Origin of the sequence: Bradyrhizobium centrolobii (genome assembly GCF_001641635.1) — a bacterium.
Taxonomy (GTDB): Bacteria; Pseudomonadota; Alphaproteobacteria; order Rhizobiales; family Xanthobacteraceae; genus Bradyrhizobium; species Bradyrhizobium centrolobii.
The window spans coordinates 21,899-79,569 of record NZ_LUUB01000036.1 but is presented as its reverse complement, the minus strand read 5'-3'; the positions used below and the strand labels follow the sequence as shown (position 1 = coordinate 79,569).

General features: G+C 63.5%; 48 protein-coding genes and 1 pseudogene (1 of these 49 cut by a window edge). 28 read left to right on the top strand and 21 right to left on the bottom strand.

What is annotated here, in order from left to right; translation table 11 throughout:
* Positions 1-431: the 5' portion of an AraC family transcriptional regulator gene (locus AYJ54_RS08255; protein ID WP_063698187.1), read on the bottom strand. The gene continues 367 nt to the left of window position 1, outside the view; the window shows 431 of its 798 coding nt (coding positions 1-431); its start codon is at positions 429-431; the stop codon falls past the left edge of the window.
* Positions 432-492: 61 nt separating this feature from the next.
* Between AYJ54_RS08255 and AYJ54_RS08250 the strand changes: the two genes are divergently transcribed.
* Positions 493-1,665, top strand: coding sequence for an MFS transporter (locus AYJ54_RS08250; RefSeq protein ID WP_063698186.1), 1,173 nt, complete (start codon positions 493-495; stop codon positions 1,663-1,665).
* Positions 1,666-2,073: 408 nt separating this feature from the next.
* Positions 2,074-4,341, top strand: coding sequence for a cation:proton antiporter domain-containing protein (locus tag AYJ54_RS08245; RefSeq protein ID WP_063698185.1), 2,268 nt, complete (start codon positions 2,074-2,076; stop codon positions 4,339-4,341).
* Between the two features lie 218 nt (positions 4,342-4,559).
* Here AYJ54_RS08245 and AYJ54_RS08240 read toward each other — a convergent pair whose 3' ends face one another.
* A complete protein-coding gene (locus tag AYJ54_RS08240) occupies positions 4,560-7,721 on the bottom strand; it encodes an efflux RND transporter permease subunit (protein WP_063698184.1) in 3,162 nt (1,053 codons plus the stop codon).
* Positions 7,722-7,732: 11 nt separating this feature from the next.
* Positions 7,733-8,926, bottom strand: a complete 1,194-nt coding sequence (locus AYJ54_RS08235) for an efflux RND transporter periplasmic adaptor subunit (RefSeq protein WP_063698182.1) — start codon at positions 8,924-8,926, stop codon at positions 7,733-7,735.
* Positions 8,927-9,169: 243 nt separating this feature from the next.
* On the opposite strand from AYJ54_RS08235, the gene AYJ54_RS08230 reads away from it, so the two are divergent.
* The 3 genes from AYJ54_RS08230 to AYJ54_RS08220 all read left to right on the top strand — a co-directional run bounded on the left by AYJ54_RS08230 (position 9,170) and on the right by AYJ54_RS08220 (position 13,240).
* Positions 9,170-9,976, top strand: coding sequence for an ABC transporter substrate-binding protein (locus AYJ54_RS08230; protein ID WP_063698180.1), 807 nt, complete (start codon positions 9,170-9,172; stop codon positions 9,974-9,976).
* Positions 9,977-10,167: 191 nt separating this feature from the next.
* Entirely contained in the window at positions 10,168-11,883 is a 1,716-nt protein-coding gene (locus AYJ54_RS08225; RefSeq protein ID WP_063698178.1) for a phospholipase C, read from the top strand.
* 13 nt (positions 11,884-11,896) lie between these two features.
* Positions 11,897-13,240: a cytochrome-c peroxidase gene (locus AYJ54_RS08220; protein WP_063698176.1), complete on the top strand. Its 1,344-nt coding sequence runs from the start codon at positions 11,897-11,899 to the stop codon at positions 13,238-13,240.
* Here the strand turns inward: AYJ54_RS08220 and AYJ54_RS08215 are convergent.
* The 4 genes from AYJ54_RS08215 to AYJ54_RS08200 form a co-directional block, all read right to left on the bottom strand.
* The gene (locus AYJ54_RS08215) at positions 13,222-14,220 is read right to left on the bottom strand and encodes an NAD-dependent epimerase/dehydratase family protein (protein ID WP_063698175.1); all 999 of its coding nucleotides are present in this window, start codon (positions 14,218-14,220) and stop codon (positions 13,222-13,224) included. The two genes, AYJ54_RS08220 and AYJ54_RS08215, sit on opposite strands and share 19 nt — an antisense overlap.
* 103 nt (positions 14,221-14,323) lie before the next feature.
* Positions 14,324-15,397, bottom strand: a complete 1,074-nt coding sequence (locus AYJ54_RS08210) for a hypothetical protein (protein ID WP_063698173.1) — start codon at positions 15,395-15,397, stop codon at positions 14,324-14,326.
* Between the two features lie 101 nt (positions 15,398-15,498).
* On the bottom strand, positions 15,499-16,992 hold the full coding sequence (locus AYJ54_RS08205; protein ID WP_063698318.1) for a flavin-containing monooxygenase: 1,494 nt from the start codon (positions 16,990-16,992) through the stop codon (positions 15,499-15,501).
* Positions 16,993-17,098: 106 nt separating this feature from the next.
* The gene (locus AYJ54_RS08200; protein ID WP_063698171.1) at positions 17,099-17,548 is read right to left on the bottom strand and encodes a cupin domain-containing protein; all 450 of its coding nucleotides are present in this window, start codon (positions 17,546-17,548) and stop codon (positions 17,099-17,101) included.
* Between the two features lie 188 nt (positions 17,549-17,736).
* On the opposite strand from AYJ54_RS08200, the gene AYJ54_RS08195 reads away from it, so the two are divergent.
* Positions 17,737-18,762 carry an AraC family transcriptional regulator gene (locus AYJ54_RS08195; protein ID WP_063698169.1) on the top strand — a complete coding sequence of 342 codons (1,026 nt, stop codon included), beginning with the start codon at positions 17,737-17,739 and terminating at the stop codon, positions 18,760-18,762.
* A 140-nt stretch (positions 18,763-18,902) separates the two neighbouring features.
* Here the strand turns inward: AYJ54_RS08195 and AYJ54_RS50595 are convergent, their stop codons facing one another.
* Positions 18,903-19,067 (bottom strand): hypothetical protein, encoded by a 165-nt coding sequence (locus tag AYJ54_RS50595; RefSeq protein WP_161491825.1) that lies wholly within the window; start codon positions 19,065-19,067, stop codon positions 18,903-18,905.
* A 223-nt stretch (positions 19,068-19,290) separates the two neighbouring features.
* Here AYJ54_RS50595 and AYJ54_RS53920 point away from each other — a divergent pair, with 223 nt between their 5' ends.
* Positions 19,291-20,043: a phosphorylase family protein gene (locus tag AYJ54_RS53920; RefSeq protein ID WP_082905546.1), complete on the top strand. Its 753-nt coding sequence runs from the start codon at positions 19,291-19,293 to the stop codon at positions 20,041-20,043.
* A 151-nt stretch (positions 20,044-20,194) separates the two neighbouring features.
* Here AYJ54_RS53920 and AYJ54_RS08185 read toward each other — a convergent pair whose 3' ends face one another.
* The 8 genes and pseudogenes from AYJ54_RS08185 to AYJ54_RS08155 form a co-directional block, all read right to left on the bottom strand.
* Entirely contained in the window at positions 20,195-20,899 is a 705-nt protein-coding gene (locus tag AYJ54_RS08185) for a nucleoside deaminase (RefSeq protein WP_063698167.1), read from the bottom strand.
* An 857-nt stretch (positions 20,900-21,756) separates the two neighbouring features.
* Positions 21,757-21,918 (bottom strand): annotated as a pseudogene (locus tag AYJ54_RS46905) (helix-turn-helix domain-containing protein); the annotation flags it as partial.
* A 283-nt stretch (positions 21,919-22,201) separates the two neighbouring features.
* Complete coding sequence (locus AYJ54_RS08180) at positions 22,202-23,275, bottom strand: cytochrome P450 (RefSeq protein ID WP_161491824.1); 1,074 nt, start codon at positions 23,273-23,275, stop codon at positions 22,202-22,204.
* 275 nt (positions 23,276-23,550) lie between these two features.
* Positions 23,551-24,252: a class I SAM-dependent methyltransferase gene (locus AYJ54_RS08175; protein WP_245328935.1), complete on the bottom strand. Its 702-nt coding sequence runs from the start codon at positions 24,250-24,252 to the stop codon at positions 23,551-23,553.
* A complete protein-coding gene (locus tag AYJ54_RS08170) occupies positions 24,249-24,728 on the bottom strand; it encodes a hypothetical protein (RefSeq protein WP_136623535.1) in 480 nt (159 codons plus the stop codon). Before AYJ54_RS08170 ends, AYJ54_RS08175 begins: the two co-directional genes overlap by 4 nt.
* Before the next feature lie 43 nt (positions 24,729-24,771).
* Positions 24,772-27,903, bottom strand: a complete 3,132-nt coding sequence (locus AYJ54_RS08165; protein WP_082905543.1) for an adenylate/guanylate cyclase domain-containing protein — start codon at positions 27,901-27,903, stop codon at positions 24,772-24,774.
* 183 nt (positions 27,904-28,086) lie between these two features.
* Positions 28,087-29,967, bottom strand: a complete 1,881-nt coding sequence (locus AYJ54_RS08160; protein WP_063698165.1) for an ATP-binding protein — start codon at positions 29,965-29,967, stop codon at positions 28,087-28,089.
* A gap of 157 nt (positions 29,968-30,124) precedes the next feature.
* A complete protein-coding gene (locus tag AYJ54_RS08155) occupies positions 30,125-30,757 on the bottom strand; it encodes a cupin domain-containing protein (RefSeq protein ID WP_063698306.1) in 633 nt (210 codons plus the stop codon).
* A 223-nt stretch (positions 30,758-30,980) separates the two neighbouring features.
* Here AYJ54_RS08155 and AYJ54_RS08150 point away from each other — a divergent pair, with 223 nt between their 5' ends.
* From AYJ54_RS08150 to AYJ54_RS08100, 11 genes are all read left to right on the top strand, one after another.
* Complete coding sequence (locus AYJ54_RS08150; RefSeq protein ID WP_063698304.1) at positions 30,981-32,672, top strand: peptide ABC transporter substrate-binding protein; 1,692 nt, start codon at positions 30,981-30,983, stop codon at positions 32,670-32,672.
* Between the two features lie 27 nt (positions 32,673-32,699).
* Entirely contained in the window at positions 32,700-33,650 is a 951-nt protein-coding gene (locus AYJ54_RS08145) for an ABC transporter permease (protein ID WP_063698164.1), read from the top strand.
* Between the two features lie 2 nt (positions 33,651-33,652).
* The gene (locus tag AYJ54_RS08140) at positions 33,653-34,528 is read left to right on the top strand and encodes an ABC transporter permease (protein WP_063698163.1); all 876 of its coding nucleotides are present in this window, start codon (positions 33,653-33,655) and stop codon (positions 34,526-34,528) included.
* A 43-nt stretch (positions 34,529-34,571) separates the two neighbouring features.
* A complete protein-coding gene (locus AYJ54_RS08135) occupies positions 34,572-35,900 on the top strand; it encodes an NAD(P)/FAD-dependent oxidoreductase (RefSeq protein ID WP_063698162.1) in 1,329 nt (442 codons plus the stop codon).
* Positions 35,901-35,915: 15 nt separating this feature from the next.
* Positions 35,916-36,842 (top strand): 2-hydroxyacid dehydrogenase, encoded by a 927-nt coding sequence (locus AYJ54_RS08130; protein ID WP_063698161.1) that lies wholly within the window; start codon positions 35,916-35,918, stop codon positions 36,840-36,842.
* A gap of 221 nt (positions 36,843-37,063) precedes the next feature.
* Positions 37,064-38,950 carry an ABC transporter ATP-binding protein gene (locus AYJ54_RS08125; protein WP_136623534.1) on the top strand — a complete coding sequence of 629 codons (1,887 nt, stop codon included), beginning with the start codon at positions 37,064-37,066 and terminating at the stop codon, positions 38,948-38,950.
* Positions 38,951-39,274: 324 nt separating this feature from the next.
* Complete coding sequence (locus AYJ54_RS08120; RefSeq protein ID WP_063698160.1) at positions 39,275-39,511, top strand: hypothetical protein; 237 nt, start codon at positions 39,275-39,277, stop codon at positions 39,509-39,511.
* A 96-nt stretch (positions 39,512-39,607) separates the two neighbouring features.
* Positions 39,608-40,120: a DUF305 domain-containing protein gene (locus AYJ54_RS08115; protein WP_063698159.1), complete on the top strand. Its 513-nt coding sequence runs from the start codon at positions 39,608-39,610 to the stop codon at positions 40,118-40,120.
* 9 nt (positions 40,121-40,129) lie between these two features.
* Complete coding sequence (locus AYJ54_RS08110; RefSeq protein ID WP_063698158.1) at positions 40,130-41,584, top strand: YncE family protein; 1,455 nt, start codon at positions 40,130-40,132, stop codon at positions 41,582-41,584.
* 40 nt (positions 41,585-41,624) lie between these two features.
* Entirely contained in the window at positions 41,625-42,155 is a 531-nt protein-coding gene (locus AYJ54_RS08105; RefSeq protein ID WP_063698157.1) for an RNA polymerase sigma factor, read from the top strand.
* A complete protein-coding gene (locus AYJ54_RS08100) occupies positions 42,152-42,925 on the top strand; it encodes an anti-sigma factor family protein (RefSeq protein WP_063698156.1) in 774 nt (257 codons plus the stop codon). Before AYJ54_RS08105 ends, AYJ54_RS08100 begins: the two co-directional genes overlap by 4 nt.
* A gap of 3 nt (positions 42,926-42,928) precedes the next feature.
* Here AYJ54_RS08100 and AYJ54_RS08095 read toward each other — a convergent pair whose 3' ends face one another.
* Positions 42,929-44,152, bottom strand: a complete 1,224-nt coding sequence (locus AYJ54_RS08095) for a polyhydroxyalkanoate depolymerase (RefSeq protein WP_136623532.1) — start codon at positions 44,150-44,152, stop codon at positions 42,929-42,931.
* 165 nt (positions 44,153-44,317) lie between these two features.
* On the opposite strand from AYJ54_RS08095, the gene AYJ54_RS08090 reads away from it, so the two are divergent.
* A complete protein-coding gene (locus AYJ54_RS08090; protein WP_063698155.1) occupies positions 44,318-44,974 on the top strand; it encodes a glutathione S-transferase family protein in 657 nt (218 codons plus the stop codon).
* Positions 44,975-45,265: 291 nt separating this feature from the next.
* On the opposite strand, the gene AYJ54_RS08085 is transcribed toward AYJ54_RS08090, so the two are convergent.
* Positions 45,266-45,484: a hypothetical protein gene (locus AYJ54_RS08085; RefSeq protein WP_063698154.1), complete on the bottom strand. Its 219-nt coding sequence runs from the start codon at positions 45,482-45,484 to the stop codon at positions 45,266-45,268.
* 184 nt (positions 45,485-45,668) lie between these two features.
* On the opposite strand from AYJ54_RS08085, the gene AYJ54_RS08080 reads away from it, so the two are divergent.
* Positions 45,669-46,058, top strand: a complete 390-nt coding sequence (locus AYJ54_RS08080) for a hypothetical protein (RefSeq protein ID WP_063698153.1) — start codon at positions 45,669-45,671, stop codon at positions 46,056-46,058.
* A gap of 17 nt (positions 46,059-46,075) precedes the next feature.
* Here AYJ54_RS08080 and AYJ54_RS08075 read toward each other — a convergent pair whose 3' ends face one another.
* On the bottom strand, positions 46,076-47,179 hold the full coding sequence (locus tag AYJ54_RS08075; protein ID WP_063698152.1) for a mandelate racemase/muconate lactonizing enzyme family protein: 1,104 nt from the start codon (positions 47,177-47,179) through the stop codon (positions 46,076-46,078).
* 183 nt (positions 47,180-47,362) lie between these two features.
* On the opposite strand from AYJ54_RS08075, the gene AYJ54_RS08070 reads away from it, so the two are divergent.
* The 5 genes from AYJ54_RS08070 (at position 47,363) to AYJ54_RS08050 (ending at position 52,355) form a co-directional block, all read left to right on the top strand.
* Positions 47,363-48,208 (top strand): AraC family transcriptional regulator, encoded by an 846-nt coding sequence (locus AYJ54_RS08070; RefSeq protein ID WP_063698151.1) that lies wholly within the window; start codon positions 47,363-47,365, stop codon positions 48,206-48,208.
* 139 nt (positions 48,209-48,347) lie between these two features.
* Complete coding sequence (locus AYJ54_RS08065) at positions 48,348-49,274, top strand: SMP-30/gluconolactonase/LRE family protein (protein WP_063698150.1); 927 nt, start codon at positions 48,348-48,350, stop codon at positions 49,272-49,274.
* Between the two features lie 185 nt (positions 49,275-49,459).
* On the top strand, positions 49,460-50,053 hold the full coding sequence (locus AYJ54_RS08060; protein WP_063698149.1) for a GNAT family N-acetyltransferase: 594 nt from the start codon (positions 49,460-49,462) through the stop codon (positions 50,051-50,053).
* 246 nt (positions 50,054-50,299) lie between these two features.
* A complete protein-coding gene (locus AYJ54_RS08055) occupies positions 50,300-51,946 on the top strand; it encodes a GMC family oxidoreductase (RefSeq protein WP_063698148.1) in 1,647 nt (548 codons plus the stop codon).
* A 124-nt stretch (positions 51,947-52,070) separates the two neighbouring features.
* On the top strand, positions 52,071-52,355 hold the full coding sequence (locus tag AYJ54_RS08050; RefSeq protein WP_063698147.1) for a hypothetical protein: 285 nt from the start codon (positions 52,071-52,073) through the stop codon (positions 52,353-52,355).
* A 1,125-nt stretch (positions 52,356-53,480) separates the two neighbouring features.
* Here AYJ54_RS08050 and AYJ54_RS08045 read toward each other — a convergent pair.
* On the bottom strand, positions 53,481-54,323 hold the full coding sequence (locus tag AYJ54_RS08045) for an AAA family ATPase (RefSeq protein WP_063698146.1): 843 nt from the start codon (positions 54,321-54,323) through the stop codon (positions 53,481-53,483).
* Positions 54,324-54,419: 96 nt separating this feature from the next.
* Positions 54,420-54,665, bottom strand: a complete 246-nt coding sequence (locus tag AYJ54_RS08040) for a GlsB/YeaQ/YmgE family stress response membrane protein (RefSeq protein WP_063698145.1) — start codon at positions 54,663-54,665, stop codon at positions 54,420-54,422.
* A 285-nt stretch (positions 54,666-54,950) separates the two neighbouring features.
* Between AYJ54_RS08040 and AYJ54_RS08035 the strand changes: the two genes are divergently transcribed.
* The 3 genes from AYJ54_RS08035 to sseA form a co-directional block, all read left to right on the top strand.
* Complete coding sequence (locus AYJ54_RS08035) at positions 54,951-56,126, top strand: vWA domain-containing protein (RefSeq protein ID WP_063698144.1); 1,176 nt, start codon at positions 54,951-54,953, stop codon at positions 56,124-56,126.
* A gap of 220 nt (positions 56,127-56,346) precedes the next feature.
* On the top strand, positions 56,347-56,760 hold the full coding sequence (locus AYJ54_RS08030) for a rhodanese-like domain-containing protein (RefSeq protein ID WP_063698143.1): 414 nt from the start codon (positions 56,347-56,349) through the stop codon (positions 56,758-56,760).
* Between the two features lie 139 nt (positions 56,761-56,899).
* Positions 56,900-57,671: 3-mercaptopyruvate sulfurtransferase (gene sseA / locus AYJ54_RS08025; protein WP_063698298.1), on the top strand; the 772-nt coding region annotated here is incomplete at its 3' end.

Sequence of the window (57,671 nt, the reverse complement as noted above, 5' to 3'; positions counted from 1 at the left end):
AGCATCACCAGGCGAACCAGGAGCTCGGTGCGCGCGGGCGTGTTGCGGGAATCAAACAGCGCGAGGATCGCCTGGTGCAGCAGCGGCGACACCCGCACCACGAACTCCTTGGTCAGGCCCTGATAGCGCTGTTCGCGCTTCAGCCAGGGCAGGTCGAAATAAAGCGTGCGCATCTCGATGTCGGCGAGCAGGTCGATGGCGTGCTCGAGCCCCGCCGGAACCCAGACCGCGCGATCCGGCGGCACCAGCCAGCGCCCCTTCGGCGTCGTCACCTGCATCGTGCCCTTGGCGGCGTAGACGAGCTGGGCCTCGCGATGCATGTGCGGGTCGAGCCGCATCCCCTTGGGATAATCGCGCGCGACCAGGTGCACGCCCGCGGTCGAGCGGTGGTTGCCCCGGACTTCCCTGATTGGCGTTTCGACGACAGTCATTGGCCGCATCCCGTCATGCCCCCGACATATAACCGATTTCGGAGCAGGAGAGGATTCATCTATGAACAGCCCCGGCCGGGTCATCGGCTTTATCAACGCAGCTCATTTCATCGATCACTATTCAATGCTGATCTTCGCCGCCGCCGTGATCGTCATGGGGCCGGCGCTCGGCATGGCCTATTCGGAATTGCTTCCTTACGCGACGCCGGGCTTCGTCGCCTTCGGCGCGGGATCGTTGCTGACCGGCTGGCTCGGGGACCGCTGGAGCCGCCGCCACATGATGCTGATCTTCTTCATCGGCATCGGTTGGGCCATGATCTCGGTCGGTTTCGTGCACACGCCGGCGCAGCTCGGTGCGGCGCTGCTCGCGATCGGCATCTTCGCCTCGATCTACCATCCCGTCGGCACCGCGATGATCGTGTCCTACGCCGACAAGCTCGGCCGCGAGATGGGTCTGAACGGCGTCTGGGGCAATCTCGGCGTCGCGTCCTCGGCGCTGGTCACCGGCGTGATCGGCCAGTATCTCGGCTGGCGCTTTGCCTTCATCGTCCCGGGCGTGGTCACCGTCCTGATCGGCATCGTCTTCGCGATGACCGTCGTGCACGAGGACCGCAAGGGCACCAAGCAGGCGGCGGCGCAGGCGCGGGTGGCGAAGCAGGACATGTGGCGCGTGGTGCTGTCGCTGCTGATCGTCGTGATCGCGATCTCGACGACATTCAATGCCGTCACGGTCGCCCTGCCAAAGCTGTTCGCGGAGCGGCTTGCGGACCTCACCAAAAGCCCGGCGCTGCTCGGCGTCATCGCGGCCTGCGTCTACGTCTTCGGCGCGATGACGCAATACACGATCGGCCGGCTGCTCGACCACTATTCGCTGAAGACGGTGGCGCTGCCGCTGTCCTTCATGCTGGCGCCGTTCCTGTATCTCGCCGCGAGTCTGTCCAACCTGCCGCTGATCGTGGTCTCGATCGGCATCGTCATGGGCGCGTTCGGGCAGGTCACGGTCAATGACGCCATGGTCGGCAAGTACACCACGGAAGAGTGGCGCTCGCGCGCCTATGCGGTGCGCTACTTTGTTGGCTTCACCGCGGCCGGTGCCTCCGTCGGCCTGGTCGCCTGGCTCTACGAGCAGGGCGGTTTTGTCACGATGCTGCACGCCTTCGCCGCACTCTGTCTGCTGGCGATCGCGGCGGCGATCATCCTGCCGCGCGAGATCAGGACGCCGCAGCCGGCCTGAGGGCAGTCCGGGTTGTCTCCTGCTGGATCGACGGTTGTGAAGAGGCAGCCGGCTCGCGCCACATCGTCATTGCGAGCGCAGCGAAGCAATCCCGACTGCCGCCGCGGAAAGATCCCGGATTGCTTCGCTGCGCTCGCAATGACGGGGGATGTTGCGACGCATCGCGCAATTCCAGCGCCATGATGCAATTCTGCTGGTGTTTTGCCCGACGTGTCAAACGTGTTGTCGGCAGTCTGGGGACGCCGCGTGCGGCGTCGTTCTACTTTGCATGGGGTTGTTTTCGAGTTTTTTTTGTGAACCGCTCGTAGCCCTGGCGCGGAGGCGGGAACTCCCTTCGCCTCCCGCGGGTTCTACCCCCGGTCGCTGCCGGCACATTGCCGGGCGAGATGAACGGGGAACGACACCTGCATGCAGTGGAGCCTGCTCCGACCGGTCGGCCTCGTCCCTGCGGCGCTTGTCCTCACGACGATTGCGGCCAGTGCCGAGGGCGGCAAATCCGCCGGACCATCCGAATTCCTCCTGGTGGCGCAGATCGTGGTCCTGATCGCCGTGGGCCGCGGCCTTGGCGAAATCATGCAGCGCATCGGGCAGCCCTCAGTGATCGGTGAACTACTGGCCGGCATCCTGCTCGGGCCGTCGCTGTTCGGCTGGATCTGGCCGGAAGCGCAGCAGGCGATCTTCCCGAAAACGCCCGAGCAGAAGGCGATGATCGACGGCGTCGCCCAGTTCGGCATCCTGCTGCTGTTGCTGCTGACCGGCATGGAGACCGATCTCAAGCTGGTCAGGAAGATCGGCAAGGCGGCGATTGCGATCTCGATCGCCGGCATCGTCGTTCCTTTCGCCTGCGGCTTCGCGCTCGGCGAGTTCCTGCCCGATGCGCTCCTGCCCAATCCGCAAGCGCGAGTGGTGGCCTCGCTGTTCATGGGCACGGCGCTCTCGATCTCGTCGGTGAAGATCGTTGCGGTGGTCGTGCGCGAGATGAACTTCATGCGCCGCAATGTCGGCCAGATCATCGTCGCAACCGCCGTGATCGACGACACCATCGGCTGGATCATCATCGCCGTCATCTTCAGCCTGGCCTCGCAAGGCACCCTCGATGTGGGCTCGGTCGCCAGGGCCGTGCTGGGTACGCTGGCCTTCCTCGTCGTCAGCTTCACCATCGGCCGCCGCCTCGTGTTCCAGCTGATCCGCTGGGCAAACGACACCCTCGTCAGCACCGCGCCGGTCATTACGGTCATTCTGCTGCTGATGGGCACCATGGCGCTGATCACCCATCTGATCGGCGTGCACACCGTGCTCGGCGCCTTCGTGGCCGGCATCCTGGTCGGCGAGTCCCCGATCCTGACCCGGCAGATCGACGAGCGCCTGCGCGGCCTGATCTCGAGCTTCTTCATGCCGGTGTTCTTCGGCCTCGCCGGGCTGAGCGCCGATCTGTCGGTGCTCCGCGATCCCTATATGCTGATGCTCACTGGCCTTCTGGTCGTGATCGCCAGTGTCGGCAAGTTCGGCGGCGCCTTCGTCGGCGGCACCATCGGCGGTCTGAACTACCGGGAATCGCTGGCGCTCGCGAGCGGGATGAACGCGCGCGGCTCGACCGAGGTCATCATCGCGACCATCGGCCTCTCCATCGGCGTGCTCAGCCAGAATCTGTTCACGATGATCGTGACGATGGCGATCGTGACCACGATGGCGATGCCGCCGATGCTGCGCGCGGCATTGGCGCAGTTGCCGATGAACAAGGAGGAAAGGGAGCGGCTGGAGCGCGAGGAGTTCGAGAAGCGCGGCTTCATCGCCAATCTCGAACGGCCCCTGCTGGCGGTGGACGAGAGTGTCAACGCCACCTTTGCCGCGCACATTGCCGGCCTGATTGCCGGCATGCGCGGCCTGCCGATCACGGTGCTGCATATCGGCCGGCACGCGAAAGAGCAGGAGAAAGGGCGCGACGAGGAGCAGAGCCACGAAGCCGTGGTGAAGAAGGCGGCTGACGCGGTGTCGGACCATGGCAATGGTGACGTCGGCAGTGTCGATGTCATCACGCGCACCAGGCGCGCGGAGCTCGGCGAGACGATCGCCGACGAAGCGAGGAAGGGCTTTGATCTTCTGGTCGTCGGCGTCGACAAGGTCACCACGACCAAGGATCGCTTCGATCGGATGGTCGAGGATATCGCCGCCGAATTCGAGGGACCGCTTGCGATCGTCGCGGCCAGGGGCCGGCACCTGAAGCAGCCGATGCCCGATACGCTCAACATTCTCGTGCCGGTCTCGGGCAGCAGCGTCTCCAAGCGCGGCGCGGAGGTCGCGGTCGCGCTGGCACAGGCGGGATCAGGCTCGCTGCGCGTGATCTATGTGGCGACGACAAGGGACAAGGGCGCGCAGCGCGGCGCATCCCGCGGGCTGAGTCAGGAAGCGGGCATCCTGAAGGACACCAGCGACCTTGCCGCCCGCTACGAGGTCGACATCACCACGACGCTGCGCGTGAACAGGGCGCCCGAGGTCGCCATACTGCGTGAGATCGACACCACCGATGTCGACCTCGTGGTCATGGGCGTCGACCGGATCCAGGCCGATCACCTCTCCTTCGGCGGCGTCGCCGAGGCCGTACTGCGGCAGTCGAAGGCCTCGGTCCTGCTGGTGTCGAGCGGCGAGGCACCTCAGGTGCCCGCAGAGAAGGCCTAATGCGGGATGAGTTTTGGTTGAGTCGATGCGAGCACAAAAACTCGGACACCTCTCCCGGAGGGAGAGGTCGGATCGCATCGAAAGATGCGATCCGGGTGAGGGGTTACAGTCCCACTGAGCGCTGCGCCCCCTCACCCGGATTGCTTCGCAATCCGACCTCTCCCCGTTGGGGAGAGGTAATCCCGGACGGCCACAACCGAGCCAAATTTCACCATGCTCTAGGACTTCACCTCCGCGGCCGGCTGTGCCGCCGGCGCCGGCTTCTTGCGGGAGGCGCGCCAGTTCTCGAAGCGCTGCACCACCACGAAGAACGCCGGCACGAACAGCACCGCAAGGCAGGTCGAGGCCAGCATGCCAGAGAACACGGTGATGCCGATCGATTTGCGCGCGCTGGCGCCGGCGCCGGTCGCGAGCACCAAGGGCACCACGCCGAGGATGAAGGCGAACGAGGTCATCAGGATCGGGCGGAAGCGGGCGCGCGCCGCCTCGATCGCGGACTCCAAGATCGGCCTGCCGTCGCGCTTATGCAGCTCGAGGCCAACCTCGACGATCAGGATCGCATTCTTGGCCGACAGCGCGATCAGGAGGATCAGGCCGATCTGGCAATAGAGGTTGTTATCGATCTTCAGGCCGTTGAGGATCAGCATCGGTCCAATCAGCGACAGCGGCACCGCGAGGATCACCGAGATCGGCGCGTACCAGCTCTCGTACTGGCCGGCGAGCACGAGATAGACCAGCAGCATGGCGAGGCCGAACACCCAGTAGATCTGGTTGGAAACGGCCTTCTCCTGGTAGGACATCGCGGTCCATTCATAGCCGGTGCCCGGCGGCAGCGTCTTGTCCGCGATCTGCTCCATCAGTTGCAGCGACTCGCCCGACGAATAGCCTTGCGCCGGCAGGCCGACGATGGTCGACGACGGATAGAGATTGTAGAGGCTGATCAGCGACGGCCCCGTGGCCGGCGTGATCTTGGCAACCGTGCCGATCGGGATCATGTCGCCGTTCTGGTTGCGCACCTGCATGTTGGCGATGTCGCGCTCGGTGACGCGGAACGAAGGGTCGGCCTGCGTGTAGACCTGGAACACGCGGCCGAACTTGTTGAACTGATTGACGTAGGACGAGCCAAGATAGGTCGACAGCGCCGAGAACACCTGGTCCGTGGTCACGTGCAGGGTCTGGGTCTTCACGCGGTCGATCTCGACGTTGAATTGCGGCACCGACGCGCGGAACGAGGACGAGACGCGCTGCAGCGCGCTCTGGCTCTGGGCGTTGCCGACCATCGCACCGGTGATCGCCTGGAGCTTGGCGAAATCGCTGTTGCCGTCGCGCAGCTCGACCTGCATCGAGAAGCCGGCCGCGTTGCCGATGCCCTGGATCGGCGGCGGCGGCAGCACCAGCGTGCGCGCCTCCATGATGGTCGCGAGCTTGTCGTTCAGCCCGTACACCAGCGAGCGCAGATCCTCGCCTTTGCCGCGCGCCCCCCAGTCCTTCAGGATGATGTAGGCGACGCCGGCGTTCGCAAGGCTCGCGCTGTTGTCGAGCGCGGAGATGCCGGCAATGGTGATGACCTGCTGGACGCCCGGTGTCTCCCGGACGAGCTCGCTCGCTCTGTCGAGCACTGTCTGGGTCCGCTCGAGCGAGGCGCCGTCGGGCAGTTGCACGGCGGCGATCAGATAGCCCTGGTCCTCGATCGGAAGGAAGCCGGTCGGTACCCGCGACAGCCCGTAGCCGCCGATCCCGATCAGGATCAAAGCGATCGCGATCGAGACCGTAGCATGCCCGACCAGCGTGCCGATCAGCCGCGTGTAGCCCCGCTCGAGGCGGTTATAGACAGCGTTGAAGCCACGGTAAAAGAAGTTGCGCTGCTCCGGCGGCACCGCCGGCCGCAGCCAGAGCGCGCACTGGGTCGGCTTCAGCGTTGCCGCGTTGATAGCGCTGATCAGCGCGGTTGCGGCGATCACCAGCGCGAATTGCGAGTAGATGCGGCCGGTGAGACCGGCGAGGAATGATGCCGGCAGGAACACCGAGATCAGCACCAGGGTGATGCCGACGATCGGCGCGAACAGCTGGTCCATCGCCCGGATCGCGGCGTCGTGGCCGTTCATGCCCTGCTCGATGTTGTGGGCGGCGCCTTCGACCACGACGATCGCGTCGTCGACGACGATGCCGATCGCGAGCACGATCGCAAACAGCGTCGACATGTTGATGGTGAAGCCGAGCGCCGCCATCGCCGCGAACGCGCCGATGATGGTCACCGGCACGGTCGTTGCCGGGACCAGCATCGCGCGCCAGTCTTGCAGGAACACCAGGATCACCACCAGCACGAGCAGACCGGCCTCGATCAGCGTCATGTAGACCTCGTGCACCGAGGCCTGCACGAATTTGGTGGTGTCAAATGGCGTGTCGTATTTGATGCCTTCCGGGAAGCGCTTGGCGAGCTCTGCCATCTTCTTCTCGACGGCCTGTTCGACCTCGAGCGCGTTGGCGCCGGGCGCCTGGAACACGCCGATGCCGGTGGCGGGCTGCTTGTTGAGCGAGAAGATCTGGCTATAGGTCTGCGCCCCGAGCTCGACCCAGCCGACGTCGCGCACGCGCGTGACGTCACCGCTCGTGCCGGTCTTGACGATGATGTTCTCGAACTGGGTGGCGTCGTCGAGCCGGCCGTTGACGTTGAGCGTGTACTGGAATGCCTGCCCCGGCGGCGTCGGCGGCGCGCCGACCTGGCCGGCCGAGACCTGCTGGCTCTGCTGTTGGATCGCGTTGATGACGTCCTGCGGCACCAGTCCGAGTACCTGGAGCCTGTTGGGATCGAGCCACACCCGCATCGAATACTGGCCGGCGCCGAACACCGTGACGTTGCCGACGCCGGGGAGGCGCGAAAGCTCGTCGCGGATGTTGATGGTGGCGTAGTTGCTCAAGTACAGGCTGTCGAACCTGGAGTCCGGCGAGGTCAGTGTCACGAACAGCAGGATCGAGGTCGACCGCTTCTGCACGGTGACGCCCTGGTTCTGCACGGCCTGCGGCAATTGCGACAGCGCGCTGGAGACGCGGTTCTGCACCAGCACCTGCGCGAAGTTGAGGTCGGTGCCGATCTTGAAGGTCACGGTCAGTGTATAGGTGCCGTCGGAGCCGCTGTAGGACTGCATGTAGAGCATGTCCTCGACGCCGTTGACCTGCTGCTCGATCGGCAGCGCGACGGTGTCGATCACGGTCTTGGCGCTGGCGCCGGGATAACGCGTGGTGACCTGCACCGTCGGCGGCACCACGTCCGGATATTGCGCGATCGCGAGATTGAACAGCGCCACGCCGCCGATCAGGATCATCAAGAGCGCAATGACGTTCGAGAGAACCGGCCGCTCGATGAAGAATTTTGAGATCATGGCCGCGGCTCCTACTTGGCAGACGCCTGTGGCTGCTCGATCTTCGTCGCTTGCGGGTCGATCTTCTGGCCCGGGATCACTCGCAAGAGCCCTGCGATCACGACGCGGTCGTCCGGCTGCAAGCCGCTTTCGATCACGCGCAGGCCGTTGTCCACGGGCCCGATTTGCACCTTGCGCTGCTCGACCGTGTTGTCCTTGCCGACCACCAGGAGATAGCGGCCGCCCTGGTCGCTGCCGAGCGCAGTGTCGGGGACGAGGAGGGCTGTCTTGTCCTGGTCGAAAGGCACGCGGACGCGGGCGAAATAGCCGGGCAGCAACACCCGCTTGTCGTTGGGGACGAGGCCGCGCACCGCGAGCGTTCCGGTCGACTGATTGAGGGTCGGCGCGACATAGTCGAGGTGGCCTTCATGGGGATAGCCGGTCTCGGTCTGAAGGCCCACCTGGATCGGAAACTGCTTGAGATCGGCGGGGGTCAGGCCGCGACGGGCGGCTTCGGCGCGGATGCGCAGGACGTCCTGCTCGTTGACCGTGAAATTCACATAGATCGGGTCCATCGCGACGATGGTCGCGAGCTGGGTCGGGGAGGAGACGCCGACGAGCTCGCCGATCGAGACCATGTGGGCGCTGACGATGCCGTCGAACGGCGCGGTCACCCTGGTGTAGCCGTAGTTGACCTCGGCGAGCCTGGTGTTGACCTGGGCCTGCTGGAGATTGGCCTGGGCGTTATCGCGGGTGGATGTCGAGGTGTCGAGGGTCGATTGCGAGACCGCCTGGCGCTGCACGAGCTCGACCTGCCGCTTGAAATCGGCTTCCGCCTGCTTGAGCGTGGCCTGCGCGCCGATCTCGGCCGCCTGCGCCTGCTCGAGCTTCAGCTTGTAGGTTTCCGGCTCGATCGTGAAGAGCTGGGTGCCCTGCTTCACGAAGGTGCCGTCGGTGTAGTCGATCGATTGCAGGAAGCCCTGCACGCGCGCCACGAGGTCGACGCTCTTGATCGGCGCGGTGTTGCCGGTGGCTTCGACATAGCGCGTCACCGCCCGTTGCACCGGCGTGGCGACGTCGACCTTGGGCGGCGGCGGCGCCACGAAGGTGTTCTTGTCCTCGCAGCCGGCGAGTACAAGCACGGCTGCCGCAGCGACCAGCGTCCGCCCGATATGTCCCCGCTGTCCGTTGCGTCGAGCGGGACTGGCGAGATTCGCGCGCGTCATTCGGTGGCCCCTGATTGCTCTCTGTCGGTGCGGCAGGCTAGCAACAAATGACCGGCCGTGGAACACCATAGCCATGGCAGTCGCCGGCCTTGCGCTGCAACGAGCCGCGTGGACTCTGACAGTTTTGTCACGTGCCGTGACAAATCGCTTTTCACCGGGCGCATGATTGACCAGAATTGTGTCAAGGGCCGCGCGATGGAAGCGACGCGGGCAGAAAGAAGACGTGCTGAGGAGAATAATGCCATGCCAGCCTCACTCTGGTCGGCCTGCGCCGGTCTCGCTCTTGCGGCGGCGGTCGCCATGCCCGCATTAGCCGACGGCTTGAAGGACGAGATTGCGCCGACCGGCAAGCTGCGGGTCGCGATCGCGATCAGCCCGGCGGGCGGTGCGTTCTGGTCAACCAAGACCGAGTCAGGCTACGCCGGCGTCCCCGTCGACCTCGGCAAGGAGATGGCCGCCCGGCTCGGCGTGCCCGTCGAATATGTCGTGCATCAGAACTCCGGACAGATCACCGACGCCGCCGCGAAAGGCACTCTTGAAAAGGGGGCTTGGGACGTCACCTTCCTGCCCAAGGATCCCGAGCGCGAGACCGAGATGATGTTCGGGCCGATCTACGAGGTCGCGGACGCGACCTACATCGTCAAGCCCGGCTCGACCGTCACCAGTTTCGCCACCCTCGATCAGCCCGGCACCAAAGTCGCGGCCGTCAACAACACGACCACGATGCGGGGTGCGATTGCGCATCTGAAGAATGCGAAGGTCACGGGCTATCAGACCTATGACGAAATCTTCGATCTCTTAAAGAGCGGCGGGATCGACGCTTTCGCGCTGTCGCGCGACCAGCTCAACAAGATGGCGCAGAAGATTCCCGGCACGCGCGTCCTGGACGAGACCTTCAAGAAGACCGTCACCGCCGTCGCCGTGCCGCCCGGCCATGCGCAGGCGCTGGCGTTCGTCACCAAGTTCATGACGGAGGCGACGACCAACGGCACGCTGCGCAAGGCCTATGATAATAATGGCTTGAAGGACACGCCGATCCGCACGGAATAGTGCGGCGTGTCTTGATCGCGTCTTGATATTGTCATGCAATCTCATTGCGCGACGCCGTCGCGATTGCATTCGTGAAAAAATTTCTACGAAGCGCTGCGCAAAATGTCTCACGCGTCAAACTGACACAGGCCTGTCATTGCTCGTCGTTAACGTTCCCGACGTCGGCTTCATTCCTTCGGGGCAAAACAGCTATGAAATCCAGACTTCTTTCAACGGCTGCGATTTTCGCAGCCGCGACGACACTTGCGTGCAGCATTCCGGTCCTCGCGGACGATTTCGGTCAGGATCACGATCGCGGACACGATCAGGATCGCCACCGTCATCCGCATGACATTCATACGGAAACGCCGATCAAGCATCTCGTCGTCATTTTCAACGAGAATCGTTCGTTCGACCATTACTTCGCGACCTATCCGAATGCGGCCAATCCGTCGGGCTCGATTCCCTTCGTTGCGAAGCCGCATACGCCGAAGGTGAACAACCTCGCCAACGCCAACCTGTTGGTGAACAACCCGAACCTCAACGAGGCCAACGGCACCGGCGCGACGGACCCGTTCCGCCTCGATCGCACCCAGGCCAACACACGCTCGCAGAACCACTCCTACACGCCCGAGCAGCAGGCCGTCGACAACGGCAAGGAAGATCTGTTCCCGAAATTCACTGGTCGCGGCACCGCCGGTGGCGCCGGCGCGTTCGGCACCAACGGTCAGGTGATGGGCTATTTCGACGGCAATACCGTCACTGGCTTCTGGAACTACGCCCAGCACTTCGCCATGAGCGACAATGCCTGGACCGACACCTTTGGTCCGTCGACCCCGGGTGCGCTCGAGGTGATCGCCGGCCAGACCAACGGTGCGCAGAACATCATCGGCACCTCGTCCTCGATCGCCGACGGCCAGGGCGGCCTGACGCTGATCGGCGACACCGATCCGGCCTCCGATTCCTGCTCGAGCACAACCAGCACAGTATTGATGACGAGCAAGAACATCGGCGACCTGCTCAACGACGGGCACATCAGCTGGGGCAGCTTCATGGGCGGCTTCGACCTGACGCTCAAGAACGACAACGGCACCACCGGCTGCGGCCGCAGCACCTTCTCGAGCAATGTCAACGGCACCATCGTGGACTACATTCCGCATCACGCCTGGTTCCAGTACTACAAGTCGACCGCCAACCCGACCCATGCGCGGCCGAGCTCGGTGAATGCGATCGGCCACACCTATGCGATGGACGGCAAGACCGTTGACCCGGCCAATCACAGCTACGATCTCGAGGATTTCTACGCGGCGGTGAAGGCGGGCAATTTCCCGGCCGTCTCCTACATCAAGATGCCGGCCTTCCAGGACGGTCATCCCGGCAACTCCGATCCGCTCGACGAGCAGGTCGGCAACGCCGAGCTGATCAACTTCCTGCAGAAGCAGCCGGAATGGCGCGAGACAGCCGTCATCATCACCTATGACGACTCCGACGGCTGGTACGACCACCAGTATGTTGCGCCGAAGAGCGCCTCCTATGATGCGACCGCCGATCAGATCAACGGTCCGGGCCTCTGCGGCCTCGGCCCCGACAAGCAGCCTCAGCCGAAGGGTCTCAACGGTAAGCCGGTGAATGGCCGCTGCGGTCCGGGCACGCGCATTCCCTTCATCGTGGTCTCGCCCTACGCCAAGAACAACTACGTGAGCAGCACCTATATTTCGCAGGCTTCCGTGGTGCGGTTCATCGAGGACAACTGGCTGCACGGCGAGCGCATCGGTGGCGGCTCGTTCGATGCCAGCGCCGGATCGATCATGGACCTGTTCGACTTCGATCAGGACCATGGCCGCGACCTCCGGACGAATGTGCTGTTCCTCGACCCGACCTCCGGCACGGTGATCGTCAGCCCGCCGGACGAGCATCACCACCACTAGGACCATCGGTCATATGAACAGCCGCACTCTGTGGCTTCTCGGCGCCGGCCTGCTCGTTCTGGCCGGCGCCGTCTTTGCCGTCGAGACACAAGGACTTGCGGAGGCGAATTCGGCGGGTGCGAACCCGAACCCGGTTCATCTCAGGCGTCCGCCCGTTGCGCCGCTTTCGGCGATGGCGCAACTCGGCAAGGCGATTTTCTACGACGCGTCGCTCTCGTCGTCCGGTGCGTTGTCATGTGCATCGTGCCACAGCCCGGATCACGCCTATGGTCCGCCCAATGACGGCCCGGTCATGCTCGGCGGCGCCACCCTGTCGCGACAAGGCGCACGCGCGGTGCCGTCGCTGACCTATCTCGAGCGCCACCCGAATTTCAGCATCGGCCCCGACAAGGGCGATGATGACAACATCGTCGACCTCGCGCAGATGGCCGCGCTCGGCGCGCAGAGCGCGCGCGTGACGAAAACGGCGGGGGCTGCTGGATCGGCGGCGAATATCGTGCCGCAGGGCGGCCTGTTTTGGGACGGCCGCGCCGATACGTTGCAGGACCAGGCGCTGTTTCCGCTGCTCGACCCCAACGAGATGGATGGCGGCAGTGCCGAAGTGGTCGCAGGCAAGCTGCGACACGCGCCCTACGCCCAGCGCTTCGTCGAGTTGTTCGGTGCCCGCGTTCTCGACAATCAGCGGCTCCTGATTGCGGAGGCGATGTTCGCCGTCGCCCGCTATCAGGTGGAAGAGGTGAGCTTCCATCCCTACACCAGCAAGTATGACTACTGGCTCGAGGGCAGGGCGCGGCTAAGCGAGAGCGAGCTGCGCGGGCTGCAACTCTTCAACGATCCCGACAAGGCCAATTGCGCCGGCTGCCACACCTCGGCGCCGACCCGTGATGGCCTGCCGCCGCTCTTCACCGATCACCAGTACGAGGCACTCGGTGCGCCGCGCAATGCCGCGCTCGAGGGTAATCGCGATCCCGGTTATTTCGATCTTGGCGTCTGCGGTCCGCATCGCACCGACATCCCCGAGCAGACGCAATATTGCGGGATGTTCCTGACGCCGACGCTGCGCAACACGGCGACGCGCCGCGCGTTCTTCCACAACGGCGTCTTCCACAGCCTGAAGGACGTGCTCGATTTCTATAATTTCCGCGACACCAACCCGGAAAAGGTTTCTCCGCGCGCTGCCGACGGCACCGTGCAGAAATACGATGACCTGCCGGCGAAGTATCGCGCCAATGTCGATGTCAGCGATCCGCCCTTCGACCGTCATCCCGGCGACACGCCGGCGATGACTGAGCAGGACGAAGCCGACATCATCGCGTTCCTGAAGACGCTGACGGACGGCTACAAGCCGGAGAACTGAGCCGTCCTGTCTGCATGCCACGCGGCGAGTACGGCCTGCTCTTCGTCGCTGGTGAGGCCGATGATCGGGCCATTGCTGGTGCGAAGCCAATGAAGCGTGTCGCGCGCGGTGACGGCCGGCGGCCGCGAGGCCAATCCGGCATTGCGCGCCGGTGCAGTATCGCGCGTCATGAAGCCGGCGAAGTCGGGCAGGGGAAGCCACAGCGGCAGCGACCGTGGGCCGGCCCAACGCCGTACATCGTGTGCCTCCAGGAACGCGCGATCGACCCAGGTGAAAGTGCACGATGAGCCCAGCGCGGATCTGCACTCTGCCAGCAACTCGCCGCGCGTGCGTATCGGTCCAATTCCGTCATAGACACCGGTCAGGCCGACCTCTGCCGCGTGCACGATCCACTGCGCAAGGTCGCGCACGTCGATGAACTGGACGGCATCCTCCGGCGATCCCGGCGCGAGGACCTCGCCGCCGCGTGCGAGCCGCGCCGGCCAATAGGCGAACCGTCCCGTCGGATCCTCCGGCCCGGCGATGAGGCCGGCCCGGCAGATGAAGGCATCGTCGCCGACGACCTGCTCGCAGGCGACCTTGGCGGCACCATAGGCGGCCTCGGTGCTGTGCTCGACGTCAGGTGCGATAGGCTCGCGCAGCGGCGCCGTGTCCGCGCTCTGTCCCGGCGTACGGTTGTCCGCATACACGCTGACGGTCGAGACAAACGTCCAATGCGCCGTTGGCCGCTTCAACGCCGCGACGGCGCGGCGGACCTGGCCCGGATGTCGCGAGACATCGACCACGGCATCGAACGCCTCGCCGGTCAGCGGCGCAAGACCGTCGGCAACGTCGCGGTCGATGCGAACGAAGCGGGCGCCTTGCGCCATCGGTCCCGCGAGGCCGCGCGCCGCGCAGGTGACGTCATGACCGGCGGCGCAAGCATGGACGGCAACAGCCCGCCCCAGGAACTGGCTGCCGCCCAGAACTAGAACACGCATGAGATTGTCCGTGCCGCCGACAACATCGTGACGCTCCCTTTCCGACCGCGAAAGATGTAGGATCGATAGCCTACGACGTCCAGTAGCAGTTGCAACCGATCCTTCAGCGCGCCCTGATCTCCGCGTATTTCGCCATCGCGCGCTCGAACTTCCGGTTGAACAGCCACATCGCACCGAGGATGTCGCGGAAGCTTGCCGACGTTCTCGCTCTGTCGGCCTGTCCGAAGGCGAAGACGCTGTTGTTGCGCAGGTGTCTCATGATCGTGGGATCGGACACCCTGTAATTCAGCAGGTTGCCCGACCTGAGCGCGGACCTCGTCGGGGTCGGAATGATCTGGATGAGCTCGAACAGCTTCATCTGGTCGATCGGGTCGGGCAGCGTCTTCACGATCGCGGGGATCTCCGGGAAGAGGTCGGCATGCGCGTTCATCAGTCCGTCTCTCACCGCGGTCCAGTGATTGAAGCGGTGATCAGTGCCGCGGGCCCGCGCCTCTTCCCGGTCATCACGCGCACTCAGTTCGGGATCGGCCGCCGCGATCGCGCCCTTGATGGCCTCCCATTTCCTGCGGCCGTTACGGTCCTCGGACGGGCCCGTCTGCAGGCTGCCCATATAGGTGTTCGAGCGCCCGTTTCGAACGTTCTGCTTGCCGTTGGTCTCCGCAAAGAACAGCCCCAGGCTGATCCGGCCGGCCGCTTCGGCTTGCGGCGCTGAAAGGCCCTTGGCGCGCGCAATCGCAACGGCGAGATCGACGACGTCCTTGAACGGCGTCGCCGAGTTCTGCGCGCCGGCGGGCGGCGCCTCCATGATCTCGAACAGGTTTGCGTATTCGTCGACCAGCGGTTCGATGTCGGCATCGAAATAGGCCGGGGGGATTTCGAACTTGTTGGGCTTGCCGATTCTGGATGGAATAGCGTCCGTGAGATCCTTGTAGCTGCTGATCACCGCGACGCGCGCCAGGTAAAGCGCCTGTCCCGGCAGGTTCGGCAGCGGCTGCTTTGCCTCGATCTGGCGGCGCCGCTCGGCGAGGATCGCTTTGAAGCTGGCGAGCGCGCGATCATAGGCGGCAACCGCATCCGATTGGCGCGCGGTGAGCTCGGCCTGCTGTCCAACGGCGGGCGCCGTGACGAGGAAGGCAAGAGCCGCCAAGGCTGCGGCGGCAAGACATCTCGGTCTCATGGCGGGGTCCCCGGCCTGTCGATTCGGTGGCCAAGGGATCGTAAGCATCAGAGGCGGAGGCTGGCGAGATGCAAATCCCGCTCAGCCGGAATCCTTCGTCGTTACGCCGCCGCCCGGTAATCCGGCGCGGAAGCCAGGAACCTCGCATACGCGTCCGCATCCGGCGGCAGGAAGCGTTCGGCCAGCCCCCCGCGCTTGTGCTCCTTGGCGCCGATATCGGCAATGAGCTCGTCGAAATGACGGTAGTGATAGGGCGCGACGCAGAGACCGCCATAGACCCCCGCGGCCGGCCGCTCGACGCGCTTGAAGTGCAGCATCATCTCGATGTTGTCGCGCATCTGCTTGGCCGTCGGCTGGCGTGCGAGCTGCCCGTCGGCGTAGCGGACCAGCCAGTTGGCGGCGAGGTCGGCGCAGAGCACGGTGCAGAACGACGAGTTGAAGCCGACGAAGCCCATGTCCGGCAGGTCGGGATTGGCGATCAGCCGATAGAGCCGGTACTGCCCGTCCGCGTCGATCAGTTTCTCCTGATACGCCGCGGGCAGGAACGGCACGCCGAGCTTGTAGCCGATCGCGAGCACCGCGATATCGGCGGCTACGTGCTCGCCGCCGCTCATCAGGATGGTGTCGCCTTCATAATGATCGAAGCTGCCGAACACGGCCTTGATGCGGCCGTCGGCGACCATCGGATAGAAGTCCGGCGTCGCGATCGGGACCGAGCAGTTGACGCCGTCCTCGATGCGCTCCTTCGGCACCATTCCGCATGCCCTGAGCTTGAGCTGCGCCTTCAACAGGCTCTCCAGCCCGCGCCAGTTCGCCCAGACGAGGGGCGCCGCGACGCGGTGGGCGATGCGGGCCATCGCGCTCGCGCCCCAGCCCGGAAACATCTGCTCCTGGGCGCGGATGTAGAGGATGCGCTTGAAGTTCACGAGCCCGCCGATGAAATAGGGGATGCGCCAGACCGGCTCGCGCATCACGATGGTCACCTCGCGCGCGCCCGCCTTCACGGCGTTCACCGCGATATCGGTCGCCGACTTCGATCCGCCGAGCACGACGACACGGCGCCCTTTTGCCAGCGACGGGTCATTGTATTTTGAGGAATGCAGGATCTGGCCGCCCTTCGCGAGAAAGCCCTCTTCGCCCGGGCAGCTCAGCTCGCGCGGTTCGTTGAACTGTCCGGTGCAAACGGCAACGAAATCGAAATCCTCCGTGGTGGCCACGCCGCTTCCGTCCTTCAGCGTCAGAGTCCAGCCCGGCTTGCCGCCGGCGCGGCGCGCCATGCCGGCGACCGCAGTGTTGAGCCGCAGCATGCGGTCGACGCCAAAACTCCTGGCATAGTCGGTGAGATAGGCATGGACCTGCGGCCCGGTCGGCCATTCCGGGTAGTCTTGCGGCATCGCGCGGTCGGTGTAGCGGTAGAGCTCCTTCGGACTCTGGGTCTGCACCTCCGGATAGGAGCGCGCCGGCTCCCAGACGCCGCCGAGATCGGCACTGCGTTCGACGATGGTGACCCGATGGCCGCGGGCGAAGAACGCCTTCGCGGCGGCAAGGCCGGAGACGCCGGCGCCGATCACGCAGACATGCTTGGGGCTGACCATGGATTTGCTCGCAATCAGGATGTTTGGACGCAAGCGGTCACGTTCGGCCACAATGCGCGGCCGGCGGACCTGCAATCGGACGGATATGGACGAGGTCGCCGGCCGCCTAGTCGTTGGCCTCGGGCGGCAGGAAGTCGACCTCGTGCAGGGCGGAGATGCGCACGACCTCGGCGGGGTCGGTCAGATTGTGGAGCTGGTTGAACAGCGCCTCAAGCTTCTGCATCGGCGAGACCCAGAACAGCGCGCGGCACGGCTTGTCGGATTTGTTGAAATAGCCGTGCGGAATGCCGCGCGGCATGCGCACGAGATCGCCGGCCTTGGCCTTGACCCACTGGCCATCGAGCTTGAGGTCAAGCACCCCTTCCTGCACCAGAATGAACTCGTCCTGGGTCGGATGGATGTGCACCGGCACAAACTGGCCGGGCTCGCTGTTGGTCTCGAACGCGAAGGTGGAGTCGGTGATGGCCTTGGGGAAGTAGAGCTGGCCCAGAATATTCCAGCTCTTGCCGCCATAGCCCGTGCCGTTCGCGGTAATTCCCTTTTCGAGTGCAGTCATGGCTCGCCTCCGTCATGGTTTCCGGCGAGGGTGGAGCTTCGGCGAGGCGCGGGCCGCTGTCTATCCGCTAAACGAATCCAGAGATGGTTGTTGCCGTGCAGCACGACGATTTTGCGACACGGCTCTTTCCGGCGGTTGGGAACTATTATAGGCTTAAAACAATTCCGTGACGCGAAGCGTGGTCGACGATGTCCGCAGCCGTGCTGGAAATGAGCGCCCCTCCGTCCGATGTCGAAAGGCTTGCGGAGTTCGGCCGCGTCACCACGGAGGACGTCGACGAGGCGGCCGAGCAGGTCGGGCGCATTTTCTGCCCGCATGATCTCAGGCCGATGCAAGCGCGGGCGTCCGGCTTCTCGGCCCGGCATAATTGTGCGGCCTTCGACGGCTTTTCGATCAACTATGTCGCCTATGGCGGATCGGTCACCATCGATCCCGGCTGCCTCGAACGCTTCTTCCTGGTCCAGATCCCGCTGAAGGGAGCGGCCCAAATTCGCGCCGGGACCCGCGAGATCGCGACCGCGCCGGGACGGACGGCGTCACTTCTGTCGCCGACGATCCCGACCCGGATGACATGGATCGACTGCGCGCAAGCGATCCTCCTGCTCGACCGCCGCATGGTCGAGCAGCGCGCCGCGGCGCTCTCGGGCCGGGCGGCACGCGCCGTCGAATTCGACCCGGCGAACGATCTGGACGCGCCCGCCGCACCCGGCCTCCAGGCGAAGCTCGACGAGCTGATGATGCTTGCCGAACATCTCGGGCCATCTCGCAGGCTTTCAGCGGTCGCGATGGCAGACCGGCGCGAGGCGCTGCTCGATCATCTGCTCAACCGCCATCGGCACGACTTGTCCGACGCAATCAGGACATTCTCGGGACAGGCCGAACGCCTGCCGCGCGCGCTCCGCGACGCTCGGGACTATCTTGCGGCCAATGCCAATGAGCCGCTCGACCTCGCGCAGCTCGCCGGCGTCTCCGGCATCGGCATCCGCGCGCTCCAGCTCGGCTTCCGCCGGCATTTCGGCCTGTCGATCTCCGAGATGCTGCGCGACATCCGCCTCGCCCATCTCCACACCCGCCTCTCGCAGGCTATGCCCGATGCTTCCATCACCGACATCGCCTTCGATCTCGGCTTCACGCATTTGAGCCGCATGGCCGGCGCCTATCGCGCGAAATTCGGCGAGACGCCCTCAGTGACGCTGAGGCGAAGGATGAGCTAGGCCGTGTACCATAAACCGTCGGCGTGACGCGACGAAGGCCTCGTCCGCCTTGCCCCTATAGCAACCAAGTTCGTGCGGCAGCCAATATGTCGCGATGGGCCACAAACGGACTCATGCGCTGCAGCAAGGCGCACTCGAGATCACGATGGCAGCATGAAATTCGTCGAGCGGCAGCCCTTCGCCGATCTCGATGCCACCGCGCGCAGGATTGTCGAAATGGCGAACGGCAAGCCGTGGAGGATGGCCGTATCTTCGTCGAACGCGTCAATGAGCCATTTCTGACGGCTGGCGGCGGTGGCGAGCAATTCCGCACCTGTATCGAGCGCGCGTCGCTCTCGGCTGGCTGTGGCGGCACGAGAGCGGCACTTGCTCGAAAATCACCGAGAGGGCGGCGCTGTTTGCCTGATCCACGATTAGTGACCGCGAAAGCACACCTACATCGATTTCGAAGAAACGCACAGCCCGCAAGTTACCTTGTTTGGGATCGCAAGCTAAATGTAGAGACAGTTTCGTTTTAGAAGGCCTTCGATGACCCTGCTTGTGACCGTAAATGATTCAGAGGAGGATCAGACTGGCGCCCCCAACGCGAAGGCTGTGATCGCCGTCGTTGGACTGGCAATTGAGGCGAGAATAGCGGGGATGGCAGCGATGATCGCTGATGGTGACCGGACCGCGTCTAATTTGCGTGACGCCATCCGAAAAGGTGCGCGCGGGATTATAAGCTTTGGCGTATGCGGCGGGCTGGATCCGAAGCTCCGACCGGGTAAGGTTGTCATCGCTTCGTCGGTGTTTGCCGGGAAAGATGAAGCTTATCCAAGTGACGTTCCTTGGGCCCAGGAGCTCCTTCGGATGATCCCGGGCGCCGGCTACTCTCCGATTGCTGGAGTGGCTACCCCGATGACAAGTTTTGAGGAGAGACGGGACCTCCATGCCACCACCGGGGCTGTCGCAGCTGATATGGAGTCGCAAATCGTGGCCCGAATTGCCGCCGAATTCAGAATTCCCTTTGCCGCTTGTCGCGTTGTTCTAAACCCTGCCCATCGGATACTTCCGAGAGCGGCGCTCATAAAGATGGGACCCGCAGGTAAGCCTAGACTGCGCAAAATTGGAGGTTCAGTTGTTAGCGACCCACGGCAACTTCCTAGACTTAGCCGATTAGCCGTTGACGCTGTTATTGCGGTGAGGGCATTGCGCAGGGCCAAACAACGGCTTGGAACTCACCTCGGTTTCCCGCACTTTCAAGGCCGCTTACCGCGTCGACTGCTGCACTTCAAACAATAACACCAGTCCGATCCCGCCGTCAGTGCTGCTGCCCGCACGGCGTGACGCCGGCCAGGCAAGTGCGAATCCGAGCTGCCAAAAGGATAACTGGCCCGAGTCCCTGTGCGATCAGCGTTATTCCGATGGCGACAGCTACGTCGGCAGCGCGCTCTCACGAGTCGGACTGCGGGTCGAACTTTGGCATAGCTTTCGAACCCGCACGTGAGCGCAGGAAGGCCTTGCTCACCGCTAGGGCCGGCGCAGCCAAAAAGGCGGTCAAGGCGGCCCACGAAAGGATGGGACGCGGCGCGGCCGCATGGCGCTCAGGCAGATCCGCCGCCGATCCAAAGCAGCCTCTTCGTTTTATGAATCGCCAAGCGAGCGGGTTCCACTGGCTCCAGACCTGCTCGGCCTGCGCTGCCAGCAGGCCGGAGACGACCTCCGGCGGAGGTCCAAAAACCTCAGGTAGCTTGTTCGACAAATCGTCATCCTTCAGCACGTCCCATTTCGAATATCCGCCCATGACAGGAGACGAGAGGGCGAACACCACCCGACCAATCCGCGCCTCCCTTGAAGAAAACGAACACATCGGGCAAGGTTCAACGATCGAATACAAGGTGCAATCTTGCAGACGCTTTCGTTTGAGGACCTTTTGTGCCGCGGAAAGTGCCACGAGCTCCGCGTGGCGCGTCATATCGCTCTCCAATGAAACACGATTTGTCGCCTCGGCAATGACCTGTCCTCGAGAAACAATCAGGGCGCCGAACGGCAGCTCTCCTTTCTTCGCTCCAAGTCGAGCGACTTCAAGGCATCGCTCCATCAGTTGCAAATCTTGAAGGTGAGCTTCCGGCCTGCTCATGAGCATCAGCTGCTCCATCCAAGTTGACGAGCAGTCCCCCTTGGTTGCTGCGTTCCTGGGCCCGACCGAGCCTAGCTACTCCCCGGCGCGTCATGGTTCGCGACCAGGGCGACCTCCACTTCAATCCAGACGGGAGGTTAGGCGAAGCAACCCCTCCGCACTATGCGATTTCGGCTAAACGGGGCGCCACGTTCATCGGATAGCTATCGTGCGTCGGCGGGGCCGGGCCTTACGGCAGCGACCCTAGAAGCTCTGCGACACCGAAATCTGAGGTGGCTCGACCGGCTTTCTCAGGAGGTCCGACATTTCGAGCGAGGATCGCGGCAATCAGGAGGACGAACATCGCGACGGAAAGTCCATTCAGGATCGCAGACAGATATCGATTAAACCAATAGCGCATCATTACTGCACCCATGCGCATCGCCCGCTCGCTGCAACTTGCGTCGCTGCGTCGTAGGCGATTCGGTGGCACAGAGGCGGAATGGCTCCGAAATTGCGTGGCTTGCCGGCCGCGCCGATTTGCAGGCGTCGTTGGAGTGGCTCTCTAAGACCTCGGCCTGGGGGCTCTCCGATCACTTCGCCTGATTGCAACTGGCCACGTCGCCTACGGGTCATTTTCGACGGTTTCGGCGGGGATTATCGGTTGGTTGATGTCCGCTTCTGCCCGTACGCGCTGAACCAGGATCGGGCTAAGGAGCGTTGCGTTCGGCCAGATCCCGTAATTCAAACTCCCAAACTGGGGGCTCGAATCATGCGCTACGAACTCGCCGATTATGAATGGACTGCCATCAAGCCGATGCTCCCGAACAAGCCGCGTGGGAAGCCCGCCGCCATCTAACGAAGCGGTTGTAGCAAGTGGTGTATGGACCAAACGGATCCTTCAAGAATCGGCGGCGCCATTTGCCAACGGTGTGTTCATGGAGGCCGAGTTCGGCAGCCACGGACTTGCTTGGCAAGCCATCCGCACACCGCAGGATCGCGCGGCACCGCTCAGATAGCGACCGGGCAACACGATGACGGCGAACTTGCCTCTCCAACTACGTCCGCTCCTCCCGACTCAGCACCAACGGCGCGATCGGCCGGCCTCTCAAACCTGCATTCGCCACAAGCGCTCTCCTTCAAAAGGTCCCAGCGCTCTTTTATGTGACGAACTTGCATTCCAGATGACTAGTACGACCAGCCGGAACTGATCCGACGAATTGTCAACCGTCCGCACTCCGCGGCTGCCTGCGCTAGAGTGATCGCAATTGCGATGTCGGTGCACGCTCGCTCACGGGCCGCCTCGGCAAAAGTACGTTCTTCACCGCGAGTTACCCGCCGTCAGGTCCATCGCACCGGCAACGATGAGATGCCACTGATTACGGCGGATCGTGCTCGAGTCGGCGCGCCGGTCGATGAAATGCGTGGTAACTCCTGCATCATCGCCCCAAATAATGCTCTGAGCTCGAGTCTGGCGAGATGTACCCCAAGGCAAAAATGCGGTCCCGACCCAAATGCGAGATGTGGGTTCGGTTGCCGATCCACTTCGAACGCATTTGCCGACCTGAACACGGTCTCATCGCGGTTTGCCGACGCGAAGAACAATGCCACAGCCTCGCCGGCTCGTATCCGCTGGCCGCCAACCTCCGTTTCGGCCGTCGCAGTTCGCACGAGATGTCGGCCGGGGGAGGTCCATCGCAATATCTCCTCGACCGCCGTCCCGAGTAGCGTCGGATCGCGCACCAATTTAGCCATTTGATCCGGGTGACTAAGCAACGCATGCAGTCCTCCCGCTATACTGTAAGCGGTGTTTTCCTGGCCTGCGATGGCAAGCTGCATGAAATACGAAAGGCGCTCATAGTCCGGGATTGGCTGGCCGAAAATGCAAGCGTTGGCGATCGCGCTGCTGAGGTCCGCTCTCGGATGCGAGCGGCGGTCGGCCGTGACCCGGTTGAAGTATTTGCGAAATCCAATGCCGGCCAACCGGATGGACTCAGCCGGGCGGTCGGACAAGGCACGGCTCGGATCTTCCGCTCCCGTCAAGCCACGAGCTAACTTCAGGATCAAGGGATCATCCGCTTCTGGAAGACCAAGAATATGCATCATGATCCGCATGGGGAAAGGGACAGCGATCTCACTCGCGAAGTCGAAAGATTGGTCGCTCCGTGGCATGCGCCCGACAAATTGACGCGCACAATGCGTGACCAGCGCGTCGAGCTTTTCAATTTCGCTCTGAGAAAACCAGACGCGCGCAATCTCGCGGTAGGCGCGATGTTCAAGCTTGTCCATTTGGAAGAGACTGCGCAGCACATCGGGTTTGCCGGAAACCTGCCGTATGTTGGCCTCGCCTGCTTCGCTGGACAGCACGGATCTTGGTGCTGCGATGAAAGGCGCGCCCCTTGCTTCAACCGCCATTATGTCGGCGTGTCTAGAGACGAGCCAAAAGGGCCGCATACCGGGACATTCGACCCAATATACGGGCGCTTGCGACCGAAGAAGAGTAAACGCAGCGTGCAGCCCAGCTTCATCCAGCTGGCCATCCGGTGAAATGACCAAGAGCGCAGCTTCGCGTAGCCGGTCCACGCGATGAGAGGGCGAACGCCGCATGCTGGTCTTGGGCGCTATCGCTGTGCGACCCGTCTTGCGAACCGTGCCCCGCCCCATTTGTCGGTCCCCGCCAACCAGGCATTCTATGTTGTCGTATCCGAAACTGCGTTCGAAGTGCGGGCGAGGAGGGTAAATTCCTCCAGCCCGTAGTCGTCCAAAATCTCGATCGACCGACCAAGCTTTTGTTCGCAAAATCGCGCCCATTTCCCTGGGGTCGTACGGTAGAGCAGACCCGGTTGAGAGCGCCGTCCCGACTTTTTCAGGAAGTTGACGGCGAAACCAAATTTGCTCATTCGATGCATATCAAACAACATGGTGCTCACGAATCTTTCCCAAGTGAGTAGAGGAAAGCCAAGCATCACATTCATTATGCCGCTGGCGACCACGTAGTCAGACAGTTCTGATACGTTCCGCCCAACGACAAAACGTACGTTGGAATTACCAGGATGGCGGCGTCGGCCCCGACGCACCATCTCGGACGACAAATCAACTCCCAAATAATCAACATTGGCAACGCCCCGGTGTTTAATGAGAAACGTTGCCAGCGCGCCGTAACCGCAGCCCAGGTCGATCAACGAAAATGGTGCATTGGCCGGACAAAGCCGGAGAAGCTGAACAAAGCGTAGCCATTGCGTCGCCGTGCACGACCAATCCACCCCACGGGGGTTCGCTCCGTGGCTGGCAAGTTTGGCGGCGTAGTAGGCCCCCACTTGGGTGCAAACCAAGCCTAGTTCGGCACCCGTCAGGAGCTGCGTAGAGTTAGAACGCCGATCGGCCTGCTTCACTTCCTGCTTCGTTTCTTCTTTGCGGCGCGGGCCGCCTGCCCATCTTCTTTGGGTAAAGTCGGGATCGATATGACCAAATAGGACTGCTTTTCGTAGATGATGGGTTGCCCGCGCGTAACCTTTACACGGCGGTCCTTGCTCATCAAATGCGTGGTTGTGTAGACGGGAAGAGGCGCCTTACTGTCGAGATTGTCTTGATACGCACTTCGAATGCGATCGTGACCACTCACCCCTTTCTGATCAGAATCGTATTTTTTCAGGAGGTCGAGGAAGACGAACCACCGCCGCCGTTCTAGGAAATCCACCGGGACAATGTGCAGGACTCGGAAAGCCTGCTTGAGGGAATACTTGCTCGAAAATACTCTAAATTCCTTCTGGATGACGACCATCTCTTTAAGCGGGTGGCCAGGACCGAACCTCGTGTTAAGCTGGAAAAGCATGTCGGCAGTGGAAAAATCGCTTATTGCTATTCCCATTTTTCTCCCCTTTTATGATTTTAAAGCCCCGCGAGCATACACCTCAATTTTCAATTTGAACGCTCTTATTTGCGATCTTCACATCGCCGGGTCTAAGATCAGCTAATCTCGACGCGAAAATTGCCGCCCCTGTGACGTCCAGCAAAGCTTTCGCCCTCTGCAGGTGATCATCGCACAACTCCGGGTTGATTGCACCTCCGGCAAGCTCAAGGTCGGCTGCGACGATGTGCGCATGGAGTTCGGCAACCCGATCAGTTCGCCTCCGTGCCACCTCGATAGCCTCCCTTACGAGTTGTCCGGCGCGTGCCTTTTGACCCGCGCGCTTCACCACGTCCGCCAGATAGGCAAGCAGTCGCGCCTCGATCTCGAGACCCGTCTTTGATTTTCTCGCAGTTGCTAATGCCTCATGCAAATCGTCGGAAGCCGAGCCGAAATCTCCTTCGGCAGAACTCACGAGAGCGCGGCAGAGGCGGGCTGCGGTAAAAAGGTAGGTCATTCCGGATTGAGAGGCGTAGCCCTCCACCTCTTTCGCGTGCAATCCTGCCATCGCGATATTCCCTCGATGGAATGCCATCTCGACCGCGGCAAGATGCGCGTGGTACTGAACGACCGGAATAGCCTTTGACTGGTCAGCTCGAAAAGCCGTCGCCAGGCACCTCTCGGCGGCCTCGAACTGACCAAGGAGGACTAACGTTCTCGCGCGCAGGCAGAGTAGCCACTGCCCGACATCAAAGCCGAAGATCTGACTTGCGTTTAGCCCGAGAACAACGCCGTTGTCCGCCTGGCATCGCTCGTCATTCGCGGTCATTGCGGTGTCGTTAGCATCGAGACTTTCGCGAAGACAGCCGGCAAGCAGGTACGCCTGGCATAGCTGCGCATTGCATGCAACAAATACATCCGGATCTTTGCTGGCCTCAGCTGCCGCGACTCCCTGTCGGGCCAGACCAATGTAGTCGTCAGCTGCGCCGCTGGCTGCAAAAACACGTCCATACGCACCCAGCAGCAGCGCTTCGTGCTTTCGATCGCCAGCTTCGCGAGCATATTGCAAAGCTTCTTCGGCATAGGGCTTCGCATCTTCAGCCGATAAGCCTTCGCTCCAGGCAAAACCTAACACGCGACCACTGGCAAGAGCGCGAAGCTGGTCGACAGCGGTACTTCTAGGCTGATCCCGCAGCAGCCAACGCACTCTTTTCCATTCAGTGAGTGCCCGCGCCGAATTTTTCCTGCCCAGCCAGAGGGCGGCGCGGCGCAAATGCATCGCAGCTTCCAGCATTTGTCCAGCCGCCTCGCAATGATAGGCGAGCAAGCTGGCTGACTCGTCTGCGCTCCCCCACGGAGCTCCCTCGATCGCCCTTGCTACCGAGGAGTGCAGTTGGGCCCGGCGAGACCGAAGCTGCATTGCATAAGCTACCTCCTGGATCAAAGGATGCCGAAACGAGTAGCCCGGCCTGTCGATGTTACTGCTGGCAGTTATGAGATCCAGGTCGCAAAGACGTGCAAACAGTCCCTTGATCTCTTGCTCCGGAATTCCTGAAACCTCCATGGCTATCGTCAATGGAAATTCCTTGCCGATGACGGCGCCGATTTGTAACGCCGCTTTCTCGAGCGCAGGCAGCAGGTCAATACGGGCGCCAATCACCGCTTCTATGGTTGCTGGCAGCGTCGGGGTCAGCCAGTCGGACGATACGATCCGGTATTGGCCGCGTTCGCCGAGCAGCGTGCCGCTTTGTGCCAGGGCTCGTACCAGTTCCTCCGCGAAAAAAGGATTGCCATCGCTTTGCTGCGCGATGTCTGTAACCATGTTAGCCAGGTGCGGATCGTCTCCGATTTGATCTCGGACCAATTGTTGAATGTCGCTGCTGCCCAGTTCGGTAAGCCTAAGTTCAGTGAAATGTTCTATCGACCACGGAGGAGCCCATGTCGGCCGATAGTTTACGATCATGACGAGCTTGGTGCCCTCAATGGCCTCGGCGATAGCCGTTACGAAATCCTCACTGAGATCATCGAGCCAGTGTAAGTCCTCGAAAATGATAACCGAGGTTTGACGCCCGGCCGCTACTGCAATTCGCTTGATGAGGTTGCGCACCCGCAAGTGCCATGCCTTCGGATCGGCGCGTTGCGTATCCAATTCCGGTGCCGGAAGTCCAAGGAGATTCAGCAAATATGGCAGCTCGTCGACGAAGGTCGGATCGAGCGCAAGGAGGCGTTCCTCAATTTTTGCGCGCGCTATCTTGTGATCAAGTGTCGCCGTGATGCGGAAGAAGGCGCGCAGTAATTCCAAGACCGCGAGCAGCGGCATTGATTGCGACTTCCCAAATACTTGTGCGCGTCCCTCCAAGACCTTGAGGTTGCGTTGGCGGCACCACTCGCCGAGCTCATAGCATAACCGGCTTTTTCCCATGCCGGCGTGCGCGACTATCCCGATGACGCTTCCGGCGTTATTCTCGGCATCAAGCACAGCCTTTTTGAGAATTTCCAATTCAGCGTGTCGCCCCCGCAATGGAGAAAGGCCGATCGCGCGGAATCTATCGCTACCAACGCCAGGCTTCAGGCCGATCAGGCGAAATACCTTGATGGGCTCCGGAACGCCCCTCAGTGTGCGAACACCTGCCGGGGAGGTCTCGCAATAGTCCCTGACGAGGTCATTGCATTCCATACTCAACAGGATCCCGCCTGGCTCCGCCTCGTGTTCCAACCGGCTGGCAATATGCAAAACGAGGCCCTGCGCCTCGTGGCCGAAGGCGTCCCCTCTGGGAGATGCAACGACCTCTCCCGAGTGAATTCCTATTCTGATCTGAGTCGGAATCGGTAGTGCGGCGACCGCTTCCTGCATCGCTAAGGCCGCCTGGCAAGCAAGAAGAGCATGCGCGTCTTGCGCACGGGGCGCACCGAAAATAGCGTCCAGTCCATCGCCAAGCGTATGGAGGATCGTCCCCCCGAAGCGCTCCGCCGCCTGCATCATGGCTTCAACAGCAGGCTGGAGGCGCCGCCCGGCGGATTCCGCATCGAGGTTTGCGATCAGGCCCGTCGAGCCCACAATGTCTGCAAATAGTGCCGTGGCCTGCTTCCGCTCACGCTGTAGCTCCATGAGCGTCGAGACGTCCAGCTGAACTCCGCAGTTGGAGCAGAACTTGTTGTGGGGAGCGTTTTCATGTTGGCAGTTGCGGCACTGCATTTCAATCCCGCTAAGGTTGAACCTTAATTGGGCGCTATGTCGTCTCTCCGTGAGGCTAACACGCCTCCCAAGCTATCGAAACATGCAATCGACCGGCCTGGTATTCCAGTGATGAAATTTGGCTCCCTACTGAGACCGAAGCCGGCGGGGTAGAAACGTCCGCGCCCTAGTGGACGTCTACTTTCACGATCGCGTCGGACCGTCTTCGTCGGACGCCTGTTTCCGCAGGAAGCGATCGACCTCGGGTTGGACCGAGTAGGGCAGCGGGATCGGGTCGCCGACGGAATCGACGGCGGTGTCGAAGCAGCGGCGCAGCATGCGCGCGAGCTCGGCCTTGCGGTAGGGCTTTGTCAAAAGCGGCGCGCCGTGCCCGGCGCGGCCCTGCGCATGCAGCGAGTCGTAGGCGTATCCCGATGTGAACAGAACCCGCAATGACGGTCGCGCGGCCACCAACCGTTCGGCAAGCTCCCCTCCATTCATGCCGCCGGCCATCACGATGTCGGTGAACAAGAGGTCGAAGGGCGTGCCCTCCGCGGCGATGGCGATGGCCTCATTCGCGTTGGCCGCACCGATGACCCTGTAGCCGAGGCTCTCGAGCTGGACTGTCACGTATTTGCGGACATCGCCGTCGTCCTCGACGCAGAGAATGGTCTCGTGCCCGCCTACCATCCTGTGCTCGCTCTCACCCGAGCCGCGCCGCGCGCCCGTCTCCGCCTTCGGCAGATAGATCCTGAACGTCGTGCCCCGGCCCTCTTCGGAGGAGACCTTGATGCTGCCGCCGGACTGCTTGACGAAGCCGAACACCATGCTGAGCCCGAGGCCCGTGCCCTTTCCAACCTCTTTCGTTGAAAAGAACGGGTCGAAGATCCGGCCGAGATTGGATTGCGGAATGCCGGTGCCGGTGTCAGTGATGGCGATCTCGACGTAATCCCCGGCATAGCCGACGCCTGCCGCCGCGGCGTCGCGGACCCCGAACACGACATTGCTCGTCGTCATCGTGAGCTTGCCGCCGTCCGCCATCGCATCGCGGGCGTTGATGGCGAGGTTGAGCAGCGCCGAGCTCAATTGTCCCCGGTCGACGAGCGCCGGCCAGACCTCGCGATCGAGCCTGGTCGCGATCTCGATGTTCTTGTCGAAGGTCGCGAGCAGCAGCCTGGCAACCTCCTCGATCAGCTCGTTGACGTCGATCTCGGTCGGCAGCAGCGATTGCTTCCTGGCAAAGGAGAGCAGGCTCGAGGTCAGCATCGCGCCGCGGTCGGCCGCTTCGCTGATCAGTTTCGCGATGGGCGAAAGATGCGGATCGTCCTTCACGGCATCCGCGAGGATCTCGATCGTCCCGGTGATGACGGTGAGCATGTTGTTGAACTCGTGCGCGATGCCGCCGGTGAGCTGGCCGACCGCTTCCATCTTCTGGGCCTGGATCAGCTGCTCCTCGGTGACGCGCTTGCGGGTGACGTCCCGCGCGAAGGTGTTGATGAGGTGGCGCTCCCCGAGCCGGAAGCTCGTGCTGGAAGCCTCGATCAGGATCTCATCGCCGTTCCTGTGGACCATGACCGCTTCGAAGCGCATGCCGATCGGAGTTTCCGAGAGCTCGCTCAGGCGCCGCTGCATGCGCTGCCTGAAGGCGCTGCGGAGCGGTCCGGCCACGACGAGGTCGACCACGTCGCGGCCGATCGCCTCCGCGCGCGTCCAGCCCGACAGCGCCTCGGCCTGCGGGCTCCACGACACGACGATGCCGCCTTCATCGATTTGGACGAAGGCGTCGAGCGCGGTCCCGATCACCGCCTGCGTTTGCCGCTCGCTTTCCGCGAGCGCCCGGCGTGCCTCTGCTTCGCCGGCCATGTGCGCATCGGCGAGCTTCTTCTGCCGGCGCTCGATCCGATGCGCACAGAAGCGCGCGAGCAGGGCCGCGATGACGCCGCTTGCGAGCAGCGCCAGGATTTGCGCGGCACCGAACGCGCGCGGGCCGGCGGTGCCGGCGAAGACTTCGGATGCAAGCAGGACGGCAGCGGTTCCCACGGCCTGCAAGGCCATCGCGAGCGTCAGAAGCCCCCTGAGGTTCATGGTGCGACACCAAAGACGTCAGCCGCGGAATGGACCGTCATGCCCGGACGGGCGGGTCCAGCGCAGGTTCAGCTACAGGCTCAGCTTTACCCCGTCGATGGTCAATTTTCGATGCCGGGAAACTGCGGGCCGTCCCCAGAAACGAGCCCGATCCGCTTCAACCTGCGGGCGAATCGTCCTGGCGCAGCGTCGTCACCCAGATGACGCGAGCCACCTGCTGGGTCGGGTTGTCGAACATGTGGGGCACGATGCTGGGGAAGCGGAAGCTGTCGCCGGCCTCGAGCAAATGGGCCTGGTTGTCGAGCCACAGCCGCAGGCTGCCGGACAGGATGTAGCCCGCCTTCTCGCCGGTGTGCTGGAAGAAGTCGGTGCCCGACGAGCCGCCGGGGTTGAGCGTGAGCTCATAGAGCTCGAGCTGGCCTTTCCCGGCCGGCGTCAGCGCCTCCTTGACGACGCCGCTGGCGGTGAGCCGCAGCAGGCGCCGGCTGTTCTTGCGCACGATGTAACGCTGGGCTTCGCCGGGATCGCTGGTCTCGAAGAAGTAGGAGATCGGAACGTCGAGGGCGATGCTGAGCAGACGCAGCGTGCGCACCGACGGCATGGCGCGCGCGCGTTCGAGCTGGCTGATCATGCCGGTGGACAGGCCGGTGCGGTTGGCGACGTCCTGGATCGAGAGCCCGGCGCGCTGACGGAGCAGCCGCACGGTCTCGCCGAGACGCTGGTCGACCGCCTCGTCGCTCTCGATCGTCTGCGCGGTCTTCGGATCGCTCGTTTCGCCGCGACCATCCATGTCGCTCTCCCATGCATCGTCTCGCCGCCGGGCCGCGTTTGAAAGCGGCCGGTAGAGTTCAGTCGGGGTGAAAAGGTCGCGCATACTAGCAATGTGATTGACAGCTGTATTTAGCCATGATGAAATTTCCGTCGAAATATTTAAGAGCGCTAAAGCCCAATCCTGTTCCCTTTGCCGGGTTTCGGGGAGCGGGAAAAGGTGCCCATGCGCGGGGAGAATGGTCATGGCAGATGAAACTGGCCGATTCGGCGTTCTAGCGCTGCGCTTCGGCGCGCCGAGCCGCCGCCGATTCATTCAGCTCGGCGCGGGTGCCGCGGCGGGATTGAGCCTTTCAGGCTCAGCCTTTGCGCAAGTTGAGCGTCCGACCAATCCGCCGGACAAGCCACGCGGGCAGGTGATTGCGGCGCTGTCGCAGGAGCCGACCGTCTTTCATCCTCTGATGCCGGGCATCGAGGTCGATCAGGGCATCTGGTGGCAGGTGTTCTCGCCGCTCTGGTTCATCGATCCCGATGGCAAGTTCATCCCCGACCTCGCGCGCGAAGTCCCGACCGTCGAGAATGGCGGTCTGTCCGCCGACGGCCTCACCTGGAAGATCAAGCTGCGCAGCGACGTGAAGTGGCACGACGGCACGCCGTTCACGGCGGACGACGTGAAGTTCTCGCTCGAGCTGATCAACAATCCCGATTTCCGAGCGCGTAGTCGCGTCGGCCACAGCCTTGTGAAGGACATCAAGGTCGTCGCGCCCGACGAGATTCACTGGCGAATGGAAGCTCCCTATTCGCCTTACATGTCGATCCTGGGATCGCTGACCTTCATCGTGCCCAAGCATATCCTGGAGAAGGTGTCCGATCCGAACTCCTCGCCGTTCCACAACGCGCCGGTCGGGACCGGACCGTTCCGCTGGGGCGAGCGCGTGCCGGGCGACCACATCCTCCTGAATGCCCATGCCGGCTATCACGGCAAGGGACCTTACCTCGAGCGCGTGGTCTTCAAATACATCCCGGACCTCACCGTCCTCTACACGCAGTTCCGCACCGGCCAGGTCGACTACACCGGCCTGCAAGGCGTCTTGCCGAACTTCGTGCAGGAGGCGAAGACGCTGAAGGGCCGCAAGATCTTCGTCTCTGCGACGTCCTCGGTGGAGCATATCGCGCCCAATCTGGAGTTCGGTCCCTTCGCTGACCGCGCCGTGCGTGAGGCACTCTACCTCGCCATCAACAAGCAGGCGATCGTCGATGCGCTCTATTACGGCCTGCCGACGCAGACCGAGAGTTTCGTGCCGCAGCAGGCCTGGTCGTTCCAGCAGGGCTTGCCGCAACACAAATACGATCCCGCGAAAGCCAATGCGCTGCTCGATGCCGCAGGTTGGGTTCGCGGCTCCGGCGGCGTCCGCGAGAAGGGCGGCGTCAAGCTCGAATTCACCAACTCGACGACATCTGGCAATGCCGTGCGCGAGCAGACCCAGCAGCTCCTGATCCAGGACTGGCGTGCGATCGGCGCGGCGATGCGCGTCAACAACATGCCGGCAGCCGTGATCTGGGGCGACTTCTGGCAGCAGTCAAAGTTCAATTCGGTGCTGGTGTCCGTGAACTTCATGCTCGGCAGCGATCCCGACGTGACGCCGCGCTTCGGCTCCGGCGCCATCCCCGCCAAGGGCGGACGCGGCTACAACACCTATCAGTACCGGAGCCCCGAGGCCGATCGTCTTCTTGCCGAGGGTGCCAGGCAGTTCGACCTGGCGCAGCGCAAGGCGACCTATGGCGACCTGCAAAAGCTCATCCGCAACGACCTCGCGATCCTGCCGTTGTTCCAGGGCTTCATCGCCGAGGGCGTGAAGGAAGGGCTCCAGGGCTTCCGTCCCAACATCAACACCTCCATCAACTGCTGGAACATCCGCGAATGGTACTGGACCTGATGCGTCCGGCCCGCGGGATCGCCTGAGATGGCTCGTTACGTCATCAATCGCCTCGGGCAGGCGATCATGCTGTTGGTGATCGTCTCCGCGATCGGCTTTGCCATCCTGCATCTGGCGCCCGGCGGTCCGCTCTCGCAATACGCGGCCTCCGCGCAGATGACGCAGGAGGATCTCGATCGTGTCACGAAGCAGCTCGGGCTCGATCGTCCGCTGCCGATCCAGTATCTCGACTGGTTCGGCCGCATGGTCAGGGGAGACTGGGGTCGCTCCTACCGCGACGGCGAAGCGGTGCTGTCCGTCATCGGCTCGCATCTCGGCGCCACTCTCGAACTGATGGCGACGGCAACCATCATCGCGGCTCTGCTCGGCTGCTGGATCGGCATTCTCGGCGCGCTGCGCCGCTATTCGCTGTTCGATAGCTTGGCGACCGTCGGGGCCATGATCGCATTGTCGATCCCGACCTTCTGGTTCGGGCTCGTCATGATCTACGTCTTCTCGGTGAAGCTCGGCTGGCTGCCGGCCGGCAACCGCGAGACCGTCGGCGACGGCTCGCTGCTCGACCTCCTGCATCACCTGATTGCGCCGGCGCTGGTGCTGGCGCTGGTCGAAACCGCGATGTGGGGGCGCTTCATGCGCTCCTCGATGCTCGAAGTCATCAACCAGGACTACATCCGCACCGCGCGGGCCAAGGGCATGCCGGAATGGCGCATCCTGACGCTGCACGCCTTGCGCAATGCGCTGCTGCCGATGATCACGGTCGCGGGCCTGCAGTTTCCGACGGTGCTCGGCGGCGCGCTGGTTGCCGAGACCGTGTTCACCTGGCCCGGCATGGGGCGGTTGTTTCTCGATTCCATCGGCTATCGCGACTATCCGGTGGTGATGGGCATCCTGATGTTCTCGGCGACGATGGTGCTGATCGGCTCGCTGCTCGCCGACATCCTCTATGCCGTCGTCGATCCGCGAATTCGGGTGGGCTAGCGATGACGACCGCAGCCCTGTCCACCGTTCAGCTCGCGCCCGGCCAGGCCGCCTGGCGGCGCTTCCGCCGGCATCGCCTCGCGCTCGCGGGCGCCGTGATCATTCTGGTCCTTGTTCTCGGTTCGGCGTTGGGCCCTTATCTCCTGCCGTTCGACGACACCTATATCGACATCCTGAAGCGGTTCGCGCCGCCGCTGTCGGGCGCGCATATCCTCGGCACGGACGAGCTCGGCCGCGACGTGATGGCGCGGCTGATGATGGGCGGACGCGTGTCGCTGTCGATCGGCATCGTCGCGATGGTCATTGCGATGGCGGTCGGCATCGTGGTCGGGGCCTTCGCCGGCTTCTATGGCGGCGTTGTCGGTGCGGTGCTGATGCGGCTCGTCGATGCCGTGCTGTGCTTTCCGACCATCTTCCTCCTGCTGGCGCTCGCGGCGCTCACCGAGCCCGGCCTCATCACCACCACCGTGCTGATCGCGGCCACCGCATGGATGGGCGTTGCCCGCGTCGTCGAGGCCCAGGTCCGCTCGCTGCGCGAGCGCGAATTCGCGGTCGCGGCGCTCGCCTTCGGTTCGTCGAACCTGCGGATCATGTTCCGTGAGCTCGTGCCCAATGCGATCGCGCCGATCGTGGTGGCCGCGACGCTGAACGTCGCCAAGGCGATCCTGTTGGAATCCTATGTCAGCTATCTCGGCTACGGCATCCAGCCGCCGGCCGCGAGCTGGGGCAACATGCTCAACAACGCGCAGATCTATCTCACCAGCGCGCCCTGGCTTGCGATTGCGCCGGGCGTTGCCATCACGCTTGCCGTGACGAGCTTCAACTTCCTCGGCGATGGCTTACGCGACGCGCTCGATCCGCGGATGAACATCCCATGACGATCAGACTTGCCCCGATCGAACTGAATACCAGGAGTGCCCCATGTCCCCGCCGCTCAACCGTATAGCCAGCGATGAGCGCCTGCCAGCGCAGGTGGACGTCGTCGTCATCGGCGGCGGCGTCATTGGCGTCTCCGCGGCCTATCATCTGGCGAAGAAGGGCCATTCCGTGGCCCTCGTCGAGAAGGGGCATGTCGGCGGCGAGCAGTCGAGCCGCAACTGGGGCTGGTGCCGTCAGCAGGGCCGCGCCCGCGAGGAAATCCCGCTGGCCCGCGAGGCGCTGCGCCTGTGGGAGGACATGCAGAATGACGCCGGTGTCGACGCCGGCTTCCGCCGCACCGGCGTCCTGTTCCTGACCAAGAGCAAGGACGAACTCGCCGGCTGGGAAAGATGGGCGGCGATCGCGCGCGAGCAGCAGGTTCATTCCACCATCCTGACGCCGGCCGAGATCGCCGAGCGCATGCCCGGCAATGCCGACAAGTGGGTCGGCGGCCTGCACACGCCGAGCGACGGACGCGCCGAACCGTCGATGGCCGTGCCTGCGCTCGCCACCGCTGCGCGCAAGCACGGCGTCAGCATTCACCAGGGCTGCGCCGCGCGCGGGCTCGAGACGCAAGGCGGACGGGTGAGCGCCGTCGTCACCGAGAAGGGCACCATTCGTACCCAGTCCGTGCTGCTCTCAGGCGGCGCGTGGTCGTCGCTGTTTTGCCGTCGCCACGGCATCGAGCTGCCGATCGGTCTCGTCAACGCCACCGCCTGTCGGACCACGCCGGGCCCGGAGATCACATCGGGCGCGCTCGGCACCGACTTCTACTGCATCCGCCGCCGCCTCGACGGCGGCTTCACGCTGGCGCTGCGCAACCGCGGCACGGTCGAACTGTCGCCTGATCTCTTTCGCTATGCGAAAACCTTCTGGCCGACGTACCTGCATCGCCGCAACGGGCTGAAGCTGTCGTTCGGCAAGTCCTTCTTCGATCAGATCGTGCGCGGTACGAGCTGGAGCTTTGACAAGCCGTCGCCGTTCGAGGCGGAGCGCGTGCGCGACCCTGAGCCGGACATGTCGCTGGTCAATTCGGCGCTCGCCGCGCTGATCAAGTCGAACCCTGAATTGAAGGACATCGAGATCGCGGAAGCCTGGGGCGGCACGATCGACTGCACGCCCGACACCATTCCGGTGATCTCGCCCGTCGATGCCCTGCCGGGCTTCTTCCTGGCGACCGGCTTCTCCGGCCACGGCTTCGGCATCGGACCGGCGGCCGGCAAGCTTGCCGCCGACATCGTGACGGGCTCGACGCCGCTGGTCGATCCTGCGGCCTACAGCCACAAGCGCATGATCGATGGCCGGCGGCTCGCGCCGGTCAGCCCGTTCTGAGAGCAGAGCTGTGGCATGACAGTTCTCTACAAGGCCAACATGGTTCGCGGTGCGGAGTGGGCGCGCTTCTTCGCGGAGCGCGCACCGAACCTGCCGTTCCGGCTCTGGCCTGACATCGGCGATCCCGCCGAGGTGCGCTATCTGGTGGCGTGGGTGCCGCCGGATGACATCGCGGCGACTTTCCCCAATCTCGAGCTCGTTTTCTCGGTCGGCGCTGGCGTCGATCAGTTCGACGTCTCAATGCTTCCTCCGCACATTCCGCTCGTCCGCATGCTGGAGCCCGGCATCGCCGAAACCATGGTCGAATACGTCACCATGGCCGTGCTTGGCTTGCATCGCGATCTCCTGCGTTTCATCGCCCAGCAGAGAGAGCAGGTCTGGCGCGAAATCCGGATCACGCCGGCGGCGCGTCGCCGCGTCGGCGTGATGGGGCTCGGCCAGCTCGGCCAGGCCGTGCTCGAACGCCTCAAGGCGTTCGGCTTCCCGCTCGCGGGCTGGAATCGCTCACCGCGCGAAATCGAAGGCGTTGCCTGCTACGCGGGCACGGACACCTTGCCGGAATTCCTTGGCAACACCGATATCCTCGTCTGCCTGCTGCCGCTGACCGATGAGACGCGCGGCATCCTGAACGCGGACCTGTTTGCGCGCCTGCCGCGCGGCGCCGCGCTCGTCAATGTCGGGCGCGGCGGGCATCTCATCGAAGCCGATTTCCTCGCGGCGCTCGACAGCGGCGCGCTGTGCGGCGCCGTTCTCGATGTCGCCGAACCCGAGCCGCTTCCTGCAGGCCATCCCTTTTGGAGCCACCCACGCATCCTTCTCACGCCGCACAATGCCAGCATGACGACGCCGGATACGGCCGTCGATTTCGTGCTCGAAATCATCGGACGCCACCGCCGCGGCGAAGATCTGCCGGGGCGTGTCGACCGTGCGCGCGGCTACTGAGGGCGTGATGGTGCTGGTAACCTCGATCTCGCCACGGGTTCGCTTCACCTCTCCCGCTTGCGGGGGAGGTCGGCGCGAAGCGCCGGGTGGGGCTCTCTCCACTTTGGGAGTGTTCATTGCGGATGCACCCCCACCCCAGCCCTCCCCCGCAAGCGGGAGAGGGGGCGTGCCTTCACCGCGGCACGATCAAGCTTGATCTCGCAAAGCTCTAGGTTCGTCGCATGAGCATCGGCGCAAGTGGATCCGAGCAAGTCGTCGCTGGCGCGAGGCGGCTCGCCGAAGCGCATGCGCCCGTGCTCTCGGTTGCAGGCCTGACCACGTCCTTCATGCGCGAGCGGCAATGGATTCCCGTCGTCCGTAACGTATCGTTCGACGTTGCCGCCAGGGAAACCGTGGCGATCGTGGGCGAGTCCGGTTCGGGCAAGAGCGTCACCGCGCTGTCCATCATGCGGCTGATCCCGCAGGAGAGCGGCCGCATCGAGGGCCGCGTCACGCTGGCGGGCCGCGATCTCCTGACGCTGCCCGAGCCGAGCATGAAGGATATTCGTGGCAACGAAGTTGCCATGATCTTCCAGGAGCCGATGACGAGCCTCAATCCGGTGCTCACCATCGGCTTTCAGATCGCCGAGGCGCTAATCTACCACCGCGGCCTGTCGCGCGCGGCAGCGGAGGCCGAGACCGTCCGCCTGCTCGATCGCGTTCGCATCCCCGCGGCGAGATCACGCTTTCACGAACATCCCCACCGCTTCTCCGGCGGCATGCGCCAGCGCGTGATGATCGCGATGGCGCTGGCCTGCAAGCCCAAGCTCCTGATCGCCGACGAGCCGACCACCGCGCTCGACGTGACGATCCAGGCCCAGATCCTCATGCTTCTGAAGGAGCTCCAGGAAGAGGAGGGGATGTCCATCCTCTTCATCACCCACGACATGGGTGTGGTCGCCGAGATCGCGGACCGCACCGTGGTGATGTATGGCGGGCAGGCGGTGGAGACCGACGCGACCGCTGCGATCTTCGCCGCGCCGTCGCATCCCTATACCCGCGCGCTGCTCGCGGCCGTGCCGCGTCTCGGCTCGATGGACGGTCGTCCGCGGCCGATGCGCTTTCCGATCGTCGACAAGGTGACGGGGACCTCGGACGAGCCGACAGATACGCCTGATACGGTCTCGACCGCCGAGCGGCCGCTGCTCGAAGTGTCCAACCTCACCACGCGTTTTCCGATCCGCTCAGGATTGTTCGGCAAGGTCTCGGGCCGTGTCCACGCGGTCGAGAACATCTCCTTCACCTTGCGCGCCGGCGAAACGCTGGCGCTGGTCGGCGAGTCCGGCTGTGGCAAGTCGACGACGGGCCGCTCGATCCTCAAGCTGGTCGCGCCGGACAGGGGGACCGTTTTGCTCGACGGCCGGGATGTTCTCGGCATGGATGACCGCACCTTGCGCGACTGTCGCAAGCAGATGCAGATCGTGTTCCAGGATCCGTTCGCAAGCCTCAATCCGCGCATGTCGGTGGGAGCGGCGATCGCCGCGCCGCTCCACGCCAACGGGCTCGCATCCGCATCGCAGGCCCGTGACAAGGTCGCCGACCTCCTCGTTCGCGTCGGCCTGACCGCGGACATGGCCGCGCGCTTTCCGCACGAATTCTCCGGCGGCCAGCGCCAGCGCATCTGCATCGCCCGCGCGCTGGCGCTCGGGCCGAGGCTGATCGTCGCCGACGAGGCGGTCTCCGCGCTCGACGTCTCGGTCAAGGCCCAGGTCGTCAATCTGATGCTCGACCTTCAGGCGAGCATGGGCCTCGCCTATCTCTTCATTTCCCACGACATCGCGGTCGTCGAACGCATGAGCCATCGCGTCGCGGTGATGTATCTCGGCGAGATCGTCGAGATCGGCCCGCGCGCGTCGGTGTTCAGCAATCCGCAGCATCCCTATACGAAGAAGTTGATGGCCGCGGTGCCGGTCCCTGACCCCGCACGCCGCGGCGCCAGGCGCCAAGCCTCGAACGACGAGATCAGAAGTCCCGTGCGCGCGCCTGATTATCAACCGCCCGTCCGGCAGTATCGCGAGGTCACGCCGGGCCATGTCGTCCAGCTCTGGGGCGAGGAGTGGTCGGCCTGACGCGCGAAGGCGTAGCGCGCCGCACGAATTGACGTGCACGAAATTGCACTGGCAAGGGAACAAGACTTCACGTTCGCCATCTCTTCCGACGGCGGGTTTGCGCCGCCGGCAGCGCTGACGTTGATGTGATCGGATTTCCCGGCGATCCCTTAGCATTTGTAACGCCTGCTTTTTTTGAGCCCGCGACCCGTCGCCCGGGAATTTCTGCGTGCGCCGATGGAATAGGACGCGCCCCGGCACGTCCTATCCTCAAGCAACGCGCTTCGGCGTTGCCAAAGGCCTAGCTGGCCGTTTGCCACACGATGCAAAAAGCGGAGAATCGAAATGAGTGTTGGAAAATCGGGATGTGCTGTTCTCGTCTTCACGACATTGGCATTTGGCGCGTTCGTGCTTAGCGCTCCCGCCGCCCTCGCGGCCACCCCCAGGCAGGACCATGCCAAGGCGCTGGAGCGGTCGCACGCGCAAATTCACTGGATGGACCCCAGTTTTGCGCCGCACGCGTGCAGGCAGCAACCCCAAAACCAGGTCGATGATCCGCTCTCGTCCCTGCTGCTGGGATGACCACGATCGTAGACGGCAAAAATCTTGAAGCGGTGCGACGGAATGACAAGCGTTGCGAGACGTCCCACCCTCAATACAACACCCGAGGAGTTCAGAATGCACAGGTCAACGTTTCGCAAGCTCATGACGCTTGCTGACAAGGTTCGGCGACTGGGTCTCGCCACAGCCGCATTCGGCGCGGGGCTGCTGCTCGCCTTTGCAGTCCCATCGCTGCTCCTTGCTCACGAAAGCCAGTCGGCGGCGCTCAATGCCGATGAGAGCGCATTCCTCAAAGAGAACGATGCGGCCATGACCAAGATGATGAACGACATGGCGGCGAAGCCGACCGGCGACATCGATCGCGACTTCGTCGCCATGATGAACCCGCATCATCAGGGCGCCATCGACATGGCCGTGATTGAACTGCGCTACGGCAAGAACGAGCAGCTTCGGCGGATCGCGCAAGAGATCATCGTCGACCAGATGCAGGAGATCGCAGCCATGAAGCTCGCGATCGGCGAGCCCGCGACCGATACCACCCCCGCGCCGACCCAGCCGCAGATCGTCCCGTCGGCGCACGATCACCATCCGGGCATGCAGATGGACATGTCCGCCGGAATGAAGCGGTAGGAGCCAAACATGAAGATATGGAAGACACTTTTCCTGGCGGCCACGATGCTGGCGACCAGTGGCGCTGCATGGGCAGGCCAGGCGCCTGGCGCGCTTGCATCGCCCGATGTCCCGATCAGCCATCATGACCGTGTCTACGCGGCCGAGCAGTTCTCGAATACGGTCTCGGTGACGGATCCTGTCGACAACAGACTGCTCGGTGTGATCAGGCTCGGTGATCCGCAGCCCGGCAATTTCAGCCCGCTCTACAAGGGCCAAGTGCTCGTCCACGGCATGGGCTATTCGCCCGACCACCACACTCTCGTGGTGGTTTCGATCGGCTCGAATTCGGTGACCTTCATCGACACGGCGACCAATGCAGTGAAGCACACGACCTATATCGGCCGCTCGCCGCACGAGGCGTTCTTCACCCCCGACGGCAAGGAAGTGTGGGTCACGGTGCGCGGCGAGAACTACATCTCCGTGCTCGATCCCGGAAGCTTTGAGGAGAAGACCCGCATCACGACGCCAAATGGTCCGGGCATGCAGATGTTCTCGCCGGACGGCAAGTACGGTTATATCTGTTCGTCCTTCAATCCCGAGACCGACGTCGTCTCGGTGGCCGAGCACAAGATCATCGCGAGGGTGAAGCAGGAAAGCCCGTTCTGTCCGAACATCGCCGTAACGCCGGAGGGCGACCAGGTGTGGTTCACGCTCAAGGACACCGGCAAGACCCAGGTGTTCGATGCCAGGCCGCCGTTCAACCCGATCAAGACGATCGACACCGGACCGATCACCAATCATGTGAACTTTGCCCATACGGCCAAGGGAACCTTCGCCTATGTCACCGTGGGCGGGCTGAACGAGGTCAAGGTGTTCCGCACGGATGACTTCTCGCAAGTCGCAACCATCCCGGTCGGCAATCTTCCGCACGGCGTCTGGCCTTCGGGCGATGGCACGCGTGTCTATGTCGGATTGGAGAACGCCGATGCGCTGGCCGCGATCGATTCCGCGACCAACAAGGTGATTGCCAATGTGCCGATCGGCCAGGCGCCGCAGGCGATCGCCTATGTGCCGAATGCTGCGCCCGATCCCGATGAGCGCCAGAACCTGCAGACCCTCGGCGTCGCCGGCCAGGTCGCGCACCTTGCGCTGGCGCCGAAGGAAAGACCAGAGGGTGGTAAGGCGCCGACCAGCGTGTCGCTGTTCGATCAGGGCCTGATCCAGATCCTGCAGGCCTCGGTCACGGGGCTTCAGCCCAAGCAGAAATATGTGCTGGCGCTGGCCGAGCACGCGGACGGCAGCGGCCCGTTGCAGCCGCTGGCTGCCTTCATGACCAATCCGGCCGGATCTGCTATCGTCAATGCCGCAGGCCCGATCCGGCAGATCGTCGATCAGACATCCAAGCTGTACAAGCGCTACCTGGTCATTGCGTCAGGTGAAGCGGCCATGCCAGGCGAGCCGGTCCAGATCGAGACCCGATGACGTTCATTCGAACGACAGCGGAGAGCAGGCGGAGCGCACGATGCAGGACATGCTGGTTCAGGTCGAGCCGCTGATCCCGGCGCTTCGCCGCTACGCACGCTCGCTCGTCCGCGATCGTGCAACCGCCGACGATCTGGTCCAGGATTGCCTGGAACGCGCGGTCAGCCACTGGCACCAGCGGCGGGATGGCAGCGTCCGCGCGTGGCTATTCACGATACTGCATAACCTCGCCATCAGTCAGTTTCGCCAATCGGCGGCGCGCGGCAGCCACGTTCCGATCGATGAGAGCAATGAGGACGATTTCAGCGAGGCCGCCGCTCAGGACCAGAAGCTGATGTACCGGGATGTTCTGAACAAGCTCGCGAGACTCCCCAAGGATCAGCAGGCGGTGCTGCTGCTCGTGGGCGTCGAGGACCTGTCCTACGCGGATGCCGCGAAAGTGCTCGGCGTTCCCGTGGGTACGGTGATGTCGCGGCTGTCCCGCGCGCGCGAACGGCTGCAGCAGGAGCTTGAAGGTCCCTCGAACGGCGAGGCAAGCAATATCGTGTCAATCCGGAGCGCAAGAGAATGAGCCATCGTCCGATCACGGAAGATGATCTCCATGGCTATGTAGATCGGGTCCTCGAGCCGGAGCGGCAGGCACAGGTCGCCGCTTATCTGAATGATCATCCGGAGGTTGCCAAGCGCGTGGCCGCGTTCACCGATCAGCGCGAGGGGTTGCGCGCGGCGCTCGCGCCTATCGCCGAGGAGCCGTTGCCGGCGGAGCTAAATTTGAAGCGCATCATCGAGCAGCGGGCTCGACGCCCTTCCTTCGTCCGCTGGGCCGCGGCGGCGCTGGTGCTGTTGAGCATCGGCGGCATTGGCGGCTGGTCCATGCGTGGTGCGCTGCAGGGTTCGCCGGGCGGACTGGCTGCGCTCGGTCAGGAAGCGGCGGCTTCCTATAGCGTTTACGCACCGGATCGCGTCCGGCCCGTCGAGGTTCGCGCTTCCGACAGCGCCGAGCTCGTGCAATGGGTCTCCGACCGGCTGCACCGGCCGGTGAAGGCGCCGGATCTGACCACGTCAGGCTATCGGTTGATGGGAGGGCGCATTGTCGCCAGCTCGCACGGTCCGGCCGCCATGTTCATGTATGACGACGACCACGGCAGCCGGATCGTCGTGCTGATCCGGGCGATGAGCAGCGCGGATCAGAACGCGCCCATGACGCCTCAATCGCAGGGCGACGTCGGAGGCTTTGCTTGGGCCGACGACGGACTGGGGTACAGTCTGATGGGCCGTGCCGCTCCTGAATCGTTGAGGCCTATTGCGGACGAGGTTCGCAGACAGTCCCGTCCGATCTGAACGTCACGAATTGACGTGCACGAAATCCCGTAAGAGCGGATAGATCTCGTTGTTCCAGCGCTTTCCGGAGAACACGCCGTAATGGCCGACGCCGGCCTGCATGTGATGGACGCGGCGATAGGCGCGCACGCCGGTGCAGAGGTCTTGCGCAGCAAGCGTCTGGCCGATCGAGCAGATGTCATCCTTCTCGCCCTCGACCGTCATCAGCCCCATGCGGCTGATCGCCGTGGGGTTCACCATGCGTCCGCGATGCATCAGTCTGCCCTGCGGCAGGAGATGCTCCTGGAACACATCACGCACGGTCTCGATGTAGAACTCGGCCGGTAGATCCATCACCGCGAAATATTCGTCGTAGAACGTCTTGATCGTCGCGGCCTTGTCCTTCTCGCCCTTGGCGATGTGGTTGGCGAGATCGAGATGCTGCTTGATGTGGCGCTCGAGATTCATCGAGACGAAGGCGGTGAGCTGCACAAAGCCCGGATAGACTTTCCGGAACGCGCCGCGGCACTGCATCGGCACGTAGTTGATCAGGTTGCGCTCGAACCAGGTGATCGGCTTGCTCTTGGCGAACTCGTTCACCTTCGTCGGCTGCACCCGCGTGTCGATCGGTCCTGCCATCAGCGTCAGCGTCGCGGGGCGCGAGGGGTGATTGTCCTCGCACATGATCGCGGCGGCCGCGAGCGCCGAGACCGACGGCTGGCAGATCGCGACCATGTGCGGGCGCGGACCGAGCTGTCCGAGGAAGTCTATGAGATGCTCGGTGTAGTCGTCGAGACCGAAGCGGCCGTCGCTGCGCGGAATGTCGCGCGGATTGTGCCAGTCGGTGATGTACACGTCGTGATCCTGGAGCAGTGTCTTCACGGTGCCGCGCAAGAGCGTGGAGAAATGACCGGACATCGGCGCCACCAGCAGCATGCGCGGCTGCTCGGGCACGTCTTCCTTCCTGAAATGCAGCAGCGAGCCGAACGGCGTGGCGTAGGCGATCTCCTCGGTGACGGCGACTTCGCGATTGCCCACCGTCACGCGGTCGATGCCATAGGCCGGGCGGTGATAGGTGAGGGTGGAGCGCGAGATCAGCTCGAGCGCCGCGGCCAGCCGGCCGACGATCTGGTCCGACATGCCCTGCGGAACCAGGTTCAGATATTTGAGCGCAGAAGAGGCCCCCGCCCGCCATGGCTCGGTCAGGTCCATGTGGTTCTGAAAGGCCTGATAAAACATCGACATCATACTGAGGTGCCCACCTGTCCCGTGCTGCTATGCAATATCGACGCCAGATCCGGGGCAGGCCGCCCTCAAAACTGGCACGTTGCTTGCTGCTGATTGCACGGAGAGCACAAGCAATGGGCACCCGCGGGACGGCGTGGCGGTCTCGTTAAGCGAGGGAAGGGCCATATGGCGAAGGCGACACTGACGATCAGCAGCAAGAACTACTCGTCCTGGTCGCTGCGTGGCTGGCTGCTGGCGAAGTTCTCCGGGCTCGATTTCGAGGAGATCGTCACTGCGCCCGACGACCCTTCCGCGCGCGCCGAAATTCTCCTGCTGTCGTCGTCGATCCTTGTGCCGTGTCTGCGGCACGAGGACGCCACCATCTGGGATACGCTGGCGATCGCCGAATATCTCAACGAGATCATGCCGGACGCCGGGCTACTGCCGGCCGACCGCATCCAGCGCGCGCATTGCCGCTCGATCTGCGGTGAAATCCATTCCGGCTTCACGACGCTGCGTGCCTCGCTGCCGGTCAATCTCAAGGGGCATTTTCCCGGCTTCAAGATCTGGTCGCGGGCGCAGGCCGACATCGACCGGGTCTGGTTCATCTGGCGCGACTGCCTGGAGAAGTCGGGCGGCCCCTTCCTGTTCGGCGAAAAGCGCACCATGGCCGATGCGATGTACGCCCCCGTGGTGACGCGCTTCATGACCTATGACGTCAAGCTCGAGCCACGGCTGAAGGCCTATGCCGACACCATCATGGCCATGGACGAGATGCAGGAATGGATCGCCGCAGCCCGGGAGGAGCCGGCCGAGATCGAGGAGCTCGAGGTCGAATATTAGGCAGGCCTCGCGCGGCCCTGCCTGTTTTGAGAGCGGCGCGCCGGCCTGCGGCCACCGTCCGCCATCGACGGCTGTGCAATTGAAGCAGTTAACTTTTGTACGCCGGATGCCGGCTGTGCCCGCGCGCGCGTCTCGCAGATATGGTACGCGCGCGCAGGGATCTAGCGACATCTAGCCGTGAACAGGTGCGTACGGAACCTCTCGGCTGATTCGGACGTGATTCGTTCGGGCCGCGTTCCGGAGGTTAAAGCGGCGTGCGGCGCCGTTGCATTTTGAGACAGATGCGGGCCGTCAGGCGGTCTGCTTCACGCGCGGCAGGCGCCAGCCGATGACGGTTGCTTCGAGCGCGATGCCGGCCTCGTCGTTCTGCCAGCGGCCTCCGACGTAGCGGCATGCGAACGGGAGCTGGTACGTTCCGCTGTGATCCTCGCACAGCACCTCGACCGGCATGCCAGGCGGTGGTTCTCCGGCGCCATTGAATTCCGCCAAACGTCTTTCGCGCGTTGCCATTCAAAAAGTCTCCCCTAAAGAAAGCCGCGGAGAGAGGGCCCACATCTCGCCGCGCGCAGATCATCGCTCCCCGTCCGAGGGAGCACGCCAAGCTCAACGCGAGAATGCGGTACCAGTGTGGTAGCCTCAGCGGCGTGGGCGCGTTCTGCGCACATTGCCGTGATCAATTTGATAGGGAACCCGCATGTCGTGCAGGAGTGCTGCCATTTGTTTCGCAATGTTGCTGCTCGCAACATTGGCGCCGGCACAGGTCCGCGCGCAGGACGTGCCCGGCATCGAGATCTGCACGGTCGAGAAGACCATGGAGCGGCGCACGAGCTGCCTGCAGAGCAACGTCGACTTTCTCCAGAAGACGATCACCAAGCTCAATCTCGATCATCAGCAGAAGCTCGATGCGGCCAACCGGCAGATCGACGCGCTGAAGACCACCGTTGCCGGATTGCAGAAAACGCTCGGCGATCTCCAGGCCGCGCAGGCGAAGATGGCGGAGGATGTGATCAAGAAGCAGGATGCGCCTCCTGCGAAGGACGCGCAGCCGGTGGCCAAGGAAGGAAATAAGGACGCGACGAAATAAGGGCGCCGGCTCGGCGATCACGTGACGCGATATCGCTCCATCACGCCACGATCGGGCTCGTAACCGAGCCCCGGACCGGTCGGCACCACGACATGGCCGGTGGCATCGACATCGGCGCGACCTCCCCAGAGGCAGGCGTCGCGCTTCAGGTAGAACATCTCGACGAGCCCGTCGTCGCGCAGCGCCAGGAGATGCAGCGTCGCCAGAAGCCCCGGACCGAAATACGGGGAATGCGGGACAATCTTGACGCCGAGCTCATCGGCCACCGCCGCGACTTTCAGAAATTCCGTGATGCCGCCGACCTTGATCACCGATGGCTGGGCGTGGCTCACCGCGCCCGCCGTCATCATCTGGCGGAATTGATATTCGGTGCAGGCATTTTCGCCTGCGGCGATGGCGAGCCCGCCCTTGCTGCGCACCTCGGCGAGCGTGGTAAAGTCCTCCGGCGGCCAGACCGGCTCCTCCAGGAACATCGGTTGCGCGTCCCGACATGCCTTCGCGAACGCGATCGCCTGTTCGCCGGTGAGCGGGCAGTTCATGTCGACCATCAGCGGAACGCCCGGGCCGATCGCCTCGCGCGCGGCAAAGACTGCCGGCGTCGTGGTTTCGTGCAGCTTGATGGCGCCATAGCCGAGCGCGAGCGCCTTCCTGCATTCGGCGGCGATGTTGTCGGGCGAGCCGATCCGCAACAGGCTCGCATAAGCGGGAATGGCCGTGCGCCTGACCTCTCCGAGCAGGCGATGCACCGGCACCCCCTTGATCTTCGCAGCAAGGTCCCACAATGCGATGTCGAGCCCGGAGATCGCGAACATGGTGATGCCGTAGCGACCGAACAGATGCAGGTTGCGCTGGATCTGCTCCATGACCGCGGGAATGCCGGCCGCATCAGGAACTTTCAGCCCGCGCGCCTGCGGCGCGATCATCTCCTCGACGGCGCTGCGCGTGGTGCGGGGACAGACATAGGCGAAGGCATCGCCCCAGCCGGTCAGCCCGGCGTCGGTCGTGACCTCGACGACCACCATGTCGAGGGCGGTGATCGCGGAGGCGCCTTGGCGAAAGCTGGCGACACCGGCGTCATAGGGAATGCGGATATGGTGCGCCCGCACATCGGTGATCTCCATGACGCGGTTCCTCCTGCTTTCTCGTGAGCGGTTCTAGGGAAGGTCTTGAGTGTAGACATGAACAGGCGGACGTTGCCAGTGGCTGTTACGGCGCTATCCTCTTGCAGAACAGCAACGCCGATCAAGCGAAGCGGGCGGTAATCCGCGCATCATGGCCACGCTTCGAACGAGGGCCAAAGCACCGTGAACCCAGCCCAGCGTGCGCTCTGGTACATCGAGAGCCATCTTGCCGAGCCGATGACGCTCGACGAGATCGCTGCGGTCGGCGGTGTGTCGCGGTTCCACTTGGTGCGCGCGTTTGCCGCAGCCACCGGACTTCCGGTGATGCGCTACGTGCGCGCGCGGCGGCTGACGGAGGCTGCGCGTCTGCTTGCGAAAGGCGCACCCGATATCCTGTCGCTGGCGCTGGAGGCGGACTACGGCTCGCACGAAGCATTCACCCGCGCGTTCCGCGACCATTTCGGCATCACGCCCGAAGCGGTGAGGGCGGCAACGTGCGTCAAGGACCTCAAGCTTCAGGAGCCGATCCTCATGGATTCCACCCTGCTCGACAATCTTGCACCGCCCCGCTTCGAGACTGCAAAGGCCTTCCTCGTCGCCGGCCCCGCCGAGCGCATCGCGTGCGACAACGGCGCAATCATCCCGAGCCTTTGGCACCGCTTCCACCAGGAGGTTGCCGACATTCCTGCCCGCATCGGCCAGGGAAAATATCAAGTCGCCTACGGCGTCTGCTGCAATGGTGATGATGCCGGCAATTTCGACTACATCGCCGGCGTCGAGGTCGCCGATTTCTCCGACCTGCCGCGACGCTTCGGTCGCATTCGCATTCCCGAGCAGCGCTATGCGGTCTTCACCCACGCCGAGCACGTCGCCTCGGTCCGCCGCACCGTCAACACCATCTGGAATCAATGGCTGCCGGCGTCTGGCCTGAAAGCCGCTGACGCGCCGAACTTCGAGCGCTATGATGAGAGGTTCGATCCCGCAACCGGCAATGGTGGTTTCGAGATCTGGGTGCCGGTGAAGGAATAGGCTTCCGCAACGCTGGCATACCTGCCCGCTTGCTTGGCAAGCCTTGGCGACTTTGTCATAACCGCAGGCAAATCTTGCCTGCGGGGCCCGTGCCGGACATCCCGTGCAAGCCATAACAAGCAGCCGGGAGGGTCCCAAAATGTCCAACGTCCGCGTTCTCGCCACCGACCTTGAATTTCCCGAAGGGCCGGTCGTGATGCCGGACGGCTCGGTCGTGCTGGTGGAAATCCGCGGCCAGCGCCTGACGCGCATCTATCCCGACGGCAGCAAGGAGATCGTCGCCAAGATTCCGGGCGGCCCGAACGGCGCAGCCCTCGGGCCCGACGGCAAGATCTACATCTGCAACAATGGCGGCTTCTCCTGGATCCCGACCCGCACCACGATCATGCCAGGCCCGCAGCCGGACGATTATCTCGGCGGCTCGATCCAGCGCGTCGACCTGCAATCCGGCAAGGTCGAGACCGTCGTCACCAAGTGCGGCGAGCACGATCTGCGTGGGCCGAACGATCTCGTCTTCGACAAACAGGGCGGCCTGTGGTTCTCCGATCTGGGAAAACGCCGCGCCCGCGAGATGGACGTCGGCGGCATGTATTATCTCAAGCCCGGCATGAAGGAGATCGTCGAGGTCGTGCACGGCGTGCTGCCGGCGAACGGCATCGGGCTCTCGCCGGATGAAAACACCGTCTACATCGCGGAGACGCCGACGGGGCGGCTCTGGGCCTACGAGCTCTCCGCGCCCGGCACGCTCAAGCCGCGCGACGTGATCTACCGCGGCGAGCGCGGCAAGCCGATCTGCGGCCTCGGCGGCTACCAGATGTTCGACTCGCTCGCGGTGGAGGCGAACGGCAATGTCTGTGTCGCGACCCTCGTCTCCGGCTGCATCTCGGTGATCGCGCCTGATGGCACCCTGGTCGAGCAGGTCCCGACCGGCGACCGCGTCACCACCAACATCGCCTTCGGCGGCGCCGAGCTGAAGACCGCCTACATCACGCTGTCGGGCAAGGGCGAACTGATCGCCATGGACTGGCCGCGCGGCGGATTGCCGTTGAACTTTTTGAACAAGTGAATGTACAAGATGTGCCGATACATTCCTTCGTCATTCCACATTGCGCACTCGCGCAATGGGGATGCGTGCGTGAGCACGCAGGCCCGGAATCCATTGGGCCGCAGAGTTTGCGGTTGAATGGATTCCGGGCTCGACGCTTCGCGTCGCCCCGGAATGACCGGTGATTTTTCCTGGAGTAGACATCCATGCCCTGGCCCGATCCCACCACCCTGCGCGGACAGCACGCCCGTCTCGAGCCGTTGTCGCATCAGCATCGCGAGGGGCTGGTGGAGGCCGTGAAGGACGGCGAGCTCTCAAACCTCTGGTACACCGCGATTCCTCTGCCGGAGAACATGGGCAAGGAGATCGACCGTCGTCTCGGTCTTCAGGCCGCCGGCTCCATGCTGCCCTTCACCGTGTTCGACGCTGCCGGCAAGATCGTCGGCATGACGACCTACATGAATATCGATGCCGCCAACCGCCGCGTCGAGATCGGCTCGACCTGGTATGCGAAGAGCGCGCAGCGCGGGCCGCTCAACACGCAATGCAAGCTGCTGCTGCTCCGGCATGCCTTCGAGACGCTGAACTGCATTGCGGTCGAGTTCCGCACGCATTTCTTCAACCACCAGAGCCGCCGCGCGATCGAACGTTTGGGTGCGAAGCAGGACGGCATCTTGCGCAGCCACCAGATTGCGCCCAACGGCACGCTGCGCGACACCGTGGTTTACAGCATCACGGCCGCGGAATGGCCGACGGTGCAGGCGCATTTGAACTATCAACTCAACGACAAGCCGCGCTAGCAAGAATGCGTTGCAGTCAGACAGAGTTTGCCGCGATTTCGATCACCTCTCCCAGAGGGAGAGGTCGGCGCGGAGCGCCGGGTGAGGGGAGCTGCCTCTCGTGGGACCTGAGTCCCCTCACCCGATTTGCTCTTGACGATGCTGCGCATCGCAAGGCGCAAATCGACCTCTCCCCGATGGGGAGAGGTGATCGCGAGCGCGGCAACAGTTCAGCCAATTCAATTGAGCGTTAAGGCGGCCGAGAACATGGATAGATTTGATTATGTCATCGTCGGCGCGGGTTCGGCCGGCTGCGTGCTCACGAGCCGGCTCAGCGAAGACCCCAACACCAGCGTCTGCGTGCTCGAGGCTGGGCCAAGCGACTGGCACCCCTACATCCATCTGCCGGCGGGCTTCATCAAAACCTTCCATATGAAGAGCATCAACTGGGCCTATCAGCAGGAGCCGGGGCCCTGGACCGGCGGGCGCAGCATCTATGCGCCGCGCGGCAAGACGCTCGGCGGCTCGTCCTCGATCAACGGCCACATCTACAACCGCGGCCAGCGGATGGATTTCGACATCTGGGCGCAGATGGGCAATCGCGGCTGGGGTTACGCCGACGTGCTGCCTTACTTCAAGCGCCTGGAGAAGCGGGTCGGCGAGGGCGAGGCGCTCTATCGCGGCCGCGAGGGCAACCTCACCGTCACGACGATGGACTGGCGCGATCCGCTCTGCGAAGCCTTCATGGAAGGCGCCGTCTCGCTCGGCATTCCCCGCAATCCCGACTACAACGGCAAGACGCAGGAAGGCGTCTCCTACTGCCAGCGTACCATCAACAACGGCCTGCGCGTGTCCGGTTCGACGGCGTTCCTCAAGCCCGCGATGAAGCGACCGAACGTGCATGTACATACGCACGCGCACGCGACCGAGATCATCTTCGAGGGCAAGCGCGCGGTCGGCGTGCGCTACATGAAGGGCGGCCGCGGCGGTACGCCGGTCGAGGTGCGCGCCAACAAGGAAGTGATCCTCTCCGGCGGCACCTATAATTCGCCGCAGCTGCTTCAGCTCTCCGGCGTCGGCTCGCCGGACTTGTTGCAGGCCCACGGCATCAAGGTGCGTCATGCGCTACCGGTCGGCGAAGGCCTGCAGGACCACTACGCGCCGCGCACCGTTGCGCGCGTGAAGGACATCAAGACCATCAACGAGCTCCGCCGCGGCTTGTCGCTCTGGGTCGAGGCGCTGAAATGGGCCACCACGCGCCGCGGCCTGCTCTCGCTGTCGCCGACCATGGTCTATTGCTTCTGGCATTCCGGCGAGAGCGCGGAAAGCTCCGACCTTCAGCTCACCTTCACGCCCGCATCCTACAAGGAGGGCGTGCAGGGCCAGCTCGAAGACGAGCCCGGCATGACGGTCGCCTCCTGGCAGCAGCGCCCCGAAAGCCGCGGCTATGTCCGCATTCGCTCCAGCGATCCCTTCGCGCCGCCGATCATCCAGACCAACTATCTCGACGCCGAGCTCGACCGCCGCGTCATCGTCGGCGGCATGAAGCTCGCGCGGCGCCTTTTGAAGTCCGCGCCGCTCTCGCCCTACTACGCCTACGAGGATTTCCCCGGTCCCAACGTCAACACCGACGACGAATTTTTGCACGCCGCCACCGAGCGCGGCACCACCACCTTCCACCCCGGCTGCACCTGCCGCATGGGCCCGGCGGATTCCACCTGGGCCGTGGTCGACGACCAGCTCCGCGTTCACGGCCTCGAAGGCCTGCGCGTCATCGATGCCTCCGTCATGCCGCGCATGATCTCGGCGAATTTGAATGCATCGACCATGATGATCGCCGACCGCGCCTCGGACCTGATCCGCGGCAAGCAGCCGATGGAAGCGGCACGCATCCCGGACGCTGCAGTGGCGTGAGGATGGATGATCTTCGTTGGGTGGGTTAGCGAAGCGTAACCCACCGCTTCTCTTGATGCGGAAACCAAAGAGGTGGGTTACGCCTTCCGCTAACCCACCCTACGATTCTTGCTACAAGTTGAACATGGAATCGATGCAAACGCCCCCAGCCGACGGTGAGCAGCAATCCATCGGCCAACTCGCCATCTGCGCCCTCGTCTTTCTCTGCACCGCAATCCCGATTGCCTTGCTGCTGCGCGCGGGGTGGCGGGATTGGACCCTGTTTGCCGGTGTCTGGACGGCAATGTATTTCATGGGTGGAGCGAGATGGTTCCCCTGGAGCACGCCACTTCGGAAGGCGATTTCGATCGGCGTGTTCGTCGGGACGGCGCTGCCGACCATTGAGTGGGTGTCGAGCTTGAAGCATTGAGGGTGCTTCGCGGAGTTGCGGCGTTGCCGCACTAGCAGTCCCGTAGCCCGGATGGAGCGCAGCGCAATCCGGGGTGATTGCATCGGTCTGCACGCCATTCCCCGGATTTCGCTTCGCTCCATCCGGGCTACGAGTTGCGGCTGCATATGAAGTGTCCCGTCGGGCAAAACACCCCATCGCCCCGTCAATCCCGCCCCACAAAAATATTCCACTTTACCGAAATTCGGAATTGCGGCATAATTCGAAACAGCCCGGCCCGGGGAAGAGGGGCGGTTCGCCTGTCGTTCGAAAACGTGGGCCGGGTTGCGGTGGACGCGGCAGCGTCGGGCGCGAGAAGTGCGGGCAGGGCGGATTGCTCTCCGTGAGCCCGAGGCTTCGTGCCGACGAGCGGCGCTGAGGGTTCGTCTCGCCAACATTCTTCCGGCAACGTCGACAAGGCCGGGAGACAATGCGGCGAACAAGCGGACGTGCGTACGGCAAAACCGTGTGGTCCTGGCCGTCGTTGCTACGGTCAAGCTGTTGCGGAGGCGGCATTCGCGTCAACCGGCGCGGTGTCCGCGACTTTCGCGAGAGCGAGGGAGGCCAGAAGGAACTCGGCTCCCGGGAGAGCACGGCATAAGCCGTCAAACCACTGCGCAGGGAAGGCCGTGTGTTGGGCTTCACCTGTATGCCGCTGTGCAATCTTTTTGCGCTATCTGCGCACAGCGGACCGTGGGTGCCAGCCGGCACCCGGCCTTCCCTGCGCCCTCTGCTTGGAGAGGGTGCGGAATTGCAGCAAAGCTCGGGCGAGATGAGCCGCGAGGATGCGGATGTATGTCTGCGATCGGAGTTGCGGGTTGGAGGACGGCGGCGATGCCGCTTGCTCTGTCATTGCGAGCGTAGCGAAGCAATCCAGAGTCTTGCCGCGGAGGGATTCTGGATTGCTTCGCTGCGCTCGCAATGACGAGGTGGAGGCAGGTGCCAACCACACACTCGTTGTCATCGCCCGGCTTGACCGGGCGATCCAGTATTCCAGAGGCGGTTGTGATTGAATCGAGAGGCCGCGGCGTACTGGATGCCCCGCCTTCGCGGGGCATGACGCCGTTGGTTAGGGCGGCGGCGGTGTGCCGACGTGCGAGAGCTCGCCTACACTTCCCTTCGGCTCAAGAACGCCAGCCGCTCGAACAGATGCACGTCCTGCTCGTTCTTGAGCAGCGCGCCGTGCAGCGGCGGGATCAGCTTGCGCGGGTCGCGCTCGCGGAGCTGCTCGACGCTCATGTCTTCGTTGAGCAGCAGCTTCAGCCAGTCGAGCAGCTCGGAGGTCGAGGGCTTCTTCTTCAGGCCGGGCACCTCGCGCACCTCGAAGAAGATGCGCAGCGCTTCTTCGACGAGGCGCTTTTTGATGCCGGGGAAGTGGACGTCGACGATCCGGCCCATCGTGTCGGCATCGGGGAACTTGATGTAGTGGAAGAAGCAGCGGCGCAGGAAAGCGTCCGGCAGCTCCTTCTCGTTGTTGGAGGTGATCATCATGATCGGGCGCTGCTTCGCCTTGATCGTCTCGCCGGTCTCGTAGACATGGAATTCCATGCGGTCGAGCTCGAGCAGCAGGTCGTTCGGAAACTCGATGTCGGCCTTGTCGATCTCGTCGATCAAGAGCACGGGGCGTTGCTCGGCGGTGAAGGCTTCCCACAGCTTGCCGCGCTTGATGTAGTTCTTGATGTCGGACACTCTGCTATCGCCGAGCTGGCTGTCGCGCAGGCGCGACACCGCATCGTATTCGTAGAGGCCCTGCTGCGCCTTGGTGGTGGACTTGATGTGCCAGGTCAGCAGTGGCGCGTTCAGTGCCTTCGCCACTTCCTCGGCCAGCACCGTCTTGCCGGTGCCCGGCTCGCCCTTCACCAGGAGCGGGCGCTCCAGCACGATCGCGGCATTGACAGCGACCTTGAGATCATCGGTCGCAACATAGTCCTTGGTGCCGGTAAATTTCATTGCGCGTCCTTGTTGGTCGTCGGCGCGAGGCGCTGGCCTCGTCCCGACAAAAGGAACGGCCGCTCGAAGCGGCCGTTCCCAGGTTCGGTCAAGCTTTCAGACCCGTTTTATCAGCGAAAGGATGACGAGCACAATCACCGCGCCGATCGTGGCATCCACGATGGCGCCGAGCGTGCCGATGGCAAGCTCGATATGCAGTTGGGGCAGCACCCAGCTCGCGACCAGCGCGCCGATGATGCCGACCACGATGTTGCCGATGAGGCCAAATCCCGCCCCGTGGACAATTTTCCCGGCGAGCCAGCCGGCGATCGCGCCGATGATCAGCGCTGCGATGATTCCCATGACAAAGATCCCCAAAACCAAGCCTCAAGCGGCCCAATTCTAGAGCAAAAAGCCTCCCGGTCCATGTTGAATTGTTCCGCGCACGAACTCGGTTCACCTCTCCTCGATGGGGAGAGGTCGATTTGCCCCTGGCGATGCGAAGCATCGTCCAGCGCAAATCGGGTGAGGGGGCTCAGGTCCCACGAGAGAGCGAAACCCCTCACCCGGCGCTGCGCGCCGACCTCTCCCTCCGGGAGAGGTGGGCCGCCCCTTGACGGAAGCCACCCGACGGGCAATCTGTCACTCATGTTCCTGCAATTCTTCACCTCATTGCGCGATGCGCAGGTCCCCGTGACGCTGCGCGAATACCTCACGCTGATGGAGGCGCTCGACGCCGACCTCGCGGACTACACGGTCGAGAACTTCTATTACCTGTCGCGCTCGGCGCTGGTGAAGGACGAGCGCAACCTCGACAAGTTCGACCGCGTCTTCGGCACGGTGTTCAAGGGGCTCGAAAGCCTGCTCGACGCCATGGAGAAGGCGGAGATCCCCGAGGAGTGGCTGAAGAAGCTCGCGGAGAAATACCTCACCGAGGAAGAGAAGAAGCAGATCGAGGCCATGGGCTGGGATAAGCTCATGGAGACCTTGAAGAAGCGCCTCGAGGAGCAGAAGGGCCGCCACCAGGGCGGCAGCAAGTGGATCGGCACCGCCGGCACCTCGTCGTTCGGCGCCTATGGCTACAATCCGGAAGGCGTCCGCATCGGCCAGGAGAAGAACCGCAACAACCGAGCCGTGAAGGTGTGGGACAAGCGCGAATTCAAGGATCTCGACGGCAATGTCGAGCTCGGCATTCGCAACATCAAAGTGGCGCTGCGCCGCCTGCGCAAGTTTGCCCGCACCGGCGCGCCCGACGAGCTCGATCTCGACAACACGATCCGCGAGACCGCCAATCACGGCTATCTCGACGTCGTCATGCGGCCAGAGCGGCGCAATGCGGTCAAGCTGCTGGTGTTCTTCGATATCGGCGGCTCGATGGATTCGCATATCGAGCAGGTCGAGGAGCTGTTCTCGGCGGCGAAGAGCGAGTTCAAGCACATGGAGTATTTCTACTTCCACAATTGCCTCTATGAAGGCGTGTGGAAGCAGAACAAGCGCCGCTTCACCGACCGCACGCCGACCTGGGACGTGCTGCACAAATACCCGCACGACTACAAGGTCGTGTTCGTCGGCGACGCCTCGATGTCGCCTTACGAGATCATGGTGCCGGGCGGCTCGGTCGAGCATGTCAACGAGGAGCCGGGCTCGGTCTGGCTGGAGCGCATCATCCGCACCTATCCGCATGCGGTGTGGCTCAATCCGGTGCAGCAGAAGCACTGGGACTATTCGGAATCGACCACCATCATCCGCCGTATCTTCGCCAACCGCATGTTCCCGATCACCATCGAGGGTCTGGAAGGTGCGATGAAGGAGTTGACGCACTGATGTATCATTAGTCTGGCTCGATCGGCGACGGGACTGCGCTCCCTCCCCCGCTTGCGGGGGAGGGGGGAGAGGGTCTCTCCACAAGCGACGCTCCCCAAGAGGAGAGAGCCCTCACCCGCCGCGCTCTTCGAGCGCGTCGACCTCTCCCGCAGGCGGGAGAGGTAACCTCCGCCTCCAGCAGATCGCCTGCGAATGGCGGCGTAACAAGAGGGAGAAGCACATGCCCCAGACCATCACCCGCGGCATCAAGGCACTGATCGACGAGGCCAATGCCGAGATCGAGACGCTGTCCGCCAAGGACGCCATCGAGATCTCCAAGAACGGCGACGTCGTCATCGTCGACATCCGCGACCCCCGAGAGATCGAGCGCGACGGCCGTATCCCCGGCGCGTTCGCCTGCACGCGCGGCATGCTTGAATTCTGGATCGATCCGCTGAGCCCTTATGCAAAGCCGATCTTCCAGGAGGACAAGAAGTTCGTCTTCCACTGCGCCGGCGGCTTGCGCTCCGTGCTCGCCGCCAAGACCGCGCAGGACATGGGCCTCAAGCCTGTCGCCCACATCGCCGGCGGCTACGCCGCCTGGCGCGACGCCGGCGGTCCGACGGAGAAGTGGGAGCCGAAGAAGAAGGGGTGAGGGGCGCTTTCGCTCTCTCATCCGTCATTCCGGGGCGCCACGAAGTCGCGAGCCCGGAATCCATTCACCCACTAACACTGCCACACGATGGATTCCGGGTTCGTGCTGCGCACGCCCCGGAATGACAAGGAAATAGCGAATGACCACAGCCGACCCCCTCGTCTCCACCGAATGGCTTGCCGACCACATCAACGACGCCAACGTGAAGGTGCTCGACGCTACCTTCAAGCTGCCGGGTGTGCTGCCGCTGCCGAAGGACGACTACCTCGCCGCGCATCTGCCGGGCGCGGTGTTCTTCGACGTCGACGCGGTGTCGGACCATTCCAATCCGCTGCCGCACATGTTTCCGAGCGCCGAGCAGTTCGGCAGCGACGTCGGTAATCTCGGCATCTCCAATGCCGATACCGTCGTCATCTACGATGCCGGCGGCTGGGTCGCAGCGCCGCGTGCGTGGTGGATGTTCCTGTCCTATGGCCACGGCAATGTGCGCATCCTCAATGGCGGGCTGAAGAAGTGGCGCGCCGAGGGGCGTGCCGTGGAGAGCGGCGACGTGAAGCCGAAACCCGCAACGTTCAAGGCGAGCTATGATCCGAAGCGCGTGCGTAGCATGGAGCAGCTGGTCGCCAACGTCGAAAGCCGTGCCGAGCAGGTGATCGACGCGCGTCCGGCGGAGCGCTTCGAGGGCCGCGCGGCAGAGCCGCGGCCGGGCATCCGCTCGGGTCACATTCCCGGCGCACGCAACGTACCCTACGCCGGCCTGTTCGACGCTGCGACCGGCGAGATGAAGCCGCTTGACGAGCTGCGCAAGGCCTTCACCGGCGCCGGCGTCAAGCTCGACACACCGATCGTGACGAGTTGCGGATCCGGCGTGTCGGCCGTCGTGCTGACGCTCGCGCTCTACCGGCTCGGGG

What these genes read in the sequence shown, in the direction of transcription:
- AYJ54_RS08250 (WP_063698186.1), top strand. Translation starts at nt 493, where the DNA reads ATGAACAGCCCCGGCCGGGTCATCGGCTTTATCAACGCAGCTCATTTC.
- AYJ54_RS08245 (WP_063698185.1), top strand. Translation starts at nt 2,074, where the DNA reads ATGCAGTGGAGCCTGCTCCGACCGGTCGGCCTCGTCCCTGCGGCGCTT.
- AYJ54_RS08240 (WP_063698184.1), bottom strand. Translation starts at nt 7,721, where the DNA reads ATGATCTCAAAATTCTTCATCGAGCGGCCGGTTCTCTCGAACGTCATT.
- AYJ54_RS08235 (WP_063698182.1), bottom strand. Translation starts at nt 8,926, where the DNA reads ATGACGCGCGCGAATCTCGCCAGTCCCGCTCGACGCAACGGACAGCGG.
- AYJ54_RS08230 (WP_063698180.1), top strand. Translation starts at nt 9,170, where the DNA reads ATGCCAGCCTCACTCTGGTCGGCCTGCGCCGGTCTCGCTCTTGCGGCG.
- AYJ54_RS08225 (WP_063698178.1), top strand. Translation starts at nt 10,168, where the DNA reads ATGAAATCCAGACTTCTTTCAACGGCTGCGATTTTCGCAGCCGCGACG.
- AYJ54_RS08220 (WP_063698176.1), top strand. Translation starts at nt 11,897, where the DNA reads ATGAACAGCCGCACTCTGTGGCTTCTCGGCGCCGGCCTGCTCGTTCTG.
- AYJ54_RS08215 (WP_063698175.1), bottom strand. Translation starts at nt 14,220, where the DNA reads ATGCGTGTTCTAGTTCTGGGCGGCAGCCAGTTCCTGGGGCGGGCTGTT.
- AYJ54_RS08210 (WP_063698173.1), bottom strand. Translation starts at nt 15,397, where the DNA reads ATGAGACCGAGATGTCTTGCCGCCGCAGCCTTGGCGGCTCTTGCCTTC.
- AYJ54_RS08205 (WP_063698318.1), bottom strand. Translation starts at nt 16,992, where the DNA reads ATGGTCAGCCCCAAGCATGTCTGCGTGATCGGCGCCGGCGTCTCCGGC.
- AYJ54_RS08200 (WP_063698171.1), bottom strand. Translation starts at nt 17,548, where the DNA reads ATGACTGCACTCGAAAAGGGAATTACCGCGAACGGCACGGGCTATGGC.
- AYJ54_RS08195 (WP_063698169.1), top strand. Translation starts at nt 17,737, where the DNA reads ATGTCCGCAGCCGTGCTGGAAATGAGCGCCCCTCCGTCCGATGTCGAA.
- AYJ54_RS53920 (WP_082905546.1), top strand. Translation starts at nt 19,291, where the DNA reads ATGACCCTGCTTGTGACCGTAAATGATTCAGAGGAGGATCAGACTGGC.
- AYJ54_RS08185 (WP_063698167.1), bottom strand. Translation starts at nt 20,899, where the DNA reads ATGGAGCAGCTGATGCTCATGAGCAGGCCGGAAGCTCACCTTCAAGAT.
- AYJ54_RS08180 (WP_161491824.1), bottom strand. Translation starts at nt 23,275, where the DNA reads ATGGCGGTTGAAGCAAGGGGCGCGCCTTTCATCGCAGCACCAAGATCC.
- AYJ54_RS08170 (WP_136623535.1), bottom strand. Translation starts at nt 24,728, where the DNA reads ATGGGAATAGCAATAAGCGATTTTTCCACTGCCGACATGCTTTTCCAG.
- AYJ54_RS08165 (WP_082905543.1), bottom strand. Translation starts at nt 27,903, where the DNA reads ATGCAGTGCCGCAACTGCCAACATGAAAACGCTCCCCACAACAAGTTC.
- AYJ54_RS08160 (WP_063698165.1), bottom strand. Translation starts at nt 29,967, where the DNA reads ATGAACCTCAGGGGGCTTCTGACGCTCGCGATGGCCTTGCAGGCCGTG.
- AYJ54_RS08155 (WP_063698306.1), bottom strand. Translation starts at nt 30,757, where the DNA reads ATGGATGGTCGCGGCGAAACGAGCGATCCGAAGACCGCGCAGACGATC.
- AYJ54_RS08150 (WP_063698304.1), top strand. Translation starts at nt 30,981, where the DNA reads ATGGCAGATGAAACTGGCCGATTCGGCGTTCTAGCGCTGCGCTTCGGC.
- AYJ54_RS08145 (WP_063698164.1), top strand. Translation starts at nt 32,700, where the DNA reads ATGGCTCGTTACGTCATCAATCGCCTCGGGCAGGCGATCATGCTGTTG.
- AYJ54_RS08140 (WP_063698163.1), top strand. Translation starts at nt 33,653, where the DNA reads ATGACGACCGCAGCCCTGTCCACCGTTCAGCTCGCGCCCGGCCAGGCC.
- AYJ54_RS08135 (WP_063698162.1), top strand. Translation starts at nt 34,572, where the DNA reads ATGTCCCCGCCGCTCAACCGTATAGCCAGCGATGAGCGCCTGCCAGCG.
- AYJ54_RS08130 (WP_063698161.1), top strand. Translation starts at nt 35,916, where the DNA reads ATGACAGTTCTCTACAAGGCCAACATGGTTCGCGGTGCGGAGTGGGCG.
- AYJ54_RS08125 (WP_136623534.1), top strand. Translation starts at nt 37,064, where the DNA reads ATGAGCATCGGCGCAAGTGGATCCGAGCAAGTCGTCGCTGGCGCGAGG.
- AYJ54_RS08120 (WP_063698160.1), top strand. Translation starts at nt 39,275, where the DNA reads ATGAGTGTTGGAAAATCGGGATGTGCTGTTCTCGTCTTCACGACATTG.
- AYJ54_RS08115 (WP_063698159.1), top strand. Translation starts at nt 39,608, where the DNA reads ATGCACAGGTCAACGTTTCGCAAGCTCATGACGCTTGCTGACAAGGTT.
- AYJ54_RS08110 (WP_063698158.1), top strand. Translation starts at nt 40,130, where the DNA reads ATGAAGATATGGAAGACACTTTTCCTGGCGGCCACGATGCTGGCGACC.
- AYJ54_RS08105 (WP_063698157.1), top strand. Translation starts at nt 41,625, where the DNA reads ATGCAGGACATGCTGGTTCAGGTCGAGCCGCTGATCCCGGCGCTTCGC.
- AYJ54_RS08100 (WP_063698156.1), top strand. Translation starts at nt 42,152, where the DNA reads ATGAGCCATCGTCCGATCACGGAAGATGATCTCCATGGCTATGTAGAT.
- AYJ54_RS08095 (WP_136623532.1), bottom strand. Translation starts at nt 44,152, where the DNA reads ATGATGTCGATGTTTTATCAGGCCTTTCAGAACCACATGGACCTGACC.
- AYJ54_RS08090 (WP_063698155.1), top strand. Translation starts at nt 44,318, where the DNA reads ATGGCGAAGGCGACACTGACGATCAGCAGCAAGAACTACTCGTCCTGG.
- AYJ54_RS08085 (WP_063698154.1), bottom strand. Translation starts at nt 45,484, where the DNA reads ATGGCAACGCGCGAAAGACGTTTGGCGGAATTCAATGGCGCCGGAGAA.
- AYJ54_RS08080 (WP_063698153.1), top strand. Translation starts at nt 45,669, where the DNA reads ATGTCGTGCAGGAGTGCTGCCATTTGTTTCGCAATGTTGCTGCTCGCA.
- AYJ54_RS08075 (WP_063698152.1), bottom strand. Translation starts at nt 47,179, where the DNA reads ATGGAGATCACCGATGTGCGGGCGCACCATATCCGCATTCCCTATGAC.
- AYJ54_RS08065 (WP_063698150.1), top strand. Translation starts at nt 48,348, where the DNA reads ATGTCCAACGTCCGCGTTCTCGCCACCGACCTTGAATTTCCCGAAGGG.
- AYJ54_RS08060 (WP_063698149.1), top strand. Translation starts at nt 49,460, where the DNA reads ATGCCCTGGCCCGATCCCACCACCCTGCGCGGACAGCACGCCCGTCTC.
- AYJ54_RS08055 (WP_063698148.1), top strand. Translation starts at nt 50,300, where the DNA reads ATGGATAGATTTGATTATGTCATCGTCGGCGCGGGTTCGGCCGGCTGC.
- AYJ54_RS08050 (WP_063698147.1), top strand. Translation starts at nt 52,071, where the DNA reads ATGGAATCGATGCAAACGCCCCCAGCCGACGGTGAGCAGCAATCCATC.
- AYJ54_RS08045 (WP_063698146.1), bottom strand. Translation starts at nt 54,323, where the DNA reads ATGAAATTTACCGGCACCAAGGACTATGTTGCGACCGATGATCTCAAG.
- AYJ54_RS08040 (WP_063698145.1), bottom strand. Translation starts at nt 54,665, where the DNA reads ATGGGAATCATCGCAGCGCTGATCATCGGCGCGATCGCCGGCTGGCTC.
- AYJ54_RS08035 (WP_063698144.1), top strand. Translation starts at nt 54,951, where the DNA reads ATGTTCCTGCAATTCTTCACCTCATTGCGCGATGCGCAGGTCCCCGTG.
- AYJ54_RS08030 (WP_063698143.1), top strand. Translation starts at nt 56,347, where the DNA reads ATGCCCCAGACCATCACCCGCGGCATCAAGGCACTGATCGACGAGGCC.